This window comes from Streptomyces sp. NPDC029292 (assembly GCF_055569295.1).
In genome coordinates, this window is sequence record NZ_JBVHXR010000034.1 from 20476 (window position 1) to 78146 (window position 57671).

Consider the following 57671-nt stretch of genomic DNA (forward strand, 5'->3'; position numbering starts at 1 on the left):
AAAGGGCACAAAAAAACCGACGGCGGCAAGAAAAGATGGAGTGCGTCCTCTCCCCCCCCTCCCCCCCCCTCCCCCCCCCCCCCCCCCCCCCCCCCCCCCCCCCCCGCCCCACCACTGGTGACGGGCTGTCGGTCGGTCGGCGGGTCAGCCGGCCTTGTGCTGTTCGATCACCGCGGCCATGCCCTCCACGGTCGGTGTCTCGTAGAGTTCCTGCGTCGTCACGCGGACGCCGAGCTTCTGCTCGGTGAGGGCGAGCAGCCGGGTGGCGCGCAGCGAGTTGCCGCCGAGCTCGAAGAACGACTCGTCCCTGCCGACCTCGGGGCGGCCCAGGGCATCGGACCAGATGAGCGCGAGCGAGCTCTCCAACTCGGTCTGCGGCGGGGTGAATCGCCTGGCCGGGCGATCCACTGCGGAGTCCAGCAGGAGCTGGGCGGCGTCCACGGCGCCGTAGGCGTCCCGCGGGATGCGGGGGACCACGGCGACGCGCACCGGTACCGGGCAGTCGGCGGTGCTCTTGGCGAGGGCCGTGCGCACCGCCTCCTGGTCGGCGGTGTCGGCGACATAGGCGACGAGGACCTCACTGACCCGCAGTTGCTGCGGGACCAGCTCCTCGACCATCGCCGGATTCGCCAGGTTCAGGCCGACGACCACGTAGGGGTCGGGCAGAGCCGTCGCTTCGAGGAAGAGCCGCAGTCCGGTGTCGGGGTCGATGCTCCTGAAGCCCCGGTGCTCGGCCGCCGCGGACGACTGGCTCTTGTTCATGCCGACTCCGGTCCACTGGCTCCAGGCGAGGCAGTGCACCGGTCGCCGGAGTTCGTGGTGCCAGTGGTCGGCGAACCCGATGAGGAAGCTGCTGGCCGCGGCGTAGGCGCTGAAGGAGTGCCCGCCGAACTCGCCGTTGACGGAGCCGAAGAGCACCAGGGACGCCTTCGGCCGGCTCCGCAGGGTGCGGGCGATGGCCAGCGTGCCTTCGACCTTGGCACGGTACTGCTCGGCATAGGTGTCCGGGCTCTCGTTCACGATGGTGTGCCGGTCGAGGTCGGCCCACTGGCCCGTGGGGTCCGCGGCGGCCAGGTGCAGCACACCGTCGAGCGGGCGGCCCCAGCGCTGCTCCGCCGAGGAGACCGCGACCTCCAGCGCGTCCGCGTCGGCGACGTCGAGCTGCTCGTAGGCGACCTGTCCGAAGTGGGACAGTTCGGTGAGCCGGGCGGCCTTCTCCCCTTCGGCGGGCGAGCGGCCCACCAGCAGCAGGCGGATGCCGAAGCCGGCCACGAGGTAGGCGGCGATGTCGTGGGCGATGCCGCCGAGTCCGCCGGTGACCAGGTACAGGCCGCCCGGGGTCACGGGCTGCCGGCTGCCGCTCGGGACGGCGTCCTCGGCGAGCGGGACCAGCTTGGGCTGCCAGCGGCGGCCCTGGCGTACGGCGATGAGGCCGGTGCGGTCGCGGTCGGCGAGTTCGGTGCGGACGGCCGCAGACCAGGTGTCCCGGTCGGCGGGCAGGTCGAGCTGCCGGACGGGAAGTGGCGCGGCCTCGCTGATCGCGGTGCGGACCAGGCCGGGCAGGGCGCAGACGCCGAGGTCGACGCGGTCGCCCTCCCGTACGTACAGCGCGCCCTCGGTGACCACGAGGAGCGGCGGGTGCCCGAACTCCCCGTCGACGAGGGCCGCGATCAGCGCGGTCAGCTCGGCGGTGGCGGCCGTCAGGCGGTCGGCGGGCGCCCCTTCCAGGGACAGCGGCAGCGCGTAGATGACCGAGGAGATCCCGCCGTGCTGGGTGTACACCGCCGAGAGGAGGCGGCGCAGTTCCGTGCGGTCGGCGGCCGGGACGCGGTAGCGCACCGGTGACTCGGCAGTGAAGGCGTCGCCCCTGCGGACCGCGACGTACGGCCGCTCGACGTCCAGGTGCACCAGGTCGCCGTCCTCGGCGAGGACCAGCCGGACTCCGGGGGCGTCGTCCAGCCCCGCGCTCGCGGGAAGTTCGACCCACTGGCGGCCGAAGAACCAGGTGTCGTCGGCCTGTTCCTCGTCGGCGGCTCCGCTCACCCGGTCGGCGAACCGGCCGGACTTGAAGTCGGTGACCAGCGCGGCTCGTTGGATCTTTCCGCTCGCGGTCTTCGGGAACTCCGCCTCGGTGACCGGTATGAGGAGGTCGGGCGCGATCCCCGATTCGCGGACGAGGATGGCGCGCACCTCTTCGGTGGTCCGCGCCAGGGCGTCGGTGTCCCAGCTCGTGGGGACGTAGAAGATGACCAGCTGGTCGGTGGCGGCTCCGGGCTCGCGGACGCCCGCCGCTGCCGAGAAGGTGACGCGTACGCCGTCGGCGCGTTCGACGACGCTCTCCAGCTCGTGCGCCATGTAGTTGATGCCGCGGACGATGATCTGGTCCTTCTTGCGGCCCGCGATGACCACTTCGCCGTCGCGTACGAAGGCCATGTCGCCGGTGCGGAACCAGCCCTCCTCGTCGTACCCGTCCCGGTTGGCCTCCTCGTTGCCGAAGTAGCCCGCCATGATGGTCGATCCGGTGATGCGCAGCTCGCCCATCCGGCCTTCGGGCAGCACCGCGCCGTTGTCGTCGACGACGCGGATGCGTACGCCGGGTATCGGCCGGCCGACGCGGGAGAGGACGACCGCGTCGTGGTCGCCCGGGTCGAGGTCGCGGATGGTGCCGGTGAGCGAGGCCGGGTCGATGGCGACGGTGCCGGCGGCGCGGTCGTCCAGGCTCTGCCGGGTGTAGGTGACACCGGAGCAGGTCTCGGACATGCCCCAGGCGGGGGCCATCGCGTCGGCGGGCAGCCCGTGCGGGGCGAGGAGTTCCAGGAAGCGGTGGCTGGTCGAGGCGATCACCGGCTCGCCGCCGTTGGTGAGTTCACGGAGGCTGGAGAGGTCCCAGGACCGCTCGCGGATCTCGTCCGCTCGCTCGTTGACCAGCGCGAAGGCGAAGTTGGGGGCCCAGGTGTTGGTGGCGCGGTAGCGGTCGGCCCAGTCGAGCCAGAGCAGCGGGTCGGCGAGGAAGTGGTCGATCTTGGCGTTGACGTGCAGACAGCGCAGGAACACGTCGCGGATGTTGTAGAAGGCGACGGTGACATGGTCGAACGGCATCCAGATGAGGCTGATGTCCTCGCTGGTGAGACCGCAGTGCTGGGCGACCGCCCTCGACCGGGCGACCACGCTCGCGTTGGTGTGCTGCACGCACTTGGGCACACCGGTGCTTCCGGAGGTGAGCAGGTTGAGCACCGAGGAGTCCGGCGTCGCCGGGAACCAGTCCTCGTCCGCCGGGTGTTCGGCGAGCTCCTCGACCGTCAGGACGCGGACGTCCGGCTCACTCCAGAGCTCCCGCACGCCGGACAGGGCGCCCACGGTGGCGGCATCGGTGACCAGGACCGGACGGTCGAGCAGCTGCCAGGCACCGCGCAGCTTGCGGTTCGTCTCGTTCGGGGAGGTGTACGTGGTCGCGACGGCGACCGGGGTCGGTACGAAGCCGCCGAGGACGCAGGCCCAGAACGCGGTGAGGTAGCCGCGATTGTCGTCGAACACGAACAGCGCGGCGTCGCCCGGCTTCAGGCCCGCGGCACGGAAGCCGCCGAGGACGTGCTGGGCCTGGTCGAGCAGTTCCGCGTAGGTCTGCAGGACGTCGTCGTGGCCGGCGGTGATGTAGACGGTGCCCTTGTCCGGGGCCAGTTCGGCCGCCAGGCGCAGGCCTTCCTGGAGGGTGGCGGGCGCGCCGTCCAGGACGTCGAGGTCTCCGCCGTACAGGTCGGATGCGGGGAGGGCCGCGGTGTCGACGGCCGCGGCGTCCGCGGGTGCGGCAGCCGGCGCGGGAGCCTGGGGCGCCGTCTTCGCCGGCTCGGCCGCGCGCACGCCCTTGCGGGCGACGGCGGCGGCGTCCTGGACACCGGGCACGGCCCGGGCCGCGTCGGTGAGGGCCTGGAGGACGTCCTGTCCGAGTACATCGGGGGAGGTCATGCGGTTCTCCAGTTCGTCGCTGGCGTCAGCATCTTGTGGCCGATGACGGAGACCACCTCGGCGGACGACTCGAAGAAGTAGAAATGGCCGCCGGGGAAGAACTCCGTGCCGAACTCCCCCGTGGTGTGCTCGGACCACCGCTTGACCTCGTCCAATGGCGCGCGCGGGTCCGACTCGCCGGAGAGCACGGTGATGGAGCAGTCGAGCGGAGCGCCCGGTTCCGGGCTGTGCCGCTCCCAGAGGGTGAAGTCCGCCCGGAGGGTGTAGAGCATGGACTCCATGACGTCCTCGTCCTCGGCGATCTCCGGGTCGATGCCGCCGAGCCGGACGATCTCGGCGGCGAAGTCCTCGTCGGACAGCTCGTGCAACCGCCGGACCTGCGACTGGCCGGGGGCGGGCTGCGCGGAGAGGAAGAGCTGCTCGGGGCCCCGGCTGCCGCGCGCCCGCAGCGCCCGGGTCAGCTCATAGGCGAGCGTCGCGCCCGCGGAGTGCCCGAAGAAGGCGAACGGCACGTCGAGCACCGGGCGCAGCGCCTGGGTGAGCACGGTGACGAGGGGGCCGACTTCGGTGAACGGGTCCTCGCCGATGCGGTTCTGACGCCCCGGCAGCTGCACGGCGACGAGTTCGACCTCGGGCGGCAGCAGTGCGGCCCAGTCGGCATAGGCGGGCGCGCCGGCACCCGCGTGCGGGAAGCAAATCAGTCGGCGGGTGGCCCCGGGTCGTCTCGCTCGCCAGATGTACGGGGTTTCGGGGGCCAGTTCCTGACTGTCCAACGGCATCATCTGCGGGCTACTCCTCGCTCGTCTCGCGCAGCCCGGGGCCACTCGCCATGGCGAGGTCGTCCCAGCGCGTCGCTCAGCACGGCGACGGTCTTGTGGCAGCGGTGATTTGACGGTGGTCCGGTAGGGGAAAGAGTCCCGGATCGAGATGGGCGATCCGTGGGACACGCAGTTCGGCAAAGGGGCGGGCGGAGATCACGCCACCGGCTGCGACATCATTTCCCGGATTTCTTGGAATCGGACTCGGGCAAAAGATTTCGACAAAGACGCCATCGCCATCAACGTATACGCTCCCCCCGTCGCGAAAAGTTGTCAGTGCCTGGCCGGAAATCCAGCCCGCATGACGTCCCATACCTTCATCCCTGCGAGTGGCTGGAGTCAAGCGTCTTCCGTGCGCCCCGGGACGTTCCGCACGGCGTCCGTACAGACGTTGTGGCAGCTCGCGGATGAATTCGGCTCACCTACGGGACCGAGGCCGATGACCGGTGCCAGGAATCCGACGTGGAGCCGACGCGGCGGGTTCTGTCCTGTCGACAGGACAGAGGAACGGATCCGTCCGGCATCCACGTGATCACGAAATCGGTCTCCATGGACATCGCCGCAGTACCGGGCTATTCCATGGTGCGAATCGCTGCACTCTTCCTTCCTGTGGTGTGTGCGCCATGGTTCTTCACTGCGGATCTGCGAGGTATTTCGATGGAGTACGGCATTCTGGGCCCCGTGTTCGTGCGGGACGGCGCTGCGGACATACGGCTGGGCGGGGAGAAGCAGCGAACGGTTCTGGCGGCGCTGCTCATCGCCGAGGGTTCCTTCTCCCCCGACACGCAGCTGAGCTGGTTCCTGTGGGGCCACAATCCGCCGGCCACGCTCACCGCGCAGATCTACAACTACGTCTCCCGGCTGCGCGGAACGCTCGGCTCCGAGGCGTCCATCACCCGGAGCGCTCAGGGCTATTCGATGCGGATCGGCGCCGCCCCCTTCGACCTCGTGCAGTTCCGGGACCTGGCCGGGCAAGGGCAGTCGGCGATGGTCGCCGGGAAGTACCGGGAGGCGGGGGAACTGCTGCGCGACGCGCTGGCGCTGTGGCGGGGGCCGGTGCTCGCCAATGTCTCGGAGCACCTCGCCACCTCGGAGGGGCCCCCGCTGGAGGAGGCCCGGATCTCCGTACAGGCCAGCCGTATCGAGGCGGATCTCGCGGTGGGCAGGCATGCGCAGGTGCTGCCGGAGCTGACCCGGCTGGTCGCCCGACACCCCCTGCATGAACGTTTCCGCGCCCAGTTGATGACGGCCCTGTACCGCTGCGACCGGCAGGCCGAGGCACTGGCCCTCTACGACCACGGCAGGCGAATGCTGGGCGACGAACTCGGCGTCGGACCCGGCCCGTTGCTGCGCGACGTCCACCGCGCCATCCTCGCCTCGGACCCCCTCCTCAACCGCCCCCTGGACCAGTGGCGTTGAGCGTCCGCCGCATGCGCCCCCCGTGCGGCTCAGGCCCGCATCAGGCTCGTCCTGGTGATGTACTCGAACTGCGTGGGCAGCTCCGCCACCAGGGTCTGCGCGCTATCCCGTACGGCCGCGAACTCCTTGCGGGCGGCGGTGTCGTCGACCAGCGACACGGCAGTCGACGGGCGCAGCGGGATGGCTCCGGTGCCCAGCAGGACGCAGGTGTAGGCGTGCGACGGCAGCCCCTGGTGGTGCAGCGGGATGTGCTCGGCGCCCGGCGGCCGCACCCGCCAGCGGGCGATGCGCTCCGCCAGCGCGTCGGGCACGGGGCGGGTCTTGACGTCCCGCCAGTACTGCGTCTGGTCGCGGGCGGCGCCCTGGTAGTGCAGTGTCAGGAACTCCCGTGCCTCGTCCATCACCCGGCCGACCGAGGCGTTGTAGCTGTCCCGCAGCTTCGGGTGCCAGTCGGCGGCCGGGAAGTGCCTGACCAGCTGTTCCAGCGCGTGGTGCACGAAGGAGACGCCGGTCGCCGCCAGCGGCTCGACATGGCCGCCGAGGGCCCCGACGGCCACGCAGTTGTGCTGCCAGGCCCGCTGGCTGCGGCCGAGGAGCAGCGGGGCGTGCACGGCCTCGACACCGGCCGCCTCCGGCCCCACGAACGCGCGCAGCGTGCGCTCGGCCTCCTCGGGCGTGCAGTACTCCCGCGCGTACACGTATCCCGTGCCGATCCGGCTGAACAGCGGGATCGTCCAGATCCACCCCGCCTCGCGCGCGGTCACGGTGGTGTACGGCGGGATGCCGCGCGCCTTCATGTCGGCGGGCACCCGCAGCGTGACGACGCTGTCGTTGGGGAGGGTGTCCTGGTAGGAGACGTACGGCACCTTGAGCGCCCGGTGCAGGAGCAGTCCCCGGTCGCCCGTGCAGTCGACGAACAGGTCGCCCTCGATCTCCCCGTGCTCCTTGGTGACCACGTGCGTGATCCAGCCCCGCGCGTCCAGCACCGCGTCGAGGACCTCGTCGGTGAGGCGCCGCACCCCCCGGGACACCGCGTACCCGGTGAGGTATTGGGCCAGCGGCCCGGCCTCGAAGTGGTAGCCGTACGGGCCCGCCGCACAACCCGGCCCGGAGAACGAGCCATTGAGCCGGCGGGGGCTGCGCCCCGCGTCGCACAGCCAGGCGGTGACGAAGCAGTCCCGGTCGAACCGCCCGCTCGGCCCGTTGTGCAGCCACCACTCGGTCAACGGGAAGCCGCCCACCTCCCGGGCGTCCTCGAACGGCAGATAGAAATGCTGCTCGGGACGGTTCCAGTCCTGAAGGCGGACGGCGAGCTTGTACGTGGCATCGCAGGCCGGCATCCAGTCCTCTTCGTCGAGGCCGAGGAAATCGAAGAAGCGCCGGATGTCACCGAGGCTCGTCTCGTCGTCCGCCACGACGGCACCGCCGTACTCCGCCTCGACGAGCGTGACCGAGATCCGGTCACGGAATGCGGCCTTCAGATACGCGGCGGTCATCGAGCCCGCGATGCCTCCGCCGACGATCACGACCTTTTCCGGGTTCTGCGTACTCACGACAGCACCTCAGTTCCTGTGTTCACTTGTCACGCAGTCCTGTTTCACGTTCGGGCGGCCACTGTGGCATTCACTTCTATGCGGCCTCTACATCCGGGCTGTCTGTCGCAATTCGACAGCCAAGGCAGCTCTTGACGCCCTCTTGACGACACCGGCGTCCTGGCGACAGGACACCGGCCGGGCGCCGGGCACCGGACTGGTCAAGGGCGGTACGGGATGGCGATGATGACAAGGCCCGAGAAAAGCAGAGGGAATTCGCCGTTCTCCCACGGCATCCGGATTCATTACCCCGAAGGAAGGGCAAACCGATGCACAGGAATCCACTTGATGTGCAGGCCTATCAGACGGCGGAGCGGCTGCTGCGGCACCACCGCAAGGAGCTGGTCCTCGGTGACAAGGTCACACCCCGGTGGATCGAGGACGGCACCCGCTTCTGGTACACCGTCAACACGCCACAGGGGAAGCGGTACGTCCTCGTCGACCCCGCGGCGGGCAGCCGCCGGGACGCGTTCGACCACGAACGTCTCGCGACCGCGCTCGCCACCGCGTCGGGACAGGACGTCGACGCGGCGGCGCTTCCGTTCCCGGCGATCCAACCGACCGCCGACGCGGTCGAGTTCGACGCGTTCGGTGAGCACTGGCGGTGCCGGCTGGACGACTACGTATGCGAGAAGTCCGAGGGCGACGCCCCCGGCAACCCGCTCGAAGTGCCCGCCCCCGACCGCAAGCACGCGGTCTACCGCGCCGGTCACGATCTGCGCGCCCGCTCCCTGGACGGCGCCCGGGACTGGGCTCTGACCTCCGACGGCACCGAGGACCAGGACTACGGCGCCAACCCCGACTACCTCATGTACTCCACGCTGCTGACGAAGCTCGGGCTGCCGCACCTCCCGCCCGCCCTGGCCTGGTCCCCGGACTCGACACGGGTCCTGACCCACCGCACCGACCAGCGCGGAGTGCGACGCACGCACCTGCTGCGGGCCGCCCCCGCCGACGGCGGCGAGCCCACCCTGCTGTCCCCGCGCTTCGCGGTCCCCGGCGACGAGCACATACCGCTCGCGGAGTTCGTCGTGCTCGACGTCGCGACCGGTTCGGTCACCGCCGCGCGGGCGGAGCCGGTGCCGATGTCGATGATGTCGCCGATCTTCCAGAAGTGGGCCTGGTGGGCCGAGGACGGCTCGGCCGTCCACTACCTGAACCGGACCCGGGACGCCCACACCCTGAGCCTGCACCGGCTCGACGCCGTCTCCGGCGAGGTGGAGACCCTCGTGACCGAGTCGGGCCCGACCCGGGTGGACCCCGCGCAGCAACAACTGCACGCGCCCATGGTCAAGGTCCTCTCCCAGGGCAAGGAGGTGCTCTGGTACTCCCAGCGCGACGGCTGGGGCCACCTCTACCTGCTGGCGGCCCGCACCGGCGAGGTGATCGCCCAGGTGACCTCGGGGGCCTGGAACGTGGAGGAGATCCTGCACGTCGACGAGCGGGAGCGGGTCGTCCACTTCGTCGCGTCCGGTCTCATCGAGGACGACCCCTACCGCCGGACGGTGTGCACGGCGGGCCTGGACGGCTCGGGATTCGCCCGGCTCACCGACGACGACCTCGACCACGTCGTCACGGTCGCGCCGAACGGCTCCTACTTCATCGACTCGGCGTCCACCCCGGACACCGCCCCGGTGATCACCGCGCGCGACTGGACCGGCAGTGTGCTGGTCGAGCTGGAGCAGGCGGACATCTCGCGCCTGGAGGCGGCCGGCTGGAGCCGGCCCGAACGGTTCCGGGTGACCTCCGCCGACGGCAAAACCGATATCTACGGACTTCTCTACCTCCCCCACGGTTTCGACCCCGCCCGCCGCTACCCCGTGATCGACACCCCCTACGGCCTGCCGACCGCGGGCCGGGTGAGCCCGTCCTTCGACCCCGGCTACTACGGATACGAGGCCGAGGCGCTGGCCGCGCTCGGTTTCGTGGTGCTCGCCGTGGACGGTCAGGGCTCCCCCGGCCGCAGCAAGGCGTTCGCCGACGCCTCGTACGGCAATCTCGGCGACGCCTGCGGCCTGGCCGACCATGTCGCGGCGCTCCGCGAACTGGCCGCCACCCGGCCGTGGATGGACCTGGACCGCGTGGGCGTCACCGGTATGTCCTCGGGCGGATACGCCGCCGCGCGGGCACTGCTGCGCTACCCGGAGGTCTTCAAGGCCGGTGTCGCCGAGTCCGGCATGCACGACTTCCGTCATCTGGAGCCCGGCCTCGCCGAGGCCTACCACGGCCCGTACGACGCGGAGGCGTACGCCTCGCTCTCCAACGTCGAGATCGCGGACCGCCTCACCGGCAAGCTCCTGCTGATCCACGGCGGCCTCGACGACCGCGTTCCCCCGCAGGTGACGCTGCGGCTCGCCGAGCGACTGATCGCCCACGGCAAGGACTTCGACCTCCTCGTGGTCCCGGACGCCGACCACATCTACTTCGGCTACGAGCACTACGTGACCCAGCGCAAGTGGGACTTCCTGGTCCGCCACCTGCTGAACGCCGAGCCGCCGACGGACTACCGCGTCCCGCCCGTCCCGATCGACATGGAGGCGCTCGCCGAACTGTTCGGGTGAGTGTTCCGGCCACTCGAAAAAGTGTGCCCGTGACCTGGTCGTTCCAGGTCACGGGCACATTTTCGTCCGCTTCGTACGCGCCGAAGGCGTGGCTCATCCCAACAGAGCACCGAGCGCCTCCTCGGCCGCTACCAGCCGGCCCATGACACTGCCGGCCTGCTCACACCCGTCGGCCTCCTCGGCGATCGTCAGCAGCAGGGTGCGCAGGAAACGAGTGGTGCCAAGTCTGTGAATGTGAACTGTGCGCCCGCTCCGGCTTCCCCTGCCGAATCCCGGTCTGCGGACGACAACGACAAGAAAGGTGCCCCGACCCGGAATTCCTCCGGACCGAGGCACCCTTTTGGCGTCACCTCGAACTTTGCGGCGTCATCGGGAAGTCAGCCCACCAGCGCGCCCAGCGCTTCCTCCGCCTGCTGCTCCCACGCCCGCGCGCCGACCTCGACGAACTTCTCCTGGGCGGTGAGCAAATGCCGGCGGGCGACCTCGGGCCGGCCGAGGCGAATGCAGACCTCGCCGAGTACGAGGTTGATCCGGCCCGCGACCATCGGGCTCCGGCATTCCTCCGCGATGTCCAGCGCATCCGCCAGCGTGGTCTCGGCCTGCTCCAGTGATCCCTTGGCGAGGCGGGTCTCGCCGAGGCCGAGCAGCGCGTGGGAGAGGCCGACCATGTCGGACTTCTCCTTGACGATCCGCACCGTCCGCAGGAAGGACTTCTCGGCGGGGTCCAGCTCTCCCAGGGCGAGGTGGACCCGGCCGAGCTGGTACACCGCCTGCGCGAGGTTGCGGGTGTTGTCCACCCCGCGCTCCTCCTCGGCGCGGACGGCGTCAACGGCGAACCGCATCGCCGAATCGAGGCGGTCCCGGGCCAGTTCGGTGTTCGACATGTTGTTCAGGGTGTGCGCCTCACCCCTGCCGTCACCGACGGCGCGGAAGATGTCGAGGGCCTCCGCGAAGCGCTCCATGGAGGCATCGAGCTCTCCCCGGTTGCGGTCGATCATGGCCATGCACCGGAGCGTCACCGCTCGCCCCTGCTGGTGACCGGCCTCGTCGAAGAACCGCAGCGCCTCGTCGAAGTGCGGTGAGGCGGCCTCGAGGTTGGTGCTCATTTCGAGAGTGCCGAGGCCGTAGCGCATCGTCCCCTGACCGACCAGGTCACCGGCCGAGTGGGCGGCGTCCAGGGCCTCTTCGCAGCACTTGCGCCATTCCTCGGTGTACCTGCGGGTCGCGAAGAAGTCCGTCGAGGAGACGGTCAGGTCCCAGGCGACGTCGGCCAGACCCATCCGGGCCGCCTGCCGGACCGACGCCACCAGGGCGAGCCGCTCGGCCTCGTACCACTCGAGCGGCGCGGCAAGCAGCTCGTCGAGGAGTCCGGGATCGATCCGCCGCCGCTGAACACTGCTGTGCGGCATCACCCTGCTGTCGCCGCCCTCCCGCCAGCCGGCCTCCTCGGCGATGGTCAGGAGGGTACGCAGGAAACGCGTGCGGGCGGCCAGCCGGTCCGGCTCCGGCTCGTCCTGCCGGGCGCGTTCGGAGGCGTACAGGCGCAGCAGGCTGTGGAAGCGGTAGCGCAGCTGGCCGGTGGCGTCGATGCCGACCACATCGAGGAACTGGGCGTCGACGAGTGCCTCTATGAGCCGCTCCGCGTCGAGGATCTCGTTGTTGAGCAGCGCGGCTGCGGCCCAGGCGCTGAAGTCCGGTACGTCGAGCAGCCCGAGTCGGCGGAAGAGCCGCGCCGACTCCTCGGAGAGATACCGGTAGCTGAGCGCGAAGCTGGCGCGGACCTGGGATTCGCCCTGGCTGAGCTCGTCGAGCCGCCGGCGCTCGTCGCTCAGCCGCGTCACCAGGTAGCGCACCGTCCAGTGCGGCTTGGAGGCGAGCCGGGCGGCGGCGATCCGTAGCGCCAGGGGCAACTGGTCGCACAGTTCGACCAGTTGGACGGCGTCGGCGCGGGCGGGGGCGATCCTGCGGTCGCCGACGATCGTGGTGAGCAGCTGGACGGACTCCGCCTCGGACAGCAGACCCAGGTGTACGCGGGCCTGCGGCGGCCAGGCGACGAGCTGTTCCAGCTGGTCCCTGCTGGTGACCAGGACGCAGCACTGTCCGCTGCCGGGCAGCAGCGGCCGGATCTGCGCGTACGTACGGGCGTTGTCGAGGACGATGAGGACGCGCCGGTCGGCGAGGAGGCTGCGGTAGAGGGCGACCCGCTCCTCGAGATCGCCGGGGATCTGCTCGCCGGGTACGCCCAGGGAGCGCAGGAAGCGGCTGAGTACCTCGTGTGCGGTTGCCGGTTCGTGGTGTTCGTCGTAACCCCGCAGGTCGGCGAAGAGCTGGCCGTCCGGGAAGTGTTCGGAGGCGCGGAAGGCCCAGTGCATGGCCAGACCGCTCTTGCCGATGCCGGCGGGGCCGGTGATCAGGCCCGTACTGGAGACGCGCTCCTCCTCGGCACCGGACACCAGGCTTGCCAGAGCGGCGAGTTCCTCGGTGCGTCCGGTGAACGCGGGGACGTCGGGCGGCAGTTCGGAGGGGACGGCGTACGTCTGAGCCTGGGCCGGCCGACGCTCCACCGGGGGCTGGACCACCGGAGCGAGTGACGGGTCGTCGCGCAGGATCGCGTCGTGCAGTTCCTGGAGGTCGGGTCCCGGGTCGATGCCGAGTTCGTCGATGAACCGGCTGCGCGCGTCGCGGAAGGTCTCCATCGCGTCGGCGCGGCGGCCGGAGCGGTACTGCGCGAGCATCAGGTGATGGCGGGTGCGTTCGCGCAGGGGATGTTCGCGCACCATCGCGGCGAGTCCCGGGATGAGTTCCTGGTGCTGGCCCAGTTCCAGATGGACGAGGGTGGAGTCGTCATAGGCGTTGAGTCGATGCTCCTCAAGACGCCTGGCCTCGTCCTCGATCAACTGCCCGCTCACTCCGGCGAACGCGGGGCCCCGCCACAGGTCGAGCGCCTGGGCGTAGCCCAACGCGGCTTCCGGGAAACGCCCTTCCTTGGTCTCCTGTTCGGCCGCCTGCACGCTGGAGGTGAACTCCACGGAGTCGAAGAGGTGTTCCTTGGTGTTGAGCACATAGCCCGGGTGCGCGGTGACGATGACGTCCTCGGTGACGCTCGCGGCCTTGAAGATCTTCCGGAGTGCCGCGACGCAGATCGCTACTTGGGTACGGGCGGTGGTCGGCGGGTTGTCGTTCCAGACCGTGTCCACCATGGTGTCCACCGGAACGACCCGGCCCGGAGTGAGCAATAGCAGGGCGAGAATGGTGCGTTGCCGTGCGCCGCCGAGCGGGATGCCTTTTTCCCCCACCGTCACTTCAAGTGGCCCCAAGACCTTGAAGCTGAGTTGTTCCCCCACCTCGGCCCCCTATTTGGACGTCCTGACCTCGGTCGAGATCCAATGTAGGTTATCCGCCCGGCTGATCGAGCCGAACCATCCGCCGGGAGTTACCTCGACCGGGGAAGTGCGGGCAGTGGGTCAAGCAGTGAACCGGATGCGGCGGCTGAGTCGAGCCGCCCAGGGGGCAGGGTAGTCGGTCCCTGCCGCGCGTTCGGCCTCAGACAGCGGCCGAGGTGGGCCACGGGGTCGAGTCCTGCGGAGTGTAGGCGGCCTGGACGGCGGTCGGCCAGGGGGTCGAGTCCTGCGGAGTGTACGCGACCTGGACGGTCGTCGGCCAAGGAGTCGAGTCCTGCGGGGTGTACGCGACCTGGACGGTCGTCGGCCAAGGAGTCGAGTCCTGCGGGGTGTACGCGACCTGGGCAGTGGTCGGCCAGGGGGTCGAGTCCTGCGGGGTGTACGCGGCCTGGACGGCCGTCGGCCAAGGAGTCGAGTCCTGCGGGGTGTTGGAGGCGACCGTCGTGAACGACGAGGCGGCCCCTTCGCCGAGGGTGCCTACCGCGGTGCCGCCGGCGCTGTAAACGGCCGCTCCGGCGACGAGCGCGATGGTGATCGACTTGGCGGCGACAATCCAGTTGATCTTCATATTGATTCTGTCCCTCTCGGCCTGCGCTCACTTATCTGAGCTGCGGTTTTTCCTTCTGCCGAGAAAGTTAGGAAGGCGCGCTTTCGGGCTGTTATCACCTCAGCTTCGTCTGCCAAGCGGGCATTTAACGGCCAAGCCGGCAAGCAATAACGGCGCCTCGGGGGGAGGGTTTTCCACCCCCGGACGACGGAGGATTTCCTGCTATCCCGGGGGTCCCCCCGGAGCGAAGACTCGGTACTGCGCGGCAGAGCCACTGCCGCAGTACGGAGGTGAAAACCGCAATGACGCCATTCCCTGCAACCAGCTCCACGCTGGCTCACGCCGGAGGCGCCGATGCACTTCAGATCGCCGCCGAGGCCCACATCTGGTCACTGCCACCGCTGCCCCAGCCGTCCTCCTGGTTCGGACTGTTGGACAGCACGGAACTCACGCGTTGCTCGTCGTTCGCCCACGAACTCGATCTGGCCCGGTTCGTCACCGGACGGATGCTGGCCAAGACCGCCCTGGCTTCACTGGTGGGCACCGCTCCGGAGGCGATCCGCTTCCGCACACGGTGCGCGGAGTGCGGCGGGCCGCACGGCAAACCGCACGCGGTGGGCGCCGGCGCGGGATGGGAACTGTCCATCTCGCACTCGGGCGACATCGTGGCGGTGGCCATCGCCCTGGGCAGCCCCCTGGGGCTCGACGTCGAACAGGCGGAGCCCTGGGACGACCCCGGGCTGCCGCCGGAGTACGAACTCGTCCTCACTCCGGTCGAGCGGGCGGCGATCGAGGCGCTCCCCAAGGAGCGGCGCGCTCGCGCCTGCCTGACCTACTGGACCCGCAAGGAAGCGGTACTCAAGGCCACCGGGGAAGGACTCAACACGCCCATGACCGACTTCACGCTCTCCGGCCCCGAGGAACCACCCGCCCTGTTGACCTGGCATCCGCCGGACAGCCGCCCGATACCAGCGATCGCCGACCTCACGCTGGGCCAGGACACCCACGGCGCCGTGGCCGTGCTGGGCGTCCGTTCCGTACTGCCGAAGGTCCACAGCAGCGCCGAACTGCTGCCCAGCGACCCATGGGTGAGGAGAAGGCGGACCTCGGAGCCGATACGGGTCCTCTCCACGGAGCGACCGCCACCAAGCAGCACCGGGCGGGCTCGGTCCCCATCCGGCGGACCGCACTGACCGAACCGGCCCCACCGGGCGCCCGCTGTCCCGGACCCGTCGAACCCCATCTCAACTCACCCTGCACACAAGGGAGTTGAGGACAGACGAGTCCGGGGCGGGGCCCACCACCCCCGCTGCACCACCGCAAACACGAAGCCCCCGGCACCACCACGAGAACGAAGCGCCCCCGGCACCACCACGAGCCGCCCCACGCCCGCCCCGCACCGACCCGTCAGCCGCGCTCGCCGGCCTTCTCCGAGGAGCTCCCCATGCCCAAGATCACTTACGTCGCCACCGACCAGATCGAGCAAGTACTCGACATCCCCGTGGGGACCAGCGTCATGCGCGGCGCCGTCATCAACGACGTCGACGGCATAGTCGGCCAGTGCGGCGGCTACGCCCAGTGCGCCACCTGCCACGTCTACGTCGCCACCGACAGCCTCGACAAGCTGGACGAGATGGACGACGAGGAGGACGGCATGCTGGACTTCGTGGCCTGCTCACGCGAGCCAAACAGCCGGCTGAGCTGCCAACTCGTCGTCACCGAAGCCCTCGACGGCCTGGTCGTCCACGTCCCGGAACGGCAGAGCTGATGACCACGCACGCAGACGCCGGGCACGTCCTCGTCATCGGCGCCGGGCAGGCCGGCTACCAGACCGCCGCTTCCTTGCGCGGGCGCGGCCACCAGGGCCGTATCACCCTCATGGGCGACGAGGGCGGACTCCCCTACGAACGCCCGCCGTTGTCCAAGGCGTACCTCAAGGGCGACGCGGACGAGTCCCAACTGTGGCTGCGACCACAGACGTTCTACGAGCGCCACGCGGTCGAGCGGATCACCGCCACCGTCGTCGCCGTCGACCGGACCGCGCGGACCGTCCGCTGCGCCGACGGCTCCGTCCACGGTTACGACCATCTGGTGCTGGCGACCGGGTCCCTGCCCAGGGGCTTGCGGGTGCCCGGCTACGGCCTGCGGGGCGTACGAACGCTGCGCACCCTGCGGGACGCCGACGCCCTCAGGAAGGACCTCGCCGAAGCGGCACACGTGGTCGTCGTCGGCGCCGGATTCATCGGCCTCGAATTCGCCGCGTCGGCCCAGGCGCTGGGACACGAGGTGACCGTCGTCGAAACGCTCGGGCGGCCCCTGGCCCGAGTCGCCTCGACACCGACGGCCGGGCACTTCACCCGCCTGCACGAGGAACGCGGCAACCAACTGCTCTTCGGGCAGGGCGTCGTCCGCTTCCACAGCGACGGCGACGGACGGGCGGCGGCGGTGGAACTCACCGACGGCCGCCGGCTGCCCGCGGACCTCGTGCTGGTCGGTGTCGGGGCCACACCGTGTACGGAACTGGCCGAGGCGGCCGGACTGTCCGTCGACGGAGGAATCGTCACCGACTCGCGGCTGCTGACGAGCGATCCGCACATCTCGGCCATCGGCGACTGCGCGGTGTTCCCCCATCCGCGCTCCGCCACGCGACTGCGCATCGAGTCGGTGCAGAACGCCGTCGACCACGCCCGACTGGTCGCCGACCGGCTCACCGGCACCACCAGGACGTACGACGACCTGCCCTGGTTCTGGAGCACCCAGTTCTCGACGACCCTGCAGATCGCAGGACTCGGCCACGACCACGACAACGAGCTGGTTCTCGGCGACCCCGGATCCTTCTCGGTCCTGCTCTTCCGTGACGACGAACTCGTCGCGGTCGAGTCGGTCAACCGGCCCGCCGATCACATGGCGGCCCGCAAGCTCCTCACCGACGGCGTCCCACTGAGCCGCCGGGAGGCGTCCACCGAGGGCTTCACCCTCAGGGGGCACCTCAAGGCACGGTCGGGCGCGCCTGTGCCCGTGGCTGTGTGAGGGGCCGAACATGCCCCTCGCGCGAGGAGTGTCCGTCGCCCACCCGGCGCGGACCTCGTAGCCCCGACGCCGACGGGACCGGTCCCGAACGGACCGACCCGAACGGCACGCGGATGCGCGACGGCGCCCGACCGGCGCCGACGCATCCACGAATCGTCGCACCGCCCGGCACGCCACGGGAACTTCCCGTGGGGCGCCGGGCGGTGCGCCATGTCAGGCCTTGGGCGGCGCCTGATGCAGACCGGCCCTGTGCGGCCGCCTGGTTCAGGCCTTGCGGGCCCGCGTGGTCTTCTTCGCGGGGGTCGCCTTCTTGGTGGCCGTCTTGGTGGCCGTCTTCTTCGTGGCGGCGGCCGCCTTCTTGGTGGCCGTGTTGTTGACGGTCTTCGTGGCCGTCTTCTTCGCCGTCGCCCTGGCCGCCACCGTCTTGGCGGCGGTCTTGCGCGGGGCCTTCACCGGGGCCGCGTCGCTGATCCGGTCGGCGCCGAGGACATCGCGCAGGAACTTGCCGGTGTGGCTGGCCGGAACACCGGCGACCTGCTCGGGCGTGCCCTCGGCGATCACGAGACCACCGCCGTTGCCACCCTCGGGACCCATGTCGACGACCCAGTCCGCGGTCTTGATGACGTCGAGGTTGTGCTCGATGACGATGACCGTGTTGCCCTTGTCGACCAGGCCGGACAGCACCGTGATGAGCTTGCTGATGTCCTCGAAGTGCAGACCGGTGGTCGGCTCGTCGAGCACGTACACCGTGCGTCCCGTGGAGCGCTTCTGCAGCTCGCTCGCGAGCTTGACGCGCTGCGCCTCACCGCCGGACAGCGTCGGCGCGGACTGGCCGAGCCGGACGTAGCCGAGACCGACGTCGTTGAGCGTCCTGAGGTGGCGGGCGATCGCGGGCACGGCCTCGAAGAAGCCGAGGGCCTCCTCGATCGGCATGTCGAGGACCTCGGAGATGGACTTGCCCTTGTAGTGGACCTCCAGGGTCTCCCGGTTGTAGCGCGCCCCGTGGCAGACCTCGCAGGGGACGTACACGTCCGGCAGGAAGTTCATCTCGATCTTGATGGTGCCGTCACCGGAGCAGTTCTCGCAGCGGCCGCCCTTGACGTTGAAGGAGAAGCGGCCGGGCAGGTAGCCCCGCACCTTCGCCTCGGTCGTCTCGGCGAACAGCTTGCGGACGTGGTCGAAGACTCCGGTGTACGTCGCCGGGTTCGACCTCGGCGTACGGCCGATCGGCGACTGGTCGACGTGCACGACCTTGTCGACGAGGTCGTCGCCCTCCACGCGCGTGTGCCGCCCAGGAACGTTCCGCGCGCCGTTCAGCTCGCGGGCCAGGTGCGTGTACAGGATGTCGTTGACCAGCGTCGACTTGCCGGAGCCCGAGACACCCGTGACGGCCGTGAGGACGCCCAGCGGGAAGGACACGTCGATGTCCTGGAGGTTGTTCTCGCGGGCGCCGTGCACCGTGAGCCTGCGGCTCGGGTCGGCGGGGCGGCGGATGTCCGGGAGGGCGATCTCCTTCTTGCCCGACAGGTACTGCCCGGTCACCGAGTCGGGGTTGGCGAGCAGTTCCTTCAAGGAGCCGCTGTGCACGACCTTGCCGCCGTGCTCGCCCGCGCCGGGGCCGATGTCGACGACCCAGTCGGCGACCTTGATGGTGTCCTCGTCGTGCTCGACGACGATGAGCGTGTTGCCCATGTCGCGCAGTCGGACGAGGGTCTCGATCAGGCGGTGGTTGTCGCGCTGGTGCAGGCCGATGGACGGCTCGTCGAGGACGTACAGGACGCCGACGAGGCCGGAGCCGATCTGGGTGGCCAGACGGATGCGCTGGGCCTCGCCTCCGGAGAGGGTGCCGGCCGCGCGGTTCAGCGACAGGTAGTCGAGGCCGACGTCGACCAGGAAGCGCAGCCGTTCATTGACCTCCTTCAGGACGCGTTCGGCGATCTTCTTGTCGCGGGCGTTGAGCTTCAGCTCGCCCAGGAAGTCGGCGCAGTCGCTGATGGACATCGCGGAGACCTCGGCGATCGACTTCTCCATGACCGTGACCGCGAGGACGAGCGGCTTCAGGCGCGTGCCCTCACAGGTGGGGCAGGGCACCTCGCGCATATAACCCTCGAAGCGCTCGCGGCTCGCGTCGCTCTCGGCCTCGCTGTGCCGCCGCTTGACGAAGGGGACGGCCCCTTCGAAGGGCGTGGTGTACACACGCTCGCGCCCGTACCGGTTGCGGTAGCGGACCTCGATCTGCGTCTTGTGGCCGTAGAGCAGGGCCTTCTTGGCGCGCTGCGGGAGACCGGCGAAGGGGATGTCGGTCCGGAATCCCAACGCGTCGGCGAGGGCGCCGATGAGCCGCCCGAAGTAGTCCTTGGTGTGCCCGTGCGACCAGGGGTGGATGGCGCCCTCGTCGAGCGACTTGTCCTCGTCCGGGACGATCAGCTCAGGGTCGACCTCCATGCGCGTACCGATACCGGTGCACTCGGGGCAGGCGCCGAACGGCGAGTTGAAGGAGAAGGAACGGGGCTCCAGCTCCTCGAAGGACAGGTCGTCGTACGGGCAGTACAGGTGCTCCGAGTACATGCGCTCGCGCTCGGGGTCGTCCTCGGGGAGGTCGACGAAGTCGAGCACGACCATGCCTCCGGAGAGGCCGAGGGCGGTCTCCACGGAGTCGGTGAGGCGGCGCTTGGCGGAGTCCTTCACCGTGAGGCGGTCGACGACCACCTCGATGGTGTGCTTCTCCTGCTTCTTCAGCGTGGGCGGCTCGGTGAGCTGGATCGTCTCGCCGTCGACCCGGGCCCGGCTGTACCCCTTGGTCTGGAGATCGGCGAAGAGGTCGACGAACTCGCCCTTGCGCTCGCGCACCAGCGGCGACAGGACCTGGAAGCGGCTCCCCTCCGGCAGCTCCAGGACCTTGTCGACGATGGCCTGCGGCGACTGGCGCGTGATCGGGCGGCCGCACTCGGGGCAGTGCGGCTTGCCGATGCGCGCGAAGAGCAGACGCAGATAGTCGTAGACCTCGGTGATGGTGCCGACCGTCGAGCGCGGGTTGCGCGAGGTCGACTTCTGGTCGATGGAGACCGCCGGGGAGAGGCCCTCGATGAAGTCGACGTCCGGCTTGTCCATCTGACCGAGGAACTGCCGGGCGTACGAGGACAGCGACTCGACATAGCGGCGCTGGCCCTCGGCGAAGATCGTGTCGAAGGCGAGGGAGGACTTGCCCGACCCCGACAGGCCCGTGAAGACGATGAGCGAATCGCGCGGGAGGTCGAGCGAGACGTTCTTCAGGTTGTGCTCGCGCGCTCCACGGACGATGAGACGGTCGGCCACGCCGGTCCGCACCTTTCTTGAGAGAAGTGACAGGGGCGGGGCCCCCGTCTTTTTTCAGACTAGGGGGAGCCACTGACAACGCCGGTCTGGTTTCCCTGGTTGGTAACAATCCCGGACCACCAAGCATGCCCGACGCCGCGTCCGAGCTTATAGCACGCACATTCGATTTACGGGGGTGGTCGACCGCCTTCACCCGAACGTGTGGCGGGGCTATCGTCGAGCCCATGAACGATCATGTGCGTGACCTGGCGTCTGTACGTGACGCGACCGAACAGCTGCTCACCGCAGCGGCCAAACTGGACAACGCTTCCCTGACCGAGCCGTCACGGCTTCCCGGCTGGAGCCGTGGCCATGTGCTCGCCCACCTCGCCCGCAACGCGGACGCTCTGGTGAACGTCCTCGCCGGACGCCCCATGTACGTCACCGGGGACGCCCGTGACGCGGACATCGAACGGGACGCGCCGCGCCCTCTCGACGTGCAGCTCGCGGACGTACGCGAGAGCGCGGCCCGCTTCCAGGAGGCGGGGGCCGCTCCCGCCGACTGGTCCCGCATCGTGGAGCTGCGCAACGGGGTCACGGACTCCGCGGCCCGGGTGCCGTTCCGGCGGTGGGTCGAGGTCGAGCTGCATCACGTGGATCTGGGGATCGGATACGAGCTGGAGGATCTTCCGGAGGAGTTCGTGGAGCGGGAGATCGAGTTTCTCGCCGACCGCTTCGCCGGGCACCCCGATGTGCCTCCCACCCGCGTCACCGACGGCACGCGCGCGTGGAGCACGGGGCGCGCCACGGAGAGCGGCCCGGAGGTCACCGTGACCGGTCCGGCGCCCGCGCTGCTCGGCTGGCTGGCGGGGCGGCGCGACGGAGCCGGTCTGACCGTCGACGGCGGTCCGCTTCCCGCCCTTCCCCCGCTATAGGCTGCCGTCATGACGTACAGCGGAGCGGTGAAGGTCGGCGGCCCTGCCGATGTGCACGAGCTGCAGGACCTGATGATCTCCAAGGTCGCGGTCGGCCCCATGGACAACAACGCCTATCTGCTGCGCTGCCGGGCCACCGACGAGCAGCTGCTGATCGACGCGGCGAACGACGCCTCGACACTGCTCACCCTGATCGGTGACGACGGCATCGCGTCCGTCGTCACCACCCATCAGCACGGCGACCACTGGCAGGCGCTCGCGGAGGTCGTGGCGGCCACGGGCGCGCGCACCTACGCGGGCCGGCACGACGCCGACGGCATCCCGGTGCCCACCGATGTCCTCCTCGACGACGGCGACACGATCCGGGTGGGGCGCGTGGAACTCACCGCGCGCCACCTGGTGGGCCACACGCCGGGCTCGATCGCTCTCGTCTACGACGATCCGCACGGGCATCCGCACGTCTTCACCGGGGACTGTCTCTTCCCGGGAGGCGTGGGCAACACACGTAAGGACCCGAAGGCCTTCGCCAGCCTCATCCACGACGTCGAGACGAAGATCTTCGACGTGCTGCCGGACGAGACCTGGGTCTACGCGGGCCACGGCAACGACACGACGCTGGGCGCGGAGCGCCCGCATCTGCCGGAGTGGCGCGCGCGGGGGTGGTGAACCCGGGCGTGACCCGGGCGTGAACCCGGCTCAGGGGCGCGTGCTCGCGAGCACGCGCCCCGCGCGTGACGGGCGAGCGCACACCCCGCGTGCGCGACCACGGCGGCCATGGGCGCCACGTGATGCGTGAGCACGCGCCCCGCGCGAACGTAAGCACGCACGCCCCGCGCAATGCCTGAACACGCGCCCCGTGTGAACCGAACGCACGCGCCGGTGTCACGCGCGCGCTCCCGGCGCAGGCACTGGTGCAGTCCACTGGAGACAGCCCCGCACAGGATGACGGCTCCTGCGCGGAACGGGCCGTCGGCCCTTCGATCCCCGCCCTCGGCCGACGGCCCCGGCTGAGCCGTTCGTCACGCACCAGGCCGGGCTTCTCAACGGGCGTTCACAAGAACGCAACACGCGTTCCCAGTATGCGGACATTTGCCCCTGTGACCTCGACAAACGGCAGGGTGCACTGTCACTCTCCCGCCATGCATCTCGCCCAACGCGCCCTGCGCCGCGCCGCTTCCGGCGCCACCGTCGCCCTGCTCGCCCTCGCCGTGGGCTGTGCTCCGCAGCCGGAGGAGAAGGCGACCGACAAGGCCTCCGGGACAACCGGGGAGACCTGCGCGAAGGGCGCGCTGGGCACCCAGACGTCCGGCAAGCTGACGATCGCGACCGACGAGCCCGCGTACGAACCGTGGTTCCAGGACGACAAGCCCGCCAACGGCAAGGGCTTCGAGTCGGCGGTCGCCTACGCCGTGGCGAAGCAACTCGGTTATGCCAAGGGCGACGTCGTCTGGCAGTCCGTCCCCTTCAACAAGGCATTCGCGCCCGGCGAGAAGACCTTCGACTTCGACATCAACCAGGTGTCGATCAGCGCCGAGCGCAAGAAGGCGGTGGACTTCTCCTCCGGCTACTACGACGTGCGCCAGGCCGTCATCGCGCTGAAGGGCACCAAGGCCGCGAAGGCGACGAGCATCGCGGACCTGAAGGGCCTGAAGCTGGGCGCCCAGGTCGGCACCACCAGCCTGAACTACATCAACGACGTGGTGAAGCCGAGTCAGCAGCCCGCCGCGTACGCGAAGAACGACCAGGCCAAGTCCGCGCTGAAGAACGGCCAGGTCGACGCCATCGTGACCGACCTGCCTACCGCCTTCTACATCACGGCGGCCGAGGTGACCGACGCGAAGATCGTCGGGCAGTTCGAGAACCAGGGTGGTGCGTCCGAGCAGTTCGGGCTCGTCCTCGACAAGGGCAGCGCGCTGACCTCCTGCGTGACGAAGGCCGTGGACACGCTGCGCGAGGACGGCACGCTGGCCTCGATCGAGAAGCAGTGGCTGTCCGACGCCGTCGACGCTCCGGTGCTCAAGTGACGGTCCTGAAGGAGGAGTCGGGAGAGGACTCCGGCGAAGGAGACATGCCCGAGGCGTACGTCCCGTCGCAGCGGCGGATCGAGCGGGACCGCTACAAGCGTGTCCGCGCCCGCCGCGCTACGGCGATCGCCGCGCTCTCCACCCTGGTCACCGGCGTCGTCCTGTACCTCGTCGTGGTCAACGCGCCCGGCTGGCCGCGCACCAAGGAGACGTTCTTCAACGGGCAGTACGCGCGCGAGGCGTTCCCCAAGGTCCTCGAAGGACTCTGGCTCAATGTCCGGCTGCTGCTGATCTGTGGCGTCGCGGTTCTCATCCTCGGCATGCTGATAGCCATCGCCCGCACCCTGCGCGGCCCGGTGTTCTTCCCGCTGCGGGCGCTGGCCGCCGCGTACACGGACTTCTTCCGCGGACTCCCGCTGATCATCAACCTGATGATCGTGGTGCTGGGCGTCCCCGCGCTGCGGCTGCAGGGCATCACGGTGGACCCGGTCCTCCTCGGCGGTACGGCGCTGACGCTGACGTACTCGGCGTATGTCGCCGAGGTGTTCCGCGCCGGCATCGAGTCCATCCACCCCTCGCAGCGCGCCGCCGCCCGTTCGCTGGGCCTCACCAACCGGCAGGCCCTGCGCTACGTCGTCCTCCCTCAGGCCGTACGCCGCCAGGTGCCGCCCCTCCTCAACGACCTGGTGTCCCTCCAGAAGGACACCGGACTCGTCTCGATCGGCGGCGCGGTCGACGCGGTGCGCGCCGCCGACATCATCGTGGGCCGCAGCCTCAACTACACGCCGTACATCATCGCGGGACTGGTCTTCGTCGCCCTGACCATCCCGATGACCCGCTTCACGGACTGGATCACGGGCCGGATGGACCGTCAGCGGGCACAGGGAGGGACCATATGACCGGCACTCCGGTGCTGCGGATGGAATCGGTCCGCAAGACCTTCGGCGACACTGTCGTGCTGCGGGACGTCGACCTGGAGGTCGCCCCGCACACGGTGACCGCCCTGATCGGCGCCTCCGGCTCCGGCAAGTCGACCTTGCTGCGCTGCGCGAACCTCCTTGAGGAGATCGACGACGGCGCGATCTGGCTGGACGACGAGGAGATCACCGACCCGCGGTCCGACCAGGACGCGGTGCGCCGCCGGATCGGCGTGGTCTTCCAGGCGTACAACCTCTTTCCGCACATGACCGTCCTGGAGAACATCACGCTCGCCCCGCGCCGCGTGCACGGCGTGAACCGCGCGGAGGCGGAGGCGCACGCGCGTGAGCTGCTCGACCGGCTCGGGCTCGGTGCCAAGGCGGGCGAGTACCCGGACCGGCTGAGCGGCGGCCAGCAGCAACGGGCGGCGATCGTCCGCGCGTTGGCCGTACGCCCGCGGCTGCTGCTCCTCGACGAGATCACCGCGGCCCTCGACCCGGAACTCGTGGGCGAAGTCCTCTCCGTCGTCCGGGACTTGAAGGACGACGGCATGACCATGGTCCTGGCCACGCACGAGATGGGCTTCGCCCGCGACGTCGCGGACCAGGTCTGCTTCCTGGACGGCGGCGTGGTCCTGGAGCGCGGTACGGCCGACGAGGTCTTCGGGAACCCGCGCGAGGAACGCACCCAGCAGTTCCTGCGACGGATCGTGGAGGCGGGGCGGCTCTGACCTCCCTGCCCCCCTGCCTCCCGACCTCTCGGCCTCCCGGCCTTCCTGCGTCAGGCGTCCGCCAGCCCCGCCCCCGCCAGCGCGGCAACCCGCTCCACCCCGAACGCGTACCCCTGCATACCGCAGCCCGCGATGACCCCGTCGGCGCGGAGCGAGACGTACGAGTGGTGCCGGAACTCCTCGCGCTGGTGGATGTTGGAGATGTGGACCTCCACCACCGGAAGGCCGTCACAGGTGTTGAGCGCATCCAGGATCGCGACGGACGTGTGGGAGTAGGCGGCCGGGTTGATCACGATCCCGGCGTGGTTCAGGCGCGCCTCGTGGATCCAGTCCACCAGCTCGCCCTCGTGGTTGGACTGCCGGAAGTCCACCGTGCCGCCGTGCGCGGCCGCCGCCTTCGCGCACAGGGCCTCGACGTCGGCGAGCGTGTCGGAGCCGTAGATCTCCGGCTGGCGCTGGCCGAGCAGGTTGAGGTTGGGCCCGTTGAGAATCATGATCGGGGCGTTGGCCAGGGTGCGGGGCACGGTTCCTCCGGTCCTTCAGGTCTGTCGGCCCGTCGAGGACCGCTACTCAGACCCGGTTTATCACGGTGCGCCTGAGCGGTGACGGCCCGTACCCTCCCGTCATGACGACGCCCGCGTACCCTCCCAAGCCCTCACCCGGCGACCGTATAGCCGTGATCTCGCCGTCCGCGGGGCTGCCGGGGCTCCTCCCGCTCCCGTACGAACTGGGCCTTGAGCGGCTGCGCAAGGAGTACGGCCTCGAGCCGGTCGAGTATCCGACGACCCGGAAGATGGGCTCGACGCCGCAGGAGCGGGCCGACGACATCCACGCGGCGTTCGCCGATCCGACCGTCAAGGCAGTCATCGCGTCGATCGGCGGCGACGACCAGATCACCGTGCTGCCGCTGCTGGACCGGGACTTGATCCGCGCGAACCCGAAGCCGTTCTTCGGCATGAGCGACAACACGAATCTCCTCGCGTATCTGTGCCGCACCGGAATCGTCGGCTACCACGGAGCGACCGTGATGTGCGAGCTGGGCCGTCCCGGCGCCATGCATCCGCTGACGGCCGAGTCCCTGCGGGCCGCGCTCTTCACTTCGGGCGAGTACCAGCTGCGGCCCGCCGAGCGCTGGCGCGACGTCAGCCGCGACTGGGCGGACCCGGCGACGTTCGACGCGGAGCCGGAGACCCGGCCCGGCACCGGATGGACCTGGCTGAACGCCGACCGGGTGGTCGAGGGGCGCGGTTGGGGCGGCTGCCTGGAGATCGTCGGCTCGCTGCTGATGGCCGACCGCGAGATCTCGCACGACCTCACCGAGTACGACGGCGGAGTGCTCATCCTGGAGACCTCGGAGGAGATGCCGAGCGGTGAAGAGGTCTTCCGTACCCTCCGGAACATGGGCGAGCGCGGACTGCTCCAACGCTTCTCCGCACTCCTGATGGCGCGTCCCAAAACCTGGTCCTTCGAGCGCCCCAACAGCCCCGAGGAGGGCGCCCGTTATGCCACCGAGCAGCGCGAGGCCGTCATACGCGCCCTGCGTGTGTATGCCCCCAACACCATGACCGTCTTCGACGTGGACTTCGGACACACCGATCCGCAAGTCGTCCTCCCCTACGGGGGCGTGATCCGGGTGGACGGCCCCGCACGGCGCATCACGGTCACCTACTGATCCCCGTCGCCCCCGCGCGCCCCCGTAACCGACGGTCACCGTGGGTAGTTGACGCGGCATGCACGACGTACGCACCGTAAGGGCGCCCTCCATGCTCCGGCTCGCGGCCGCCTCGCTCGCCGGGACGGCCATCGAGTTCTACGACTTCTTCGTCTACGGGACCGCGGCCGCGCTGGTCCTCGGACCGCTGTTCTTCCCGACCTTCTCACCACTGGCGGGGACACTGGCGGCCTTCGCGACCTTCGGCGTCGGGTTCGTCGCACGCCCGCTCGGTTCGGTGCTCTTCGGGCACATCGGGGACCGGCGCGGGCGGCGGCCGGTCATGGTCGCCTCGCTGCTGCTGACCGGTGCGGCGACCATCGCCGTCGGCTGCGTACCGACGTACGACAGCATCGGTGTGGCCGCTCCCGTGCTCCTTCTTGTGCTGCGTTTTCTGCAGGGGCTCGGACTCGGCGGGGAGTGGGGCGGAGCGGTGCTGCTGACCGCGGAGCACGCGCCCGCCGAGCGGCGCGGGCTGTGGTCGAGCTTCCCGCAGATCGGTCCTTCGGTGGGGTTCGTGCTGGCCAACGGCGTGATGCTGGTGCTGTCGGCGACGCTGTCCGACGCGCAGTTCGCGGCGTGGGGGTGGCGGGTGCCGTTCTGGGCGGCGGGCGTGCTCGCGGCGGCGGGGCTGTGGCTGCGTGGCTCGCTCGCGGAGAGTCCGCGTTTTCTGGAAATGCAGGACCACGCGCGCGTGCCGCTCGTCGAGGTGGTGCGCGGTCACTGGCGGCTCGTGCTGCTGACGGCCGGCGGACTCGCGGTCGGCTACGCGGTGTTCTACGCGGTGACGACCTGGGCGCTCGCCTACGGCGTCGAGCGCCTCGGTGTGAGCCGTACCGTCATGCTGACCTGCATCATGGCCGCCGTGGTGGTGAAGGGCTCCCTGACGCCGCTGGTGGCCCTGCTCGGCGACCGCTACGGGCGGCGGCCGATGTGTCTGGCGGGCTGCGCGGGCGCGGCGCTGTGGATGTTCCCGATGGTCGCGCTGCTGTCGACCGGCGAGCCTCTGCTGATGTTCCTCGGCTTCCTGGTGGCCCTGATCACGTTCATCACGATGTTCGCCGTGATCGCCGCGTATCTGCCGGAGCTGTACGAGCCCCGGGTGCGCTGCACGGGCGCGGCGGTGGGCTACAACCTGGGCGGGGTCCTGGGCGGCGCGCTCACGCCGATCGTGGCGACGGCGGTGGCCCAGGGGGAACGGATCCCCTGGGGCGTGGCCGCGTACCTGACCGGGATCGCGCTCCTCAGCCTGGGCTGCTTCGCGCTGCTGCCGGAGACGCGGCCGGTACCGCGACTGGCCGCCGCACAGGCCACCGAGTGACCGTCGGCGAGGGTTGGCCGTCGGCCACCGAGTGACCGCCGGCCAAGGGGTGACCGCCGGTCAGGGTCTGCCGTCGGTCAGGGATTGATCGCCAGCTCCAAGTACGCCGCGAACAGCACCAGATGGACGCCTCCCTGGAGGGGAGTCGCGCGCCCGGGAACCACCGTCAGGGAGCTCACCACCACGGTCAGCGCGAGCAGCACCATCTGGGTGGAGCCGAGGCCGAGGACGAGCGGCCCGGAGAGCCAGACCGTCGCCAGGGCGACGGCGGGGATCGTCAGTCCGATGCTGGCCATGGCCGAGCCGTGGGCGAGGTTGAGGCTGGTCTGCACCCGGTCGCGACGGGCCGACCGCAGCGCGGCGATGGTCTCGGGGAGCAGCACGAGCAGCGCGATGATCACACCGACCACGGACTGCGGCATACCGGCCGCCTGGACCCCGGACTCGATGGTGGGCGACACGCCCTTGGCGAGACCGACGACGCCGACGAGGGCCAGGCCGAGCAGCCCCAGGCTGATACCGGCGGTACGGGCGGACGGGGCGTCGGCGTGGTCGTCCGCGTCGATCACCTCGCCCTGCCGGGTGATCGGCAGGAAGTAGTCGCGGTGGCGCACGGTCTGGGTCGTCACGAAGAGGCCGTACAGAACCAGCGAGGCGAGCGCGGCGAAGGTGAGCTGGGTGGCGGAGAACTCCGGGCCGGGCTTGCTGGTGGTGAAGGTCGGGAACACCAGGCTGAGCGTGGCCAGCGTCGCGACGGTCGCGAGCGCGGCGCCGGTGCCCTCGGCGTTGAAGACCGCGAGCCCGTGCCGCAGCGAGGCGACGAGCAGGCAGATCCCGACGATGCCGTTGCAGGTGATCATCACGGCCGCGAACACCGTGTCGCGGGCCAGGGTCGAGCTCTTGTCTCCGCCGTCCACCATCAGGGTGACGATCAGCGCGACCTCGATGATCGTGACGGCGACGGCGAGTACGAGCGAACCGAAGGGTTCACCGACCCGGTGTGCGATCACCTCGGCGTGATGAACGGCCGCGAGCACGGCTCCGGCGAGGACCAGCGTCACCAGCGCGACGACCGCGCCGGGCAGGTCGCGACCCCAGGTGAAGGCCAGCAGGACCACCGCGAGCACGGGCACGACGGCCGTCCACTGCGTCACGAGTGACCAGAGCCGAACGATCATGCAGCGATCGTCGCAGCCGGACGCGGGCCCCGCACTCCGGTGGCGCGGAGCCCCCGGGCCGGGGAGCGCTCAGCACTCAAGCAAGCACCGGGAGCGGTGGCCGGCAATTCACCGTGCACCGCTCCCGGAGGTGGTTGTCACTACGTCCGAGGGTGGTCAGACGTCGATGCTGTCCTTCGGAGCGCTCTTGACCTCGTCCTGCGCCGCCTGCTTCTTGGAGGCGATCAGGCTGGTGATCGTGGTGACCACCAGGACCGCGCAGATCACGCCGAGCGAGACCGGGATGGAGATCTCGGGGACATGGACCCCGGACTCGTGCAGCGCGTGCAGCACCAGCTTGACGCCGATGAAGCCGAGGATGACCGAGAGGCCGTAGCTGAGGTGGACCAGCTTCCTGAGCAGGCCGCCGATGAGGAAGTACAGCTGCCGCAGACCCATCAGCGCGAACGCGTTGGCCGTGAAGACGATGTACGGGTCCTGGGTCAGGCCGAAGATCGCGGGGATCGAGTCGAGCGCGAAGAGCACGTCGGTGGTGCCGATCGCGAGCATCACGACCAGCATCGGCGTCATGACGCGCTTGCCGTTCCGCTGGATCCACAGCTTGGTGCCGTGGTAGCGGTCGGCCACGCCGAAGCGTCGCTCGGCGGCCTTGAGCAGCCGGTTCTCCTCGAACCCCTCGTCCTCCTCGTCGGCCCGGGCCTCCTGGATCAGCTTCCAGGCGGTGTAGATGAGGAACGCGCCGAAGATGTAGAAGACCCACGCGAAGCTCGCGAGAATCGCGGCGCCCGCGGCGATGAATATCGCGCGCAGGACGAGGGCTATCAGCACACCGACGAGGAGCACCCGCTGCTGGTACTGCGAGGGCACCGCGAACTTCGCCATGATCAGGACGAAGACGAAGAGGTTGTCGACGCTCAGCGACTTCTCGGTGATGAAGCCCGCGAAGAACTCTCCGGCGGGCTCACCGCCGGAGAAGACGAGCAGTCCCAGGCCGAACAGTCCGGCCAGGACGATCCAGACGATCGTCCAGATTCCGGCTTCCTTCATCGACACGTCGTGCGGCTTACGGCCGATGAAGAAGTCGACCGCGATCAGGGCTGCGAGGCCCGCGATTGTCAGGACCCACAGGGTCACGGAAACATCCACTGCGCCTCCGGCAGTACGTAACGGCAGATTTCAGCGTCGTCGCTACCGGAGGTCTCTTCCACCCGTGGTGTACGGGCCGACGCCCCGGGATCTGGCCTGATCCGTATTGACGGGGACGCCGCAGCAGGTAGGGAGTACTCCCCTCCGTGGAAAAGAGAGTACCCGAATCACCAAGGAAAGGTAAAGTGAATAGTAAAAGAAGTGCCAAATTCCCTGGTCAAACGCCTTTACGAGTACTTGGCACGGGACTCAGCGGTTCCAAGGACGGCGGGCCGCCGCCACCTGCGTGAGCACCTGCTGGAGCACCTGGCTGCCCGGCGGTACGAGCCCGGGCTCGTAGGTCCATGCGTGCCCGACCCACGGGTCGGCGAGGTGGTCGTCCGGCACCGGAGTGAGCCGCAGCAGCGAGCGCCAGAGCGGCTCGAGCAGCGGCCCGTAGGCGGCGGCGTCCTCCCGGTCGGCCACCATCATCAGATGGACGCCGACGGCCGGACCCTCGTCCGCGAGATAGCGCAGCTGGGTCACGGCGCGGTCGTCGAAGCCGTGCGGGAAGTCGTTCACGATCAGCAGTTGCTCGGCGGTGTCCAGGCCCGGCGGCAGCGAGTCGGCCGCGCCGCCGCGCACCGCCATCTGCACCAGGTCCACCCGCTGGGTGAGCCGCGCCAGGACGTCGGCCACACCGGCGGCACCGGCGGCAGGCGGGCTGTCGAGCACCCCGGTCTGCACCAGCGGCGCGAGAGACGAGGCTCCCGAACCGGCCGGATCGATGACGTGCACGCTGAACTCGCCCGCGGGATAGACGGCGAGCAGCCGCGCGGCCTGCGCCACCGCCGTGTCCATGGCGAGGCGACGCAGCTCGTCGGAGTCGGCGAGCGAGTCGTCGAGGGTGGCACGACCGCTGTCGATCCACAGGCCACGCTCCAGTGGCAGCCGGACCAGCATCGGAACGCTCAGGCCCTCGCTCTCGGGCAGGTGGAGGTCGCCGAGGCGCACGGCCATGGGGATCTCCATCGGCACCCGGTAGCCGTGCCAGACCGGGTTGTCCCAGCGCGCGTACGCCGCGGGCAGCGCGGGCTCGACGACCTCTGCCTCGGCGGTGAGCTGGGCGAGGTCCCGGTCGAGGGCCGCCCTGGCCTGGTCGACCAGGTGGACGTGCTTGGCGTGGGCCTCCTCGCGCGCCGCGTCACCCTGCCCGCCGATCCGGCCGCGCGGGTCGGAAAGGACCTTGTCGAGCTCCTGCTCCAGGCGCGAGTCGGCGAAGTCGACGGCGCTGCGGTAGGCGGCAGTGGTGCGGGCCAGGTCCTCGAACATGCCCCACACCTGGTTGTAGAGCCGCTCCTCCATGGACCAGCCGGTCGCGTCGCCCGCGACGGGCCGAGCGGGCTGCCCGGGCGGCGCGGGTGGGGCGGTCGGCGGAGGCGGAGGCGGAGGCGGCGCCGCGTTCTGCCGGCCGGGGTGGCTGTAGTCGACCGGGCCGCCGGCGGCGGGCCCGGACGGCTGGGTGACGGCAGAAGGGTCGGAGGGTGTGAGTCCTCCGGGATGGCTTCCCTGCGGCGCGGTGGTGCCTTGCGGACCGGGCGCGTCGTACGGGGAGGACGGCTGGGCCCCCTGCGCGGGTACGGTCCCGGAGGCGCCCTGGGTCCCGGCGTACGGCTGGTCCGGTCCCATTGCAGGCGTGGCCGCCTGTCGTGAGCGGTCGGCGTCGCTCGTACGGGGCGGGGGCGCCGCCACCGAGCGCGCGAGACCCTGGGCCACCGCCTCGTTGATGCTGCCCGCGAGCTGGTGGGCCTCGGGCAGGCCCTGGTCGGTGAGGAGTTCGGCGAGACCGCCCGCGTACCCCTGCCCGACCGCGCGGACCTTCCAGGCGCCCTGTCTGCGGTAGAGCTCCAGGGCGACGACGGCCGACTCCGCGTCGAGCCCTGTGATGGTGTAGCTGGCGACCTCGGAGCCGTCGAGGCCGGTGACCGCGACAAAGGGGGCGGCGACGGCGCCGAACCGGACCGGGCCACCGGCCCCGGACGGCAGTGCGAGCAGCACACTGGCCCGGTGCACGGTCTCCGGCAGCGCGTCCAGGTCGAACGCGAGGCGGTGGTCGGCCGCCGCCTGCTTGGAGACCTCGAGTCCGGGCAGCGTGGGCGCGCCCGGGTGGGCCACCCACTCGACGCCGCGGACCTTGCCCTGCTCGTCGCTGAGCGTGGCCCCGGCCACGATCGGCTTGCCGGCCGAAACACGGACCTCAAGACGGACCTGGGAGAGCGGATGGTTCTGCCCCCGGACCAGCTCGGCCGTCATCGCCTTGTCCCCCTATGTCGCTTTGTGTGCTGTGCGCCCGGCTGCCTACAGGTGCGGCAGGATCGAGGGCATCAGGTCCTGGAACGTACGGCCGTTGGCCGGCGTGCCGAGGGCCGTCATCTGCCATCCCGCGCCCGCCCGGTGCACCTTCGCCATGATCTGGGCGGTGTAGTTGCCGCCACCGTCCAGCGTGTAGCGGGCCAGCTCCTGGCCGTTGGTCTCGTCGACCAGACGGCAGAACGCGTTCTGTACTTCCTGGAAGGTCTGGCCCGTGAAGGAGTTCACGGTGAAGACGATCTGGTCGATGTGGACCGGGAGGCGCTGCAGGTCGACGAGGATCGCCTCGTCGTCGCCGCCCTGGCCGACGCCGCCCACCAGGTTGTCACCGGTGTGCCGCACGGAGCCGTCGTCGCTGACGAGGTGACGGAAGAACACCACGTCGACGGGCTGCTTGTCCGCGAACAGCACGGCGGAGGCGTCGAGGTCGATCTCCCGGGTGCGCGAGCCGAACAGGCCGCGCCGGGGGGCCGCCTGCCAGCCGAGCCCCATCCGCACCGCGGTCAGGGTGCCCCCGTCGTTCTTCTGCAGACTGATGGCCTGACCCTTGGTCATGTTGACCGTCACGCGCTGTTCCCCTCTCGAACTGTCCCCTGTTGCCGCGGAGTCCGCGGATGACCAGAACCCTACGCAGCGGCACTGACAGCGCCGAACCCTGGGGAGCACTTTGTGTCGGTCTTGCAACACAGCGCGCATATGCCGAGGTCCGGCGCCGGCAGCGGGGGCGTCAGGCCAGCCCCGCCTCCTTCATCTGCCGCAGCTCCTTCTTCATCTCGGAGACCTCGTCGCGCAGCCGGGCCGCGATCTCGAACTGGAGATCGGCCGCGGCGGCGCGCATCCGCTCCGTCATCTCCTCGATCTGCCCGGCGAGTTCGGCCGCGGGACGGTCGGTCGGCACCGTCTCCTTGGCCTTGCCCTTGGCGGACTTGGCCGCCTTGCCGCCGAGCGAGGGCACCGGGGCCTTGGCGCCCTGGCCGTCCTTCGACTTGCGGTAGCCGGAGCCGAGCAGCTGCTCCGTGTCGACGTCCTCGCGGGCGATCTGCGCCACGATGTCGTTGATCTTCTTGCGGAGGGGCTGCGGGTCGATGCCCCTCTCCTTGTTGTACGCGACCTGCTTCTCCCGGCGCCGGTTGGTCTCCTCGATGGCCTTCTCCATCGCCGGGGTGATCTTGTCGGCATACATGTGGACCTGGCCGGACACGTTACGCGCGGCGCGGCCGATGGTCTGGATCAGTGAGGTGCCCGAGCGCAGGAAGCCCTCCTTGTCGGCGTCGAGGATCGCCACCAGGGAGACCTCGGGTAGGTCGAGGCCCTCCCTCAGGAGGTTGATGCCGACCAGAACGTCGTACTCGCCGGCGCGCAGCTCGCGCAGCAGCTCGACGCGGCGCAGGGTGTCGACGTCGCTGTGGAGGTAGCGCACCTGGATGCCGAGCTCCAGGAAGTAGTCGGTCAGGTCCTCGGCCATCTTCTTGGTGAGCGTGGTGACCAGGACGCGCTCGTCCTTCTCGGTGCGCTTGCGGATCTCGTGCACCAGGTCGTCGATCTGGCCCTCGGTGGGCTTGACGACGACCTCGGGGTCGATCAGGCCGGTGGGGCGGATGATCTGCTCGACCTGGCCGTCGGAGCGAGAGAGCTCGTACTGCCCCGGGGTCGCCGAGAGGTAGACCGTCTGCCCGATGCGCTCCTGGAACTCCTCCCACTTCAGGGGGCGGTTGTCCAGCGCGGACGGCAGTCGGAAGCCGTGGTCCACGAGGGTGCGCTTGCGGGACGCGTCGCCCTCGTACATCGCTCCGATCTGGGGCACGGTGACGTGCGACTCGTCGATGACGAGCAGGAAGTCGTCCGGGAAGTAGTCGATCAGGGTGTTCGGCGGGGAGCCGGGTTCGCGGCCGTCGAAGTGCATCGAGTAGTTCTCCACGCCGGAGCAGGAGCCGATCTGGCGGAGCATCTCGATGTCGTACGTCGTGCGCATGCGCAGGCGCTGGGCCTCCAGGAGCTTGCCCTGCTTCTCCAGCTCGGCGAGGCGCTCCCCCAGCTCCTTCTCGATGTCGTTGACGGCGCGCTCCATGCGCTCGGGGCCCGCCACATAGTGCGACGCCGGGAAGACGTGCAGCGAGGTGTCGTCGCTGATGACCTCGCCGGTGAGCGGGTGCAGCGTGGAGAGGGCCTCGATCTCGTCGCCGAACATCTCGATACGGACGGCCAGCTCTTCGTAGACCGGGAAGATCTCGATGGTGTCTCCGCGGACCCGGAAGGTGCCGCGCGCGAACGCCACGTCGTTGCGCGTGTACTGGATGTCGACGAAGCGGCGCAGCAGGTCGTCGCGGTCGATCTCGTCGCCGACCTTGAGCTGAACCATCCGGTCCACGTACTCCTGCGGCGTGCCGAGGCCGTAGATGCAGGAGACCGACGCGACCACGATGACATCACGGCGGGTGAGCAGTGAGTTGGTCGCGGAGTGGCGCAGGCGCTCGACCTCCTCGTTGATCGAGGAGTCCTTCTCGATGTAGGTGTCCGACTGCGGGACGTACGCCTCGGGCTGGTAGTAGTCGTAGTACGACACGAAGTATTCGACCGCGTTGTTCGGCAGCAGCTCGCGGAACTCGTTGGCCAGCTGGGCGGCCAGCGTCTTGTTCGGCGCCATGACGAGCGTGGGGCGCTGGAGCTTCTCAATCATCCACGCGGTGGTGGCGGACTTGCCGGTACCGGTCGCGCCCAGCAGGACGACATCCTTCTCACCTGCGCTGATGCGCTTTTCCAGCTCGGCGATGGCCGCGGGCTGGTCACCGCTCGGCTGGTAGGGGCTGACGACCTCGAAGGGCGCCACCGAACGTTCGATCTTGGATACGGGCCGCATGGAATCCACCGTACGACCCCGCACTGACAACCGGGCCGGATCACCAGCTCTGCGGGGTGCGGGAGCTGCGGTGTCCGCGGTCCTGGCCGGTACGGGGCGGGGGACGGCGGCCGGGGTGCGGGCCGGTGGGGTGGGCCGGGACTCCGGGCCTGTTCTCCGTGGGGGTCCAGTCGGGCCTGCCCATCACCATCTGGGGGTCGAACATCACGACGACGCCCGCCAGACACAGGAAGACCAGCGGGCCGATCATCATGGGCGCGAGAAGGGCGGCGGCCGAGTCTCCGCCGGGGCTGGTGGACGTGCCGTGGAGATGAACTCTCAGGGCGGCCATGCCCGTGTAGTGCATGCCGCTGACGGCCAGCCCCATGACGAGACTGGCGCCCACGCTCCAGAGGAATCCCCGTACTTGTCCCGCCGCCCACAGCGCTGCCGTGGCGGCGACGACAGCTATGACGACCGAGGCGGAAACGGTGAGGGTGTTGTACTCGAGTTTTCCGTTGAGGCGCATACCGGCCATGCCCAGGTAGTGCATCGAGGCGACTCCGAGGCCGGTGATGGTGCCTCCGGTGAAGAGCGCCGTTCCGGTGGCGCCCCGGTAGCCGACGATGAAGATCCCTATGCCGACCATCACGATGGCCACGCCCAGGCTCGCGAACGTGATCGGTTTGTCGTAGTGGATCGGGGTTTCCTTGACCGAGAACCCCATCATCGCGATGAAGTGCATGGTCCATATACCCGACCCGATCGCGGCGGACCCGAGGGCGAGCCAGCCCGCGCGCCACGAGCGGACGACGAGCATCGATCTGGTGGTACAGCGCAGCCCCAGCGCTCCGCCCAGGCAGGCCATGAGGTACGCCACCAGCGGTGTGACGAGTCCGTAAGTGAAGCCGTCGACCGTGCCCTGCATGCGCGGCTGCCCTTCCCGCCCTGTTGCTCCCGGAATTCCCTGAAATGCCCCCACCCTCGGGACCGTAAGAACCGTCAGGGTTGAGGCAGAGAGTATGACCCCCACCGGAATGGTCGAACGATTTTCCGGCAAAGAATCACGGCCTCGCCCCACTTGTGCGGTGCCAGTGAGCGGACTTGGACAACTCCATTCAATCTGTGGCCATCTCGCACCCTCCGTCGTTGACCCTCTGCTGTCACTCTTGTGCTGTCTGTGATCGCTCGACGCGAGGAGTACGTATGCACACGCGCGTTGCCGCCGCCACGACCGCCGCGCTCATCGGGGGCGCCGTGCTGATACTGCCCGGCCCCAGCGCCAAGGCCGGGTCCGGGCCCCAGGGCGCCGGTCCGGTGATCGTCTCCCACCGAGGTGCCTCGGCGTACGCGCCCGAGAACACCCTGGCCGCCATCGACAAGGCGGCCGCGATGGGGTTCGGCTGGGTCGAGAACGACGTCCAGCGCACCAGGGACGGCGAACTCGTCGTCCTCCACGACGCCACGCTGGCACGTACGACCGACGTCGAGCAGGTCTATCCCGACCGGGCTCCCTGGAAGGTCAAGGACTTCACTGCCGCGGAGATCTCACGTCTGGACGCGGGGAGCTGGTTCAGCCGCCGGTACGCGGGCGTACGCGTGCCGACGCTGAAGCAGTACATGAACCGCGTCTCGCACAACCATCAGAAGCTCGTCCTGGAGATCAAGAATCCCAAGCTCTACCCGGGCATCGAGCGGCAGACCCTCAAGCTCCTGAGCAACGAGGGCTGGCTCGACCCGGCGCATCTCAGCAGCAGGCTGGTCGTCCAGAGCTTCAGTGCGCCCAGTGTGCGGACGGTCCACGATCTGCGCCCCGGCATCAAGACGGCCTTCCTTGGCACGCCGTCGACGGCTCAGCTGTCCGACTACGCGCGGTTCGCCGACCAGATCAACTCGGATCAGACCTCCCTCTCGTCCGACTACGTCTCCGCGGTCCACACGTTCGACGGACCGCACGGCAGGCCGATGGAGGTCTTCGCCTGGACCGTGAACGACACGGACGCGGCCCGCCGCGTGGCAAGCCTCGGCGTGGACGGCATCATCACGAACGTGCCGGACGTGGTCCAGCGGGCTCTGCGATAGCAGCGCGCGGCTCCCCAGCCCGTGGTGCGGACGTGTGCCGGTGTCCGCACCACGGGCGTTGTCAGTGGCGCGCCGTACGGTGGAGCGCATGGACAGCCATGGGCAGTACGAGCAGCAGGTCGTGTGGACCGTCGTGCGCACGGGCATCGGCCCGCTGCTGCTGGCGGCGACGCGCGAAGGCCTGGTGAACGTCGTGTTCCACGCCACGGACGCGGTGCGCGACAAGGCGCTCGACAGGCTCGCGTCCCGTCTGGGCAGCGAGCCCGTGGAGGCACCGGACTCCCCGCTGCTGGCCGAGGCGATACGCCAGGTCACGGCGTACTTCGCGGGCGAACGACACGCCTTCGAGCTGCCGCTGGACTGGTCGCTGATCTCCGGATTCAACCGCCAGGTGCTGCGCGAGCTGGCCTCCGGCGTCCCGTACGGCTCGGTCGTGGGCTATGGCGACCTGGCCGGTCGGGTCGGTCAGCCGGGCGCGGCGCAGGCCGTGGGCGTGGCCATGGGCTCCAACCCGCTGCCGGTCGTCGTGCCGTGCCACCGGGTCGTCGAGCGCGACGGCGGGATCGGCGGGTTCGGGGGCGGGCTGGAGACCAAGCGGAAGCTGCTGGCGCTGGAAGGGGTGCTTCCGGAGCCGCTGTTCTGACATCGCGTATCGCCCCCTGTGCGACAACCCTTGTTCGCACGGGGGTACGAGCTGAGAAACTGCGCCGATGACCGGATCCGGTTCCGCCACAACCACAGCCTCCGCCTCCGCCGCAGCCACAGCCACAGCCACAGCCACAGCCACAGCCGAGTGTTCGCCGTGACCTCCACCGGCAGGAAGACCGCCGTGCCCGTCGACGCGGACGCGATACCGGCACTGCGGCGCCGGATCACCGCCGTGCTGATAGCCGGTCAGATCCTCGGTGGGCTCGGCGTCGCCACCGGCATCGCGCTCGCCACCGTCCTGGCCAAGCAGGTCAGTGGCACCGAGTCGCTGTCCGGGCTCGCGCCCACCGCGACCGTCGCCGGTACGGCGGTGCTGTCCGTGCCGCTGGCCGCCCTGATGACCGCACGCGGCCGCCGGCCCGGACTCGTGCTGGCGTATCTCATCGGTGCGACGGGGGCGGGTGTCGTCGTGGTCGCGGCGAGCATCGGGAGCTTTCCGCTGCTGCTGCTCGGCATGGCGGGGTTCGGCGCGGCCTCGTCGGCGAATCTGCAGTCGCGGTTCGCGGCGGCGGATCTGGCCGAGCCGCAGCGGCGGGCGCGCGCCATCTCGAACGTGGTGTGGGCCACCACGATCGGGGCCGTGCTGGGGCCCAACATCGCCGCGCCCGCGGGACGCAGCGTCTCCGGGCTCGGGATTCCCGCGGCGGCGGGGCCCTTCCTCTGGGCGGCCGGGGTATTTCTCGTGTCGGCGCTGCTGGTGGCCGTACTGCTGCGTCCCGATCCGCTGCTGACCGCGCGGGCGCTCGCGCCGGTGGAGGAGCGGTCGGCCGACGCGCGTTCCCTGCGGGCCGGGATCGCCGCCGTCGCCGCCTCGTCGCGCGCCCGGCTGGCACTCGTGACGGTGGCCGTCTCGCACACCGCGATGGTCTCGATCATGTCGATGACCCCAGTGGACCTGGGGCACCACGGGGCGAGCATCGATCTGATCGGGCTGGTGATCAGCGGTCACATCGCGGGCATGTACGCGTTCTCGCCCCTGATGGGGCGGCTCTCGGACCGGCTCGGACGGCTCTCCGGGATCGGGCTCGCCGTGGGCCTGCTGGCCTGTGCGGCGCTGCTCGCCGGAACGGCGGGCGACAGCCATGGGCAGACCGCCGCGGGCCTCTTCGTGCTGGGCCTGGGCTGGTCGTCCGGTCTGGTGTCGGGCTCGGCGCTCCTCACGGACTCCGTGCCGCAGGCCGCGCGGGCCGCCGCGCAGGGGCTGTCCGACCTGACCATGAACACGGCGGCCGGTCTCGGTGGAGCGGCCGCCGGTCTGGTGGTCGCGCGGGCGAGTTACGGGTGGCTGAACCTGCTCGCCGCGTGTCTGCTGCTGCCGCTGGGCGGGCTGGCGTTGTTCACGCGGGGCCGCCGCTCCCGGGCATCAGCGGCTTCCCAAGGCCTCAGAGGCTGATGTGGTACGCCTTGCGGAGCGTCTCGTGCACCGTCCAGGTCGTGCGGTCGCCCTCGCGCAGGATCGCCGCGTCACCCGGGCCCACCTCGATGACGTCGCCGCCCTCGACCTCGATCGTGGCGCGGCCGCTGACGACGACGAAGAGCTCGTTCGCCTCCGTGTCGGTCACCACACCGGGCGTGATCTGCCAGATGCCGCGCAGCTGCTTGCCGTCGGCGGACTCCCACAACACCTTGCCCGTCACGACCGGAGCGCCGGAGACGATCTGCTCCGGATCCAGCGGCTCCGGTTCGAGCTCGGCGTCAGGGATGTGTACGGCGAAGGACGGGGTGGCCTCGGTGTGCGTGGTCATGAGCGGTCACCTTAAGGGCATTCGAGAAAGGCCGCGCGCGGAGGGTGGCCGGGACGCGCGACCGGTAGCAGACTCCGCCCTGCGCACAGCCGCTGGCATCCGAAGTCACGGAGCCGAAGGGACGGCGATCTCGTATGGGCGGAAGCGGAAACAGGGCAGTCGCGTATCTCAAGCCGGGTGCGGTGGAGGTCAGGACCATCGACCATCCGACGCTTGAACTGCAGGACGGGCCGGGAGTGGCCCCCGAGAACGTCGGTCGCAAGTGCCGGCACGGGGTCATTCTCAAGGTGCTCGCCAGCAACATCTGCGGAAGTGACCAGCACATGGTGCGGGGCCGTACGACCGCGCCCGAGGGGCTGGTCCTCGGACACGAAATCACCGGAGAGGTACTGGAACGCGGTCCGGACGTCGAGTTCATCGAGGTCGGGGACATCGTCTCGGTGCCGTTCAACATCGCCTGCGGGCGGTGCCGCAACTGCAAGGAGCGCAAGACCGGCCTCTGCCTGAACGTCAACCCGGCCCGCCCGGGAGCGGCTTATGGCTATGTCGACATGGGCGGCTGGGTCGGCGGCCAGGCCGAGTACGCCATGGTCCCGTACGCGGACTTCAACCTGCTGCGGTTCCCGGACCGGGACCAGGCACGGGAGAAGCTCCTGGACCTGACCATGCTGTCGGACATCTTCCCGACCGGCTTCCACGGCGCGGTCACCGCCGGCGCCGGGGTCGGCTCGACGGTGTACGTCGCCGGAGCGGGCCCGGTCGGTCTGGCCGCGGCCGCCTCGGCGCAGCTCCTCGGTGCCGCCGTCGTCATCGTCGGGGACCTCAACGCCGAACGCCTTGCCCAGGCACGGAGTTTCGACTGTGAGACCGTCGACGTGTCACAGGGCGGTGTGGCGGACCAGATCGCGCAGATCCTCGGAGAACCCGAGGTCGACGCGGCCGTCGACGCGGTCGGCTTCGAGGCGCGGGCCCACGGCCCGAACGCCCAGGAGGCCCCCGCGACCGTCCTCAACTCATTGATGGGCATCACGAGCGCGGGCGGCGCCCTGGGAATCCCCGGGCTGTACGTCACGGACGACCCCGGCGGGATCGACCAGGACGCGCGGACCGGGACGCTGAAGGTGCGGCTCGGCCTGGGGTGGGCGAAGAGCCATCGCCTCACCACGGGGCAGTGCCCGGTGATGCGGTACCACCGGGGGCTGATGAAGGCGATCCTGCACGAGCGGGTACACATCGCCAAGGCCGTCAACGCGACGGTGATCAGCCTGGAGGACGCACCGCGCGGCTACGCCGAGTTCGACCAGGGCGCCAGCCGCAAGTACGTACTCGATCCGCATGGGGCGCTGAACGGCGTACGGCCCGTCTGACGTCTCGAAGGACCTCCCGAAGGGGTGCCCCCGCGCGCGTGGGAGCACCCCTTCCCACCCGAGGGTTACTCGTAGTGCCGTGCCTCGAAGACGTTTCCGTCCGGGTCACGAAAGTAGAAACTGCGCTTGGCCATACCGCGGGCGCCGAAGGAGTCGTACGAGAAGCCCGAGACAGGGACGGACCGCTCCTCCAGACGTGCCCGCAGCGCGTCGAAATCGCCTCCCCGAAGGGACAGGCATACGTGGTTGACCGGGTGACCGGCGCTGTCGGCGCCTCCGGGGACCATGTTCATGTACGCCGCCAGCGGCAGGGGCGCGAGGTCGAAAATGGTCTCTTCATTGAGGCGTACGGAGGGGAACGACGCCTTTCCCGCCGAAAATTCGGTGACCCTCAGGGGCTCCAGGCCGACCGCCTTCTCGTAGAAGTCGGCCGAGGCCACCGGATCGCGCACCCAGAGGACGACATGGTCGAGACGTGTCGAGTTGTCCGTCATGCCCCCAGGCTGGTGTCGTGCGGCGAGGGCCGCAAGGGTTTGGCCGGGCGTGCCGCCCGCCAGAGATGAGGAAAGACGACCGACAGCAGGAGGCAGGCGCGTGATCGTGGTGTCCGAAGAGGTGCGGGAGGCGCTCGACGCGCGCCGGCCGGTGGTGGCCCTGGAGTCGACGATCATCGCGCACGGGCTGCCACGCCCGCGCAACCTGCAGGTCGCGCTGGAACTGGAGGATGTCGTACGGCAGGAGGGCGCCGTACCCGCGACGATCGCCGTGCTCGACGGCCGGCCCCATGTGGGCCTGGACAAGGAGCAGTTGGAGCGGGTCGCGAACGAGGACGGGATCCGCAAGCTGGGCCACCGCGATCTGCCGCTCGCGGTGGCCGCGGGCGCGAGCGGGGCGACGACCGTGTCCGCGACGGCGCTGCTGGCGGCCCGCGCGGGTGTACGGGTGTTCGCGACGGGCGGGCTCGGCGGGGTGCACCGGGAGTGGACGGTGACGCAGGACGAGTCGGCCGACCTGGGCCTGCTGGCACGTACCCGGATCACGGTGGTGTGCGCGGGCGTGAAGTCGATCCTGGACGTGCCCGCGACACTGCAACGCCTGGAGACGCTGGGCGTGGCGGTGGCCGGGTACGGCACGGAGCGCTTCCCCGGCTTCTATCTGTCCGACTCGGGACATCCGGTGGACTGGACGCTGGAGTCGCCCGCGCAGGTGGCGGATGTCATGCGCGCGCAGGACGCGCTGGCCGGTCCGGAGTCGGCGCTCATCGTCGCGAACCCGGTCCCTGAAGAGGAGCAGCTCGCTCCCGCGCTCCACGCGCGCGTGCTGGCCGACGCGCTGCACGCGTGCGAGGCGGAGGGTGTGACCGGGCAGGCGGTGACGCCGTTCCTGCTCGACTATCTGGTGCGGCACACCGACGGCGCCTCACTGAGCGCCAATCTGGCGGCGGTCCGCGGCAACGTAAGGCTCGCGGGGCGGATCGCGGCGGCCTGGGCCGGGGCGTGAGCGGAACGGATCACGAGAGTGCCGGGGCGGGCACGGGCGTGTCGCCGGGGGCGCTGCTCGTCATCGGAGACGTGGTCACGGACGTCGTCGCCCGGCACCGCGGTCCGCTCGCGGCGGGCACCGACACGGCCGCGGCGATCCGGACCGTGCCGGGCGGCGCGGGCGCCAACGTGGCCTGCTGGGCGGCGCATGGGGGCTGCCCCGATGTACGGCTGCTCGGCCGGGTGGGCGCGGACGCGGTCGCGTGGCATGAGCGCGAGCTGGCGGCCTGTGGCGTACGTCCCCTTCTCGTCGTCGATCCGGACGCGCCGACGGGGACGGTGATCTGTCTGGTGGACGCGGGCGCCTCGGCGGAGCGCACGTTCCTCACGGACAGCGGGGCCTCGCTGCGGCTCGGCCCCGGCGACTGGTCGCCCGCGCTGCTCGACGGTGTCGCGCGGCTGCACCTGTCGGGCTACCTGTTCTTCTCCGAGCCGAGCCGGGCCCTGGTGTCGGTGGTGCTGGAGGCGGCACGCGCGCGTGGCGTACCGGTGAGTCTGGACCCGGCGTCGGCGGGGTTCCTCACGGAGCTGGGGGTGGACCGCTTCCTCGAACTCGCCGAGGGCGTCGACATTCTGCTGCCCAGCCGTGACGAGGCGTACTTGCTGACCGGACTGCCCGATCCCGCGGACGCGGCGGCCAAGTTGAGCCGCCACGTCCCCTTGGTCGTCGCCAAACAGGGCCGTGACGGAGCCCTGGTGGCCCGTTCGGGCGCCGTGCGGGCCCGGGTCCCGGCGGCGCCCGCCACACCCCGCGACACCACGGGCGCGGGGGACGCTTTCACGGGCGCGTTCCTCGCCGCCCTGCTCGGGGGCGCGGAGCCCGAGGAGGCGGCCGTGAAGGGGTGCGGGGCGGGGGCGACGGCCGTGGAGCGGATCGGCGGGAGGCCGCCGGTGGGCGCCTGACGGTGCCGGCAGTCGGGGGTGAGCAGGGCAGGTGAGCAGAGCGTGGGCGGCCCGGCGGGCCACGGCAGGCGACAGCACGGGGCATGGCAAGCCACGGCAGCAGCGCGGGGCACGCCGGTGGCGCGGCCAGGGCAGCAGCGCGGGGCACGCCGGTGGCGCGGCCAGGGCAGCAGCGCGGGGCACGCCGGTGGCGCGCCCCGCCGATTCCCCTTCCCCGCCAATTCCCCTTCCCCGCCTACCCCTTGCGCCCCCACGCCGAGATCATCGGTGCCGTCGCCAGGTCCATGGAGCCGGAGGCGACGTTCGCCAGGTGGCGGTCGATTTCCTGGTGGGTGGCCAGGCCCGCGGCGACGAGCCGGTCGCGGATCTGACGGATCGTCGCGGTCTCCAGAGCGGCGCAGTCGGGCGAGGTGACGGGGAAGTACGCGTCGGCCTCCACACCGCGCAGCCCCGCCTCGCGCAGCAGGCGCGGGAGTTTGCGGCCGTAGGCGAGGTCGGCGCCGCGCTCGGCGAGCAGGCTGCGGAAGCCCTGGCGCAGCCGGTTCGCGAGCTGCTGCTCGGGGCCGTGCTCGTCGGGGCAGAGCAGGGGTTGCAGGGCGGGGTCGGCATCCTCGACGAGGAGTCGGCCACCGGGCCGCAGGGCCTTGACCATCGACTGCAACGCGCGCTCCCGGTCCGGCACATGGACCAGCACGAGCCGGGCGTGCACCAGGTCGAAGCCCTCCCCCGGCGGTTCCTCGGCGCCCACGTCGTGGACGCGGACCTCGACCGGCGGGCGCGCCGCGGAGGCCGCCCACGACGTGTCGATGTCGGTCGCGATGACCCGTCCGGTCGGGCCGACCTTCTTGGCGAGCCAGGACACCACGGACGTACCGCCCGCGCCCGCCTCCCAGCAGCGCCAGCCGGACCCGATGCCGAAGCGCTCGATGTGCCGGAAGGTCGTGGGGTCGAAGAGGGTGGCGAAGGCGTCGAAGCGCTGTCCCGCCTCGGTCTGCCGGTTGTCGAGGAGATACCCGTCGGATCGCGTCATGGGGGAATCATCCCAGTTGAATACCTTGTCCGGAATCGCCGACGCTCCCAAGCGCCCTCAGCCGGCTCCGCCCCCGACCAGCCCCACCCCCGGCTCCCCCGCCCGCACAACCGCACACACCGGAACGGAATGTTCCGTTCCCACAGGGTTTTCCGGCGATCGATTCGGCCTGGCAGACTGGCGCGGCAAGGCGCAAAGTGCGGCGCGAGGAGATCCACGGCAAGGAGATCCAGATGTCCATGGCAGGGAATCTGCGGAAGGTCACGGCCCTCGGCAAGGTCGGCGGCCTCCGCAAGGTGGCACAGCTGACACGGCGGCGTACCCGTGTCGACCTGAGCCACCCCGCCCGGTCTCCGCTGGGCTCCGCCGTGGTGAACTGCGTGGCGTACCAGGACGGCACCCGAGTCCCCGGCGGCCGCGATCTGGTCGACACCGTGGAGCGGATCCGCAAGAGCGACGAGGGATTCGTCTGGCTCGGGCTGCACGAACCGACGGACCGGGAGTTCGCAGGCATCGCCGAGCTCTTCGACCTGCACCCGCTGGCCGTCGAGGACGCGGTCGAGGCCCATCAGCGCCCGAAGCTGGAGCGGTACGGCGACACACTCTTCGCGGTGTTCAAGACGGTCTGCTACGTCGAGCACAAGGAACTGACGGCGACCAGCGAAGTGGTGAACACCGGCGAGATCATGGTCTTCGTCGGGCCCGACTTCGTCATCACCGTGCGGCACGGACGGCACGGGTCCCTGGGCCCGCTGCGCGAGGAGCTGGAGGCCGATCCACTTCAGCTCTCCAAGGGGCCGGCCGCGGTGCTGCACGCGATCGCGGACCACGTGGTCGACGACTATGTGAATGTCACGGCCTCGGTCCAGGCGGACATCGACCAGGTCGAGGCCGATGTGTTCGCCGAGAACGGCGCACGGGCCGACGCGGGCCGCATCTACCAGCTCAAGCGTGAACTCCTCGAGCTGAAGCGCGCCGTGGTCCCGCTCGCCCGCCCGGTCCAGGAGCTCTCCACCCGGCCGATACGGGTGGTCGACCCGGAGATACAGGCCTACTTCCGGGACGTCTCCGACCATCTGCTGAGGGTCACCGAGCAGATCGCCGCCTTCGACGAACTGCTCAACTCGATCCTGCAGGCGCACCTCGCGCAGGTGACGGTGGCGCAGAACGAGGACATGCGGAAGATCACGGCATGGGCGGCGGTCATTGCCGTACCGACGATGGTCTGCGGGGTGTACGGCATGAACTTCGACAACATGCCGGAACTGCACTGGAGGTTCGGCTACCCCATAGTCATCGGCGTGATAACCGTCTCCTGCCTCGTCCTGTACCGGGGTTTCCGGCGCAACGGCTGGCTCTGAGCCACTCCTCGCCCGGCACGGCCGGCCGGACGAAGAGCGCGCACTCGGAAACGGCCGGAAAGCGGGAACAGGCGGATCGAGAAGATCGGGATCGGGAGGATCGGCGAGGTCAGCTCGTCCCGCTCCTCGCGTAGACGCTCTCAACCCAGGCGGCCAGCTGGTCGTCCGTAAGGTGCTGGGCCAGATCGGCCTCGCTGATCATGCCGACCAGGCGCTTGTTCTCGATCACGGGAAGCCGGCGGATCTGGTGTCCCTTCATCTCCTGGAGCACCTCGCCGACATCGGCGCCCGATTCGATCCAGCGCGGTGTGCCCTGGGCCATCTCGCCGGCGGTGACCCGTGCCGGGTCGTGGCCCATGGCCACACAGCCGACGACGATGTCGCGGTCCGTGAGGATGCCGCAGAGCCGTTCGTTCTCGTCGCTGATGGGCAGGGCGCCCACGTTGAGATCGCGCATCAGCTGGGCGGCGCGGTCCAGGGTCTCGTGGGCGGGAATCCACTGGGCACCACGGTGCATGATGTCTCCGGCGGTGGTCATGAAGTACCTCCCGGTGCCGGACGGCCGGCGCGGCGCGGAACACACCGCAAGTCCCGGCGCCCTACATTCTCGCCGTGTCCCCAGGGATACGCACCCGGAAGTTCCCGGTGACCGAGGGGGCCCGGCACGCCGCCCGGGGTCAGACCGAGAATCCGACGATCTTCCGCGGGACGACGCGGATGATCACGCGGACCTCGTCGTCCTTCTCCGCCGGGGGGTCGATGCCGAGGTACTTGTGCGAGAGCTCGTACGGGAGGCGCTTGGCGTCGTCGGGGACGATCTCGGCGGTGCCGCGGATCTCGACCGAGGTGTAGGGGTTGGCGAGGTCGAAGACCGAGAGGCTGATGCGGGGGTCGCGCTGGAGGTTGCGCACCTTCTGACGTCCGGGGGTCGAGGAGAAGAGGACGGTGTCGCCCTCGCGTTTGATCCAGACCACCGAGTTCTGGGGATCGCCGGCGGGGCCGAGGGTGGCGACGCTGGCGAAGTTCTTGCCGTCGAGGAGGGTGCGAACGGAATCGTCGAAGGAGGCCGAGTGACCGGCGGAGTTCGTCATGGGCACAGACTAACTACATGCACGTGCATATAAAAGCCTTTCGGGGGCGGCACTTGCGATCACCCCTCACGGCCGGCAGCTGCGATCAGCCGTTCCACGCCGGATGGCGTGGGTCGTCGGCACGCACCAGGACGTCGGCCGCGGCGCCCGGGTCCACCTCGGTCTCGTAGCGCTGGAAGGCGGGGAGGGTCCACTGCTCGGCCTCGGGGGTACGGCGGCGGAGGGCTCCCGGGGAGAGGAGCACATGGACGCTGAGGTCGAAGGGGAACCAGTGGCGCAACAGGAGGGGGCCGTGCAGCAACAGGAGGGTGCCGGGCGGGAGTTGGACGTAGGGAGTGCGGGTGGCGCGGTCGGTGGCCGGGTCCCAGAGGTCGGGCAGGACACGGCCGTCGCCGCCCGGTTCGAGGGGGCCGAAGACCTCGCGCCACAGGGCGCCGGTGTCGAACCAGCCGTCGTAGTACGCCTCGACGTCCTGGCGGCCGTACTCCAGCCGCAGGGACGCGGGGCGCAGGAAGCCCTCCGTGCCGACCACGAGCGAGGACCGGCCGCGTATGCGCAGCGCCTCGGAGACTCGGTGCGCCAGATCGCCGGGGTGGGCGGCCGGGGCTCCGTCGAAGGCGATCCGCGGCCAGGGACTGCCGTCGTCCGGCTTCAGGTCGAGCAGACGCTCGGCGAGGAGTTCGCCGAGCCGTTCCCAGGTGATCGCTTCGAGTCGCACAGGGCCCATGATGCCGCGCTCACGAGGCCGTTCGGGGCGGGCGGGCGCGCGGGGAGGGCGGTAACGGATGAGGCGCGCAGTCGGGGGCACCGGGTGACGGCTGTCGTGCGGGACCCGGGGCGGTATCCGGGGCTCGGGGCGGACGGTGTCTCGGTCGTACGGGGTGATGTCACCGATCCGGTGTCGGTCGCCGGGTTGGTCGGCGGGCATGCCGCGGCCGTGCACGCGGTGTCGCCGTTCAGTGGCCCGGAGCAGGGGTTCGACTCGCTCGACCCGGAGTTCTTCGTCAAGGCCGCGGACGCGCTCCTCGGCGGGCTCGCCGGGGCGGGAGTCTCCCGGCTCGTCGCCGTCGGGCTCTTCGCGAACCTCGTCGGGGCGGACGGGCGGGCGGTGATGGACGATCCGGCGGCGCTCCCGGCGGAGATCCGGCCGTTCGCGCTGGCGCACACGGCGGGATTGCGGCGGCTTCGGGAGGCGACCGAGGAGGGCGCGGGCAAGGAAGGTGCGGACGAGAAGGGCACGGACGAGAAGGGCACGGGCGCAGGCGTCGGCGTCGACTGGGTGATGCTCACGCCGCCCGCCCGGTTGGAGCACGGTGGCCCGCGCACCGGGCGGTACCGGTTTGGCGGCGAGACCGTGCCGGACGGCGCCGCGCATCTCTCCTACGCGGACCTCGCGGTGGCGGTGCTCGACGAGATCGAGACGCCGACGCTGCACCGCACGCGCGTGTCGGTCTTCAACCCGGCAATCACCTCCGCACTCACCACCGGGGACGGCTCCACAGCAACGTAGATCCGGGCCGGACGGGGGAATGAACCGCGTATGGCACCGATCGCAACTCCCCCGCACCGCACCGGACTTCTCGTCATCCAGCCGCTCAAGAAGCGGCACTGCGCCGAGTGCCGAACTGGGCCGCTGGCGCTGCTGGTGCTGGAGGAGGGGTCGCCGCGGTGTCTGGACTGCGCGGATCTCGGTCATCTGGTGTTCCTGCCGCGGGGCGACACCGCGCTGACACGGCGGTCGCGGGAGGAGAGTGCGCTGTCGGCGGTGGTGGTGCGGTTCAACCGGCGGCGGAGCCGGTACGAGCGGCAGGGCGTCCTGGTCGAGGAGGCGGCGCTCGGCCTGGCCGAGGAGAGGTGCCTGGCGGACGCGGAGGCACGGCGGCGGCGCCGGGTGCGGGACGCGCGGCGGCGGGAGACGGAGGATCTGCGGTTCACGGACGCGTTCGCTCGGGAGATCGGCCGGCTGTTTCCCGGGTGTCCGGCCGACCGGGCGCGGGCGATCGCCGCGCACGCGTCGGTGCGCGGGAGCGGTCGGGTCGGGCGCAGCGCGGCGGGCCGCGCGCTGTCCGAGGCCGCGGTGACCTCGGCGGTCCGCGCGTCCGTGCGGCACACGGACACGCCGTACGACCAGCTGCTGATGAGCGGCATACCGCGGTACGAGGCGCGGCGCCGGATCGCGACCGCGGTCGAGGACACCCTGCGCGCGTGGCACACCGGGCGGACGCCGACCTGACCGACATAGCCCACCCGGCAGCCCACCCGGCCGACCTGACCGGCCCGACCAGACCCCGACACACGCCCCCTGGACGCTCGCGCATGCCCTCGCGCGGCTCGGTCATGGTCACCCTCGCGGCTCGGGTTTTCACTTGTGGTGATGGTTGGTGCCGGGCAGGATCATTTGACTCGGGGGGGCGACGCGGGAGTGGACATGATCGATGGGCCGTATTTCGTGCTGACGGTGCTGGGGGTGCTCGGCTGCGGGCTGGTGGCCGGGGTGTTCTGCGGTTTCTCGACGTTCGTGATGAGGGCGATCGCCGAGTTGCCGCCCGCGCAGGGGGTCGCCGCGATGCAGGCGATCAATGTGGCCGCGCTGGGCCCGGCGTTCATGCTGGTGTTTTTCGGGTCGTCCGGACTGTGCGCCGTGCTCGCCGTGGTCACGTTCGTGCTGCTGCCGGACGACGGGACGGTGGAACTACTGCTGGGCAGCGCGCTGTATCTGTTCGGCGCGTTCGGGGTGACGGTCGTCGCGCACGTCCCGCGCAACGACACGCTCGCCACGTTGGACCCCGGCAGCCCGGAGACGGCCGTGTACTGGCGTTCGTACGTGCGCGAGTGGACGATGTGGAACCACGTCCGCACGATCGCGTCGGCCGCCGCGGCCCTCTCGTACACGCTTGCCCTTACCTGAGGCAGCCGCCTGCCCTCACCTGAGGCAGCCACCTGCCCTCACCCGGGGCAACCGCCTGCTCGCACCCAAGGCAACCGCTTGCCCTCACCTGAGCGGCGCAGCCCACTCGGGCGACGTATCGTGGCGGGAAAGGAGTGCCGCCCGAAGGCCGTGGGCCTATGACGTCCGACGGTCGCGCGGCCCCTACCGGTATGCGTACGCGAGGGAGACGGCCATGGCCGATCCCAAGGGATTCATGACCACACCGCGCGAGGAGTACCCGCGCCGGCCCGTCGAAGAACGCGTGCGGGACTGGAACGAGGTGTACGTCCCCGGGGCCCTGCTGCCGATCATCAACAAACAGGCCGACCGCTGCATGGACTGCGGAATCCCGTTCTGCCACGACGCCTGTCCGCTGGGCAATCTGATCCCCGAGTGGAACGACCTCGTCTCGCGGGACGACTGGCGGGCGGCGAGCGACCGGCTGCACGCCACGAACAACTTCCCCGAATTCACCGGGCGGTTGTGCCCGGCGCCGTGCGAGGCGGGCTGTGTGCTGGCGATCAACCAGCCCGCGGTCACCATCAAGAACGTCGAGGTCGCCATCGCCGACCGCGCCTGGGAGGACGGTTTCACGCCGCCGCGCCCGCCGGAACGGCTCTCCGGACGGACGGTCGCGGTCATCGGGTCTGGGCCCACCGGGCTTGCCGCGGCACAGCAGCTGACCCGGGCCGGGCACACCGTCGCCGTGTACGAGCGGGCCGACCGGATCGGCGGGCTGCTGCGGTACGGGATCCCCGCGTTCAAGATGGAGAAGCGGCACCTGGACCGGCGCCTCGAGCAAATGCGGGCGGAGGGAACCAAGTTCCGTACGTCGACGGCGGTCGGGCGGGACATCGGGGCGGCGGAGCTGCGGGCCCGCTACGACGCCGTCGTCCTCGCCGTGGGTGCCACGGCCTGGCGTGAACTGGACGTGCCAGGACGCGAGTTGGGCGGAATCCATCAGGCGATGGAGTATCTGCCGCTGGCCGACCGGGTGTGCGAGGGGGACTTGGAGACGTCCCCGCTGTCCGCCGCCGGGAAGCACGTCGTCATCGTCGGCGGCGGTGACACGGGCGCCGACTGCCTGGGCACGGCCGTGCGCGAAGGCGCGGCGTCCGTGACGCAGCTCGACATCTATCCGCAGCCGGAGGCGGAGCGCGACGAGGACGCCGAGCCGTGGCCGACGTACCCGAAGATCTACCGGCTCTCGGCGGCGCACGAGGAAGCGGGCGTACTGGAGACGGCGCCCGCGGCGGACGCGGACGCCCGGCTGTTCGCGGCGTCCACGCTCCGCTTCACCGGGGACGCGGCGGGGCGGGTGAGCGCGCTGCACCTCGTCGAGGTGGACGCGCGGCGCCGGCCGGTCCCGGGCTCCGGGCGGACCCTCCCCGCCGACCTCGTGCTGCTCGCCCTCGGCTTCTCGGGCCCCGACCGCCACGACGGGCTGATCGACCAGCTCGGTCTCGCCCTCGACCCGCGCGGCACGATCACCCGCGACGCGGACTTCGCGACCAACGTCCCCGGGGTGTACGCCGCCGGTGACGCGGCCCGCGGCCAGTCCCTCATCGTCTGGGCCATCGCCGAGGGCCGGGCGGTCGCCGCCGCCGTGGACCGCGCCCTCACGGGGGCCTCCCGCCTGCCGACGCCGATAGGGCCGTACGACCGCCCGATGACGGTGTAGCCGTACGACCGGCCGGGCGCGTCAGCGGCGCTCGTCCGCGCCTGCCATCTTGGCGGTCGACAGGGCGACCCTGTTCCACGTGTTGATCGTGAAGATCAGGGCCAGGACGTGGGCCAGTTCCTGGTCGTCGAAGTGGGCGGCGGCCTCCGCGTAGACGTCGTCGGGCACACCCGCGTCGGCGACGCGTGTGACCGCCTCCGTCAGGGCGAGGGCCGCCTGCTCCTTCGGCGTGAAGAAGTGGCGGGCCTCGCGCCACACCGCGACCATGTGCAGCCGGTCCTCGCTCTCCCCGGCCTTGCGGGCGTCATTGGTGTGCATGTGGAGGCAGTACGCGCAGTGGTTGATGTGCGAGGCGCGGATCTGGATCAGTTCGACGAGGGCCGGGTCGAGACCCTCGCGGGCCGCCGCGTCGAAGCCGATGAGGGCGCGGAAGACCTTCGGGGCGGACTTCGCGAAGTCGAGACGAGGGTTTCCGGCCACCGCCTTTCCAGCGACCGCACCCGTGTTCGCGTGCGTCGTGGTCGTCGTGTCCGTCGTAATCGTCGCGTCCGTCGCGTCCGTCGTGTGCATCGTGTTCGTCGTCATGACCATGAATCTACGAGCCCGAAAGACCCGCTGTAGGGTGCATTTTCATGGCGGAATCATGGGTCAATTCTGCGGAGCGGATCGGCGCCGACCTGCATCTGGAGATCTCCGGCTCGGGCGGGCGGCGGGCCGCGTTGATCCGCGCGCTGCGCGAGGCCGTGCGCAGCGGCAGGCTCGCGCCGGGCACCCGGCTGCCGCCGTACCGCTCGCTCGCCGCCGACCTGGGCGTCGCGCGCAACACGGTCGCCGACGCGTACGCCGAACTCGTCGCGGAGGGCTGGCTGACCGCCCGGCAGGGCTCGGGCACGCGGGTCGCCGTGGGGGTACCGCCCACGCCCTTGAGGCAGTGGGGGAGCACCGAACCGCTGGGCGCCCCCGCGCGCGTACCCAAAAAGGCACCCACGCGGGCGCGTGGACCGCGTCACGATCTGCGGCAGGGCGCACCGGACGCGTCCTCGTTCCCTCGCGCGGCCTGGCTCGCGTCGTACCGGCGGGCTCTCCAGCAGGCGCCCAACGAGGCCTTCGGACCCGGCGACCCCGCGGGCCGGATCGAGCTGCGCGAGGCCCTCGCCGAATATCTGGCACGCACGCGGGGCGTGCGCACGGAGCCGGGGCGGATCGTGATCTGCTCGGGTTTCGCGCATGCGTTGCGGCTCCTCTTCCCTCAGGTCCTGCGCGGCCCACTGGCCGTCGAGTCGTACGGCCTCGGCTTCCACCGCGAGCTGCTGGCGGCCGCGTCCGTACGGACCGTGCCGCTGTCCCTGGACGAAGACGGCGCTCAGGTGGGCGAGTTGCGCCAGGAGCGGGCCGTACTGCTCACGCCCGCACACCAGTTCCCGACCGGCGATCCGCTGCATCCCGCGCGGCGTTCCGCCGTGATCGACTGGGCACGCGCGCGTGGCGGGGTGATTCTGGAGGACGACTACGACGGGGAGTTCCGCTACGACCGCAAGCCCGTCGGCGCCGTACAGGGCCTGGACCCCGACCGGGTCATCCACATCGGTTCGGTCAGCAAGAGTCTGTCGCCCGCACTGCGGCTCGGCTGGATGGCCCTTCCGGAGCGGTACGTCGACGGGGTGCTGGCGGCCAAAGGCGAGCGGGAGGCCTGGGCGAGCGTCCTGGAGCAGCTGACGCTCGCGGACTTCATCGTCTCCGGGTCGTACGACCGTCACGTGCGGCGCATGCGGCAGCGCTACCGGGGCCGCCGCGACCGTCTCGTCGCCACGCTCGCCGCGCAGGCACCGCACATCGAGGTCACGGGGATCGCGGCCGGGCTCCACGCGGTGCTGCGGCTGCCGCCCGGGACCGAGCGGTCGACGCTCAAGGCCGCGGCCTGGCAGGGCGTCGCGCTCGACGGGCTCACCGCGTTCCGTCATCCCGAGGCGGTGATGTGCGCGACGGACGGGCTGGTCGTGGGGTACGCGACGCCTTCGGAGCACGCGTACGGGGCGGCTCTGGAGGCATTGTGCGGAGTGCTGCCGCCGGGCTGACCGTGCCCGTCGACGGCCGGAAAGTGACCTCCAACCGACATGGAACACAACAGCGGTGGGATCATTGAGGGCAGGAGGCGTGCTGCCGTCGCGGCCGTGAACCGGTTGTGGCCGTGGCCGCCCCCATCCTTCGTTCCGCCGTCAGGCGCAGGGCCACCCCCGCGCGTTCCCCCTGCGCGCGCCGGATTACCGGTGCTGGTGGCGGCCGTGAGCCGCCTGGTGGACGCCCCACGGCCCATGTGGTCCTGGCTGTAGCGCAACGGCCAGAACCACATGTGGTCCTGGCTGTAGGGCTGTAGCACAACGGCCAAAAAGACCCTACGGCTTGCGGCCCACCGCCCCGTACCCGGGGATGACCCCGTCGTCCTGCCCGGGAATCGGCTCGCCCAGCTCCGGATGCCATTTGTCGACCACGGCGACACCCGGCTCGACCAGGTCGAGGCCGTGGTAGAAGCGGGCGAACTCGTCGCGGGAGCGCAGCGCCAGCGTGACGCCGACCGCCTTGAGCTTCTCGATCGCCGCCTGCGACTCCTGCGGGGTGAAGTCCGCGGTGGCGTGGATCATCATCAGGTAGCTGCCGGAGGGCAGTTCGGACAGCAGCCGGTCGACCAGGGCGTGCGCGCCGTCCTCGTCGGAAATGAAGTGCAGCAGCGCGACGAGGGAGAGCGCCACGGGCCGGCTGAAGTCCAGGATCTTCTTCGTGCCGTCGATGATGGCGTCCGGGTCCCGCACGTCGGCCTGGAGGTACTCGGTCGCCCCCTCGGGCGTGCTGCGCAGCAGGGCCGCCGCGTGGGCCAGCACGATCGGGTCGTTGTCGCAGTACACGACGCGCGCGTCGGGCGCGACGCCCTGAGCGATCTGGTGCAGGTTGGGCTCGGTCGGGATGCCGGTGCCGATGTCCAGGAACTGCCGCACGCCGTTCTGGGCCAGCCTGGGGGTCCCCCCAGGCGTTTAGCACTGGGGGAGCGTGGCCCGGTGCATGAAGGCGCGGTTGACCCGTGCCATCACCGGCACCCTCGGGTCCAGGGCGAGCATCTGCCGACCCATCGCCTCGTCCACGGGGTAGTTGTCCTTGCCGCCGAGATACCAGTCGTACATCCGTGCGGGATGCGGCTTGCTCGTGTCGATCTCGATGGGCGCCTGCCCGGTCATGACCATCTCCGTAAGTCCGTACCGCGGTTATTGATCAACTCAGTACCAAGATTAGGGAAGTTGGCAGAAAAATGAGCAAGTGGATCAGGAGAGAAGGAAGTCCGCCTCCCCCGCCTTCGCACCCTGGATGAACGCGGTCATCTCGCCGGGGGTGTAGATCAGGGCGGGTCCGTCCGGATCCGCCGACTGGCGGACCGCGATGCGCCCGTCGGCGAGCTTCATCGCCTCCAGGCAGTTGCCGCCGTTGCCGCCGCTCCACGGCTTGCGCCAGCCCTCGGTGCCCAGTTCACGGGCGGGCATTCCGTTGTAGATGCGCACGGGGCGTATCCGCGGCTTCATGCGTTCCATTCACAGCTCCTTGCGGAGATCCCGGAGGATCTCCTTCGTGCGATGTGCCGTGGCGGCCTGAGCCGCCATGCGGTCCATGACCTCGAGGTGGGTCGCCACCTCCGAGCGCGCGTCCAGGTAGACGGCGCCGGTCAAGTACTCGCTGTAGACCATGTCCGGGAGTTCCGGCATGGCAAAGCGGAACAGCACGAAGGGCCCGTACGTGCCGGGGTGCGGACCCGAGGAGAACGGGATCACCTGCAACGTCACGTGGGGCAGCTTCGCCGCCTGGAGCAGCTTGTCGATCTGGGCACGCATCACCTCGGGACCGCCGATGGGGCGGCGCAGGGCCGTCTCGTCCATCAAGGCCCAGATCCGGGGTGCGTCCTCACGGGTGAGCAGATCCTGGCGTTGCATGCGCAGCGCCACATGGCGCTCGATGTCCTCGGGGCTGGTCTGGCCGATGGCGCCCGACTTCAGCACGCCGCGCGCGTACTCCTCGGTCTGCAGGAGGCCGGGCACGAAGTGGGGCTCGTACGAGCGGATGAGCGCGGCCGCGCCCTCCAGGCTGACGTACATCGAGAACCAGCCCGGCAGGATGTCGTGGAACCGCTGCCACCAGCCGGGCCTGTTGGCCTCCTCGGCCAGTTGGACGAAGGCCTCGGCCTCGTCGTCGCAGACGCCGTACGACTTCAGGAGGAGCTGGAGGTACGGGATTTTGAGGGCGACCTCGGCCATCTCCATACGCCGGACCGTGGCAGGCGCGACACGCAGGATGCGCGCGGCCTCCTCACGCTTGAGACCCGCGCGTTCCCGCAGGTCCAGCAGACGCCGGCCGAGGACGACCTGGCCGACCGTCGGCGCGGACCGCGGTTCGCTCACGCCCCACCTCCACTGAGTCCTGACAGCCGCTTCACAGAGTCCTGACAGCCCGGACGGCGCCGTTCGGAGTCTTGGTCGACGATCCCAACTGGCGCCGCTCGGCGTGCTGTTGCGAGCAGTGTGCCACGCACCCTCACGGAGTCACACAGCACTCTGCATTTTCCAGAGTGACACTTGCCAAGTGTTCACGGCGGGGCGATAGTGGCAAGCGTGATTCCGTCCGCGCCGTTAGGAACAGACGCCGTCGAAGACCGGTTCGGTCTCCGTGCCGCCACAGGGCCCCGCCCCGGCGCAGCCACCGAGCGCCGGTTCCGCTTCGAGCTGGCCGCCCACCCCGGCTCCGTGTCCCGGGCGAGACATCTGACGCACGCCCGGCTGTCCGGCTGGGCGGTGTGCGAGGACACCTGCGACACGGCGGCCCTCGTCGTCTCCGAGCTCGTCACCAACGCGATCGTGCACGCCGCCGGCGAGCGCGTCCTCTGCGAGCTGCACGACGGCGACGACCTGGTGCGGATAGCCGTACGTGACGAAGGATGCGCTCCGGGTGAGCCGCACGCCTCGCCGCAGCGGCCCGAGGAGGAGCACGGGAGGGGATTGCTCCTCGTCGCGGCCGTGAGCCGGGCCTGGGGGGCTCAGGACACCGGTCCCGGCATGCTGGTCTGGGCGGAGCTGGAGCGCTCGGCGGACGGGCCCGCCCCGGACACCGAGGCGCGGTCGGACCTGGGGTGGAGCGCGAAGAAGCCACCGGCCGACGGCCGGGGTGCCGGGACGGAAGCGTCCTGGGGAACGGGGACCACGGGGGTCCCTGCCATGGGGACCACGGGGATCCCTCCGATCGAGCGGAGCCGGGATCGGAGGAGGGCGTGAGGGGTACGTCGGCGGCAGGGCCCGGAGCACAGGTCCTGAGCCTGGACACGCTGGTCCGCCTGAAGCGCGGCCGGCGGGTGGCCGGGCCGCCGAGACGTCTCCCCGTGCCCGCGGGCATGACCGTGCCGCTGGGGTGCGACGCGGTGTCGGTGCCCGC

General features: G+C 70.3%; 48 protein-coding genes and 1 pseudogene (1 of these 49 running past the window's edge). 26 read left to right on the forward strand and 23 right to left on the reverse strand.

All coding sequences use genetic code 11. The features are described 5' to 3' along the window. Positions 1-144: 144 nt before the first annotated feature. Both ACZ4WS_RS44085 and ACZ4WS_RS44090 read right to left on the reverse strand, forming a co-directional pair. Positions 145-3963 (reverse strand): SDR family NAD(P)-dependent oxidoreductase, encoded by a 3819-nt coding sequence (locus tag ACZ4WS_RS44085; RefSeq protein WP_467989295.1) that lies wholly within the window; start codon positions 3961-3963, stop codon positions 145-147. Continuing rightward, on the reverse strand, positions 3960-4745 hold the full coding sequence (locus ACZ4WS_RS44090) for a thioesterase II family protein (RefSeq protein WP_467989297.1): 786 nt from the start codon (positions 4743-4745) through the stop codon (positions 3960-3962). The genes ACZ4WS_RS44085 and ACZ4WS_RS44090 overlap by 4 nt, the downstream gene beginning before the upstream one ends. Before the next feature lie 693 nt (positions 4746-5438). On the opposite strand from ACZ4WS_RS44090, the gene ACZ4WS_RS44095 reads away from it, so the two are divergent. Beyond that, on the forward strand, positions 5439-6200 hold the full coding sequence (locus ACZ4WS_RS44095; RefSeq protein ID WP_467989299.1) for an AfsR/SARP family transcriptional regulator: 762 nt from the start codon (positions 5439-5441) through the stop codon (positions 6198-6200). A 29-nt stretch (positions 6201-6229) separates the two neighbouring features. Here ACZ4WS_RS44095 and ACZ4WS_RS44100 read toward each other — a convergent pair whose 3' ends face one another. Beyond that, positions 6230-7753 carry a tryptophan halogenase family protein gene (locus tag ACZ4WS_RS44100; protein ID WP_467989301.1) on the reverse strand — a complete coding sequence of 508 codons (1524 nt, stop codon included), beginning with the start codon at positions 7751-7753 and terminating at the stop codon, positions 6230-6232. A gap of 308 nt (positions 7754-8061) precedes the next feature. On the opposite strand from ACZ4WS_RS44100, the gene ACZ4WS_RS44105 reads away from it, so the two are divergent. Further along, positions 8062-10353, forward strand: coding sequence for a S9 family peptidase (locus ACZ4WS_RS44105; protein WP_467989303.1), 2292 nt, complete (start codon positions 8062-8064; stop codon positions 10351-10353). A 377-nt stretch (positions 10354-10730) separates the two neighbouring features. On the opposite strand, the gene ACZ4WS_RS44110 is transcribed toward ACZ4WS_RS44105, so the two are convergent. Both ACZ4WS_RS44110 and ACZ4WS_RS44115 read right to left on the reverse strand, forming a co-directional pair. Then, the gene (locus tag ACZ4WS_RS44110; protein ID WP_467989305.1) at positions 10731-13670 is read right to left on the reverse strand and encodes an AfsR/SARP family transcriptional regulator; all 2940 of its coding nucleotides are present in this window, start codon (positions 13668-13670) and stop codon (positions 10731-10733) included. 226 nt (positions 13671-13896) lie between these two features. After that, positions 13897-14322: a hypothetical protein gene (locus ACZ4WS_RS44115; RefSeq protein WP_467989307.1), complete on the reverse strand. Its 426-nt coding sequence runs from the start codon at positions 14320-14322 to the stop codon at positions 13897-13899. Positions 14323-14603: 281 nt separating this feature from the next. Between ACZ4WS_RS44115 and ACZ4WS_RS44120 the strand changes: the two genes are divergently transcribed. The 3 genes from ACZ4WS_RS44120 (at position 14604) to ACZ4WS_RS44130 (ending at position 17331) form a co-directional block, all read left to right on the forward strand. Next, on the forward strand, positions 14604-15494 hold the full coding sequence (locus tag ACZ4WS_RS44120) for a 4'-phosphopantetheinyl transferase family protein (protein ID WP_467989309.1): 891 nt from the start codon (positions 14604-14606) through the stop codon (positions 15492-15494). Positions 15495-15745: 251 nt separating this feature from the next. Further along, positions 15746-16069 (forward strand): 2Fe-2S iron-sulfur cluster-binding family protein, encoded by a 324-nt coding sequence (locus ACZ4WS_RS44125; protein WP_467989311.1) that lies wholly within the window; start codon positions 15746-15748, stop codon positions 16067-16069. Then, on the forward strand, positions 16069-17331 hold the full coding sequence (locus ACZ4WS_RS44130; RefSeq protein ID WP_467989312.1) for an NAD(P)/FAD-dependent oxidoreductase: 1263 nt from the start codon (positions 16069-16071) through the stop codon (positions 17329-17331). The genes ACZ4WS_RS44125 and ACZ4WS_RS44130 overlap by 1 nt, the downstream gene beginning before the upstream one ends. 264 nt (positions 17332-17595) lie before the next feature. On the opposite strand, the gene uvrA is transcribed toward ACZ4WS_RS44130, so the two are convergent. Next, positions 17596-20646: an excinuclease ABC subunit UvrA gene (gene uvrA / locus ACZ4WS_RS44135; protein ID WP_467989314.1), complete on the reverse strand. Its 3051-nt coding sequence runs from the start codon at positions 20644-20646 to the stop codon at positions 17596-17598. A gap of 224 nt (positions 20647-20870) precedes the next feature. Between uvrA and ACZ4WS_RS44140 the strand changes: the two genes are divergently transcribed. From ACZ4WS_RS44140 to ACZ4WS_RS44160, 5 genes are all read left to right on the forward strand, one after another. Then, positions 20871-21560, forward strand: a complete 690-nt coding sequence (locus ACZ4WS_RS44140) for a maleylpyruvate isomerase family mycothiol-dependent enzyme (RefSeq protein WP_467989316.1) — start codon at positions 20871-20873, stop codon at positions 21558-21560. Between the two features lie 9 nt (positions 21561-21569). Continuing rightward, positions 21570-22226 (forward strand): MBL fold metallo-hydrolase, encoded by a 657-nt coding sequence (locus ACZ4WS_RS44145; protein ID WP_467989318.1) that lies wholly within the window; start codon positions 21570-21572, stop codon positions 22224-22226. A gap of 473 nt (positions 22227-22699) precedes the next feature. After that, positions 22700-23584, forward strand: a complete 885-nt coding sequence (locus ACZ4WS_RS44150) for an ABC transporter substrate-binding protein (protein ID WP_467989319.1) — start codon at positions 22700-22702, stop codon at positions 23582-23584. Further along, positions 23581-24483, forward strand: a complete 903-nt coding sequence (locus ACZ4WS_RS44155; RefSeq protein ID WP_467989321.1) for an amino acid ABC transporter permease — start codon at positions 23581-23583, stop codon at positions 24481-24483. Before ACZ4WS_RS44150 ends, ACZ4WS_RS44155 begins: the two co-directional genes overlap by 4 nt. Further along, the gene (locus ACZ4WS_RS44160; protein WP_467989323.1) at positions 24480-25232 is read left to right on the forward strand and encodes an amino acid ABC transporter ATP-binding protein; all 753 of its coding nucleotides are present in this window, start codon (positions 24480-24482) and stop codon (positions 25230-25232) included. The genes ACZ4WS_RS44155 and ACZ4WS_RS44160 overlap by 4 nt, the downstream gene beginning before the upstream one ends. Positions 25233-25282: 50 nt before the next feature. On the opposite strand, the gene aroQ is transcribed toward ACZ4WS_RS44160, so the two are convergent. Then, complete coding sequence (gene aroQ / locus ACZ4WS_RS44165; RefSeq protein WP_467989325.1) at positions 25283-25756, reverse strand: type II 3-dehydroquinate dehydratase; 474 nt, start codon at positions 25754-25756, stop codon at positions 25283-25285. A 101-nt stretch (positions 25757-25857) separates the two neighbouring features. On the opposite strand from aroQ, the gene ACZ4WS_RS44170 reads away from it, so the two are divergent. Next, positions 25858-26904, forward strand: coding sequence for a S66 family peptidase (locus ACZ4WS_RS44170; RefSeq protein ID WP_467989327.1), 1047 nt, complete (start codon positions 25858-25860; stop codon positions 26902-26904). Between the two features lie 58 nt (positions 26905-26962). Continuing rightward, positions 26963-28264, forward strand: coding sequence for an MFS transporter (locus ACZ4WS_RS44175; protein WP_467989329.1), 1302 nt, complete (start codon positions 26963-26965; stop codon positions 28262-28264). Between the two features lie 77 nt (positions 28265-28341). Here ACZ4WS_RS44175 and ACZ4WS_RS44180 read toward each other — a convergent pair whose 3' ends face one another. From ACZ4WS_RS44180 to ACZ4WS_RS44205, 6 genes are all read right to left on the reverse strand, one after another. Next, on the reverse strand, positions 28342-29442 hold the full coding sequence (locus ACZ4WS_RS44180; protein WP_467989331.1) for a calcium:cation antiporter: 1101 nt from the start codon (positions 29440-29442) through the stop codon (positions 28342-28344). A 156-nt stretch (positions 29443-29598) separates the two neighbouring features. After that, positions 29599-30588, reverse strand: coding sequence for a TerC family protein (locus ACZ4WS_RS44185; protein WP_467989333.1), 990 nt, complete (start codon positions 30586-30588; stop codon positions 29599-29601). Positions 30589-30837: 249 nt separating this feature from the next. After that, entirely contained in the window at positions 30838-32880 is a 2043-nt protein-coding gene (locus ACZ4WS_RS44190) for a TerD family protein (RefSeq protein ID WP_467989335.1), read from the reverse strand. 45 nt (positions 32881-32925) lie between these two features. Then, on the reverse strand, positions 32926-33504 hold the full coding sequence (locus ACZ4WS_RS44195; protein ID WP_467989337.1) for a TerD family protein: 579 nt from the start codon (positions 33502-33504) through the stop codon (positions 32926-32928). 160 nt (positions 33505-33664) lie between these two features. Continuing rightward, a complete protein-coding gene (gene uvrB / locus ACZ4WS_RS44200; protein WP_467989339.1) occupies positions 33665-35794 on the reverse strand; it encodes an excinuclease ABC subunit UvrB in 2130 nt (709 codons plus the stop codon). Positions 35795-35834: 40 nt separating this feature from the next. Continuing rightward, a complete protein-coding gene (locus ACZ4WS_RS44205; protein WP_467989341.1) occupies positions 35835-36701 on the reverse strand; it encodes an MHYT domain-containing protein in 867 nt (288 codons plus the stop codon). A 278-nt stretch (positions 36702-36979) separates the two neighbouring features. Here ACZ4WS_RS44205 and ACZ4WS_RS44210 point away from each other — a divergent pair, with 278 nt between their 5' ends. From ACZ4WS_RS44210 to ACZ4WS_RS44220, 3 genes are all read left to right on the forward strand, one after another. Further along, positions 36980-37855, forward strand: coding sequence for a glycerophosphodiester phosphodiesterase (locus ACZ4WS_RS44210; RefSeq protein ID WP_467989343.1), 876 nt, complete (start codon positions 36980-36982; stop codon positions 37853-37855). An 88-nt stretch (positions 37856-37943) separates the two neighbouring features. Further along, positions 37944-38498 carry a methylated-DNA--[protein]-cysteine S-methyltransferase gene (locus tag ACZ4WS_RS44215; RefSeq protein WP_467989345.1) on the forward strand — a complete coding sequence of 185 codons (555 nt, stop codon included), beginning with the start codon at positions 37944-37946 and terminating at the stop codon, positions 38496-38498. Positions 38499-38657: 159 nt separating this feature from the next. After that, on the forward strand, positions 38658-39956 hold the full coding sequence (locus ACZ4WS_RS44220) for an MFS transporter (RefSeq protein ID WP_467989347.1): 1299 nt from the start codon (positions 38658-38660) through the stop codon (positions 39954-39956). Here ACZ4WS_RS44220 and ACZ4WS_RS44225 read toward each other — a convergent pair. Further along, positions 39946-40308, reverse strand: coding sequence for a cupin domain-containing protein (locus tag ACZ4WS_RS44225; protein WP_467989349.1), 363 nt, complete (start codon positions 40306-40308; stop codon positions 39946-39948). The genes ACZ4WS_RS44220 and ACZ4WS_RS44225 overlap by 11 nt on opposite strands. Positions 40309-40442: 134 nt before the next feature. Between ACZ4WS_RS44225 and fdhA the strand changes: the two genes are divergently transcribed. Next, positions 40443-41675 (forward strand): formaldehyde dehydrogenase, glutathione-independent, encoded by a 1233-nt coding sequence (fdhA, locus tag ACZ4WS_RS44230; protein ID WP_467989351.1) that lies wholly within the window; start codon positions 40443-40445, stop codon positions 41673-41675. Between the two features lie 65 nt (positions 41676-41740). Here the strand turns inward: fdhA and ACZ4WS_RS44235 are convergent, their stop codons facing one another. Continuing rightward, positions 41741-42169: a VOC family protein gene (locus ACZ4WS_RS44235; protein WP_467989353.1), complete on the reverse strand. Its 429-nt coding sequence runs from the start codon at positions 42167-42169 to the stop codon at positions 41741-41743. Positions 42170-42269: 100 nt separating this feature from the next. On the opposite strand from ACZ4WS_RS44235, the gene ACZ4WS_RS44240 reads away from it, so the two are divergent. Both ACZ4WS_RS44240 and ACZ4WS_RS44245 read left to right on the forward strand, forming a co-directional pair. Beyond that, positions 42270-43175, forward strand: coding sequence for a pseudouridine-5'-phosphate glycosidase (locus tag ACZ4WS_RS44240; protein ID WP_467989355.1), 906 nt, complete (start codon positions 42270-42272; stop codon positions 43173-43175). Further along, a complete protein-coding gene (locus ACZ4WS_RS44245) occupies positions 43172-44119 on the forward strand; it encodes a carbohydrate kinase family protein (protein WP_467989357.1) in 948 nt (315 codons plus the stop codon). Before ACZ4WS_RS44240 ends, ACZ4WS_RS44245 begins: the two co-directional genes overlap by 4 nt. Before the next feature lie 235 nt (positions 44120-44354). Here the strand turns inward: ACZ4WS_RS44245 and ACZ4WS_RS44250 are convergent, their stop codons facing one another. Next, the gene (locus ACZ4WS_RS44250; RefSeq protein WP_467989359.1) at positions 44355-45149 is read right to left on the reverse strand and encodes a methyltransferase domain-containing protein; all 795 of its coding nucleotides are present in this window, start codon (positions 45147-45149) and stop codon (positions 44355-44357) included. A 233-nt stretch (positions 45150-45382) separates the two neighbouring features. Between ACZ4WS_RS44250 and corA the strand changes: the two genes are divergently transcribed. Then, complete coding sequence (corA, locus tag ACZ4WS_RS44255; protein ID WP_467989394.1) at positions 45383-46510, forward strand: magnesium/cobalt transporter CorA; 1128 nt, start codon at positions 45383-45385, stop codon at positions 46508-46510. Between the two features lie 109 nt (positions 46511-46619). Here the strand turns inward: corA and ACZ4WS_RS44260 are convergent, their stop codons facing one another. From ACZ4WS_RS44260 to ACZ4WS_RS44270, 3 genes are all read right to left on the reverse strand, one after another. Then, positions 46620-47048, reverse strand: a complete 429-nt coding sequence (locus ACZ4WS_RS44260) for a CBS domain-containing protein (protein ID WP_467989361.1) — start codon at positions 47046-47048, stop codon at positions 46620-46622. A 139-nt stretch (positions 47049-47187) separates the two neighbouring features. Beyond that, positions 47188-47601, reverse strand: a complete 414-nt coding sequence (locus tag ACZ4WS_RS44265) for a PPOX class F420-dependent oxidoreductase (protein ID WP_467989363.1) — start codon at positions 47599-47601, stop codon at positions 47188-47190. An 85-nt stretch (positions 47602-47686) separates the two neighbouring features. Beyond that, positions 47687-48328: a nucleoside/nucleotide kinase family protein gene (locus ACZ4WS_RS44270; protein WP_467989365.1), complete on the reverse strand. Its 642-nt coding sequence runs from the start codon at positions 48326-48328 to the stop codon at positions 47687-47689. Between the two features lie 84 nt (positions 48329-48412). Here ACZ4WS_RS44270 and ACZ4WS_RS44275 point away from each other — a divergent pair, with 84 nt between their 5' ends. From ACZ4WS_RS44275 to ACZ4WS_RS44290, 4 genes are all read left to right on the forward strand, one after another. After that, the gene (locus tag ACZ4WS_RS44275) at positions 48413-49111 is read left to right on the forward strand and encodes an NAD(P)-dependent oxidoreductase (RefSeq protein WP_467989367.1); all 699 of its coding nucleotides are present in this window, start codon (positions 48413-48415) and stop codon (positions 49109-49111) included. Positions 49112-49141: 30 nt separating this feature from the next. After that, a complete protein-coding gene (locus ACZ4WS_RS44280; protein WP_467989369.1) occupies positions 49142-49834 on the forward strand; it encodes a DUF2293 domain-containing protein in 693 nt (230 codons plus the stop codon). 195 nt (positions 49835-50029) lie between these two features. After that, positions 50030-50509, forward strand: coding sequence for an anthrone oxygenase family protein (locus ACZ4WS_RS44285; protein ID WP_467989371.1), 480 nt, complete (start codon positions 50030-50032; stop codon positions 50507-50509). Positions 50510-50723: 214 nt separating this feature from the next. Further along, positions 50724-52211 (forward strand): glutamate synthase subunit beta, encoded by a 1488-nt coding sequence (locus ACZ4WS_RS44290; RefSeq protein WP_467989373.1) that lies wholly within the window; start codon positions 50724-50726, stop codon positions 52209-52211. Positions 52212-52232: 21 nt separating this feature from the next. Here the strand turns inward: ACZ4WS_RS44290 and ACZ4WS_RS44295 are convergent, their stop codons facing one another. Then, on the reverse strand, positions 52233-52802 hold the full coding sequence (locus ACZ4WS_RS44295) for a carboxymuconolactone decarboxylase family protein (protein ID WP_467989375.1): 570 nt from the start codon (positions 52800-52802) through the stop codon (positions 52233-52235). Positions 52803-52843: 41 nt separating this feature from the next. On the opposite strand from ACZ4WS_RS44295, the gene pdxR reads away from it, so the two are divergent. Continuing rightward, entirely contained in the window at positions 52844-54286 is a 1443-nt protein-coding gene (pdxR, locus tag ACZ4WS_RS44300; RefSeq protein ID WP_467989376.1) for a MocR-like pyridoxine biosynthesis transcription factor PdxR, read from the forward strand. Between the two features lie 318 nt (positions 54287-54604). Here the strand turns inward: pdxR and ACZ4WS_RS44305 are convergent. The 3 genes and pseudogenes from ACZ4WS_RS44305 to ACZ4WS_RS44315 all read right to left on the reverse strand — a co-directional run bounded on the left by ACZ4WS_RS44305 (position 54605) and on the right by ACZ4WS_RS44315 (position 56647). Beyond that, positions 54605-55438: pseudogene (locus tag ACZ4WS_RS44305) on the reverse strand (SAM-dependent methyltransferase). Between the two features lie 84 nt (positions 55439-55522). Next, positions 55523-55786 carry a DUF397 domain-containing protein gene (locus tag ACZ4WS_RS44310; protein ID WP_467989378.1) on the reverse strand — a complete coding sequence of 88 codons (264 nt, stop codon included), beginning with the start codon at positions 55784-55786 and terminating at the stop codon, positions 55523-55525. Further along, complete coding sequence (locus ACZ4WS_RS44315; protein WP_467989380.1) at positions 55787-56647, reverse strand: helix-turn-helix domain-containing protein; 861 nt, start codon at positions 56645-56647, stop codon at positions 55787-55789. It lies immediately after the preceding gene. 201 nt (positions 56648-56848) lie between these two features. On the opposite strand from ACZ4WS_RS44315, the gene ACZ4WS_RS44320 reads away from it, so the two are divergent. Further along, the gene (locus ACZ4WS_RS44320; protein WP_467989382.1) at positions 56849-57514 is read left to right on the forward strand and encodes an ATP-binding protein; all 666 of its coding nucleotides are present in this window, start codon (positions 56849-56851) and stop codon (positions 57512-57514) included. Next, on the forward strand, positions 57511-57671 hold the 5' portion of the coding sequence (locus tag ACZ4WS_RS44325; RefSeq protein WP_467989384.1) for a hypothetical protein. It continues 286 nt past the right edge of the window; the window shows 161 of its 447 coding nt (coding positions 1-161); the start codon lies at positions 57511-57513; the stop codon falls past the right edge of the window. The genes ACZ4WS_RS44320 and ACZ4WS_RS44325 overlap by 4 nt, the downstream gene beginning before the upstream one ends.

Bases quoted from the DNA above. Each gene is read 5' to 3' on its own strand.
- ACZ4WS_RS44085 (WP_467989295.1), bottom strand. From the start codon at position 3,963: ATGACCTCCCCCGATGTACTCGGACAGGACGTCCTCCAGGCCCTCACC.
- ACZ4WS_RS44090 (WP_467989297.1), bottom strand. From the start codon at position 4,745: ATGATGCCGTTGGACAGTCAGGAACTGGCCCCCGAAACCCCGTACATC.
- ACZ4WS_RS44095 (WP_467989299.1), top strand. From the start codon at position 5,439: ATGGAGTACGGCATTCTGGGCCCCGTGTTCGTGCGGGACGGCGCTGCG.
- ACZ4WS_RS44105 (WP_467989303.1), top strand. From the start codon at position 8,062: ATGCACAGGAATCCACTTGATGTGCAGGCCTATCAGACGGCGGAGCGG.
- ACZ4WS_RS44115 (WP_467989307.1), bottom strand. From the start codon at position 14,322: ATGAAGATCAACTGGATTGTCGCCGCCAAGTCGATCACCATCGCGCTC.
- ACZ4WS_RS44120 (WP_467989309.1), top strand. From the start codon at position 14,604: ATGACGCCATTCCCTGCAACCAGCTCCACGCTGGCTCACGCCGGAGGC.
- ACZ4WS_RS44125 (WP_467989311.1), top strand. From the start codon at position 15,746: ATGCCCAAGATCACTTACGTCGCCACCGACCAGATCGAGCAAGTACTC.
- ACZ4WS_RS44130 (WP_467989312.1), top strand. From the start codon at position 16,069: ATGACCACGCACGCAGACGCCGGGCACGTCCTCGTCATCGGCGCCGGG.
- ACZ4WS_RS44140 (WP_467989316.1), top strand. From the start codon at position 20,871: ATGAACGATCATGTGCGTGACCTGGCGTCTGTACGTGACGCGACCGAA.
- ACZ4WS_RS44145 (WP_467989318.1), top strand. From the start codon at position 21,570: ATGACGTACAGCGGAGCGGTGAAGGTCGGCGGCCCTGCCGATGTGCAC.
- ACZ4WS_RS44150 (WP_467989319.1), top strand. From the start codon at position 22,700: ATGCATCTCGCCCAACGCGCCCTGCGCCGCGCCGCTTCCGGCGCCACC.
- ACZ4WS_RS44160 (WP_467989323.1), top strand. From the start codon at position 24,480: ATGACCGGCACTCCGGTGCTGCGGATGGAATCGGTCCGCAAGACCTTC.
- ACZ4WS_RS44170 (WP_467989327.1), top strand. From the start codon at position 25,858: ATGACGACGCCCGCGTACCCTCCCAAGCCCTCACCCGGCGACCGTATA.
- ACZ4WS_RS44175 (WP_467989329.1), top strand. From the start codon at position 26,963: ATGCACGACGTACGCACCGTAAGGGCGCCCTCCATGCTCCGGCTCGCG.
- ACZ4WS_RS44180 (WP_467989331.1), bottom strand. From the start codon at position 29,442: ATGATCGTTCGGCTCTGGTCACTCGTGACGCAGTGGACGGCCGTCGTG.
- ACZ4WS_RS44190 (WP_467989335.1), bottom strand. From the start codon at position 32,880: ATGACGGCCGAGCTGGTCCGGGGGCAGAACCATCCGCTCTCCCAGGTC.
- uvrB (WP_467989339.1), bottom strand. From the start codon at position 35,794: ATGCGGCCCGTATCCAAGATCGAACGTTCGGTGGCGCCCTTCGAGGTC.
- ACZ4WS_RS44205 (WP_467989341.1), bottom strand. From the start codon at position 36,701: ATGCAGGGCACGGTCGACGGCTTCACTTACGGACTCGTCACACCGCTG.
- ACZ4WS_RS44210 (WP_467989343.1), top strand. From the start codon at position 36,980: ATGCACACGCGCGTTGCCGCCGCCACGACCGCCGCGCTCATCGGGGGC.
- ACZ4WS_RS44215 (WP_467989345.1), top strand. From the start codon at position 37,944: ATGGACAGCCATGGGCAGTACGAGCAGCAGGTCGTGTGGACCGTCGTG.
- ACZ4WS_RS44225 (WP_467989349.1), bottom strand. From the start codon at position 40,308: ATGACCACGCACACCGAGGCCACCCCGTCCTTCGCCGTACACATCCCT.
- fdhA (WP_467989351.1), top strand. From the start codon at position 40,443: ATGGGCGGAAGCGGAAACAGGGCAGTCGCGTATCTCAAGCCGGGTGCG.
- ACZ4WS_RS44235 (WP_467989353.1), bottom strand. From the start codon at position 42,169: ATGACGGACAACTCGACACGTCTCGACCATGTCGTCCTCTGGGTGCGC.
- ACZ4WS_RS44250 (WP_467989359.1), bottom strand. From the start codon at position 45,149: ATGACGCGATCCGACGGGTATCTCCTCGACAACCGGCAGACCGAGGCG.
- corA (WP_467989394.1), top strand. From the start codon at position 45,383: ATGTCCATGGCAGGGAATCTGCGGAAGGTCACGGCCCTCGGCAAGGTC.
- ACZ4WS_RS44260 (WP_467989361.1), bottom strand. From the start codon at position 47,048: ATGACCACCGCCGGAGACATCATGCACCGTGGTGCCCAGTGGATTCCC.
- ACZ4WS_RS44265 (WP_467989363.1), bottom strand. From the start codon at position 47,601: ATGACGAACTCCGCCGGTCACTCGGCCTCCTTCGACGATTCCGTTCGC.
- ACZ4WS_RS44270 (WP_467989365.1), bottom strand. From the start codon at position 48,328: ATGGGCCCTGTGCGACTCGAAGCGATCACCTGGGAACGGCTCGGCGAA.
- ACZ4WS_RS44280 (WP_467989369.1), top strand. From the start codon at position 49,142: ATGGCACCGATCGCAACTCCCCCGCACCGCACCGGACTTCTCGTCATC.
- ACZ4WS_RS44285 (WP_467989371.1), top strand. From the start codon at position 50,030: ATGATCGATGGGCCGTATTTCGTGCTGACGGTGCTGGGGGTGCTCGGC.
- ACZ4WS_RS44290 (WP_467989373.1), top strand. From the start codon at position 50,724: ATGGCCGATCCCAAGGGATTCATGACCACACCGCGCGAGGAGTACCCG.
- ACZ4WS_RS44295 (WP_467989375.1), bottom strand. From the start codon at position 52,802: ATGGTCATGACGACGAACACGATGCACACGACGGACGCGACGGACGCG.
- pdxR (WP_467989376.1), top strand. From the start codon at position 52,844: ATGGCGGAATCATGGGTCAATTCTGCGGAGCGGATCGGCGCCGACCTG.
- ACZ4WS_RS44310 (WP_467989378.1), bottom strand. From the start codon at position 55,786: ATGGAACGCATGAAGCCGCGGATACGCCCCGTGCGCATCTACAACGGA.